We start from the raw sequence: 55557 nt of genomic DNA, 5'->3' as shown, positions 1-55557 counted from the left end.
CGGCGGCGGACCCCGCCCGCTCCACCCCGCTCGCCACGGCGGTCGCCAGACAGGTTTCCACCAGGTCGTGGCCGAGCACCCGGTGCCCGGCCCGCACCAGGTTGGCGGCCATCGGGCCGCCCATGTGGCCCAGGCCGATGAACGCGACGGTCGTGGTGGTGGTCACCAGGGCACCTCCTGCGGTGAGTCGTCCGCGGCGAGGGAGAGCCCCTCGTCGCCGGTCGGAGCGAAGTAGCGGGCCACGTCCGCGTCGGTGACCTCCACGAGCGTGCCGGGCGACCAACGAGGTGTCCGGTCCTTGTCGATCACCTGGGCCCGGATGCCCTCCACCAGGTCGGGGGAGGCCAGGGCCGCGTACGAGACGCGGTACTCCTGCTCCAGCACCCGCTCCAGCGGACCGAGTTCGCGCGCCCGGCGGAGCGCGGCGAGGGTGACCTTGAGCGCGGTGGGCGAGCGCCCGAGGATCGCCTCGGCCGCCTCACCGGCCGCCGGGGCGCCGGAGGCGAGCAGCCGCTCCACGATCTCCTCGACCGTGTCGGCCGCGTAACAGTGGTCGATCCAGGCGCGGTCGGCCTCCAGTACCCCCGCAGGCGGCTCCTGGACGTGGCGGCCCAGCACGGAGGCCGGCGGCTCGGTCCGCAGCCCGGCGAGGAACGCGGGCAGGTCGTCCACCGGTACGAAGTGGTCGGCCAGCCCGCACAGCAGGGCGTCCCGGGCCCCCACCACCGCACCCGTCAGAGCGAGATGGGTGCCCAGCTCGCCGGGGGCCAGCGCCAGCAGATACGTGCCGCCGACATCCGGCACGAAACCGATCCCGGTCTCCGGCATGGCCACCTTGGACCGCTCGGTGACGATCCGGACACTGCCGTGCGCCGAGACGCCGACTCCGCCGCCCATCACGATGCCGTCCATGACCGCCACGTACGGCTTCGGATAGCGGGCGATCGCGGCGTTGAGCCGGTACTCGTCGCGCCAGAACGCGGCCGACGCCCTGCCGCCCGCGCGGGCGTCCTCGTAGATGGACCGGATGTCGCCGCCCGCGCACAGGCCGCGCTCCCCGGCCCCGGTGATGACGACGGCTCCCACCTCGGGGTCGTGCTCCCACCGCTCCAGGGCCGCCGCGATCGTCTCCACCATCGGGTGGGTGAGGGCGTTGAGCGCCCTCGGCCGGTTCAGGGTCAGCACCCCCGTACGCCCCTCGGTGCGGGCGAGCACGAGCTCCTCGCTCATCGCAGGGCTCCCGTCAGGCTCCGGGCCACAATCACGCGCATGATCTCGTTGGTCCCTTCCAGGATCTGGTGGACCCGCAGGTCCCGCACGATCTTCTCGATGCCGTACTCGGCCAGATAGCCGTAGCCGCCGTGGAGTTGGAGCGCCCGGTCCGCCACCGAGTAGCCGGTGTCGGTGGCGAAGCGCTTGGCCATCGCGCACAACTCCGGTGCCCCGCCCACCTTCCGGTCCAGCGCCTCGGCGGCCTGCCGCAACAGGGCGCGGGCGGCGGCCAGTTCGGTCGCCATGTCGGCCAGCCGGAACTGGAGCGCCTGGGAGTCCAGCAGCCGGCCGCCGAACGCCTCCCGGTCCGCGAGATGGGCCAGGGAACGGTCCAGCGCGCTCTGCGCCCCGCCCAACGAGCAGGCGGCGATGCCGAGCCGGCCGCCGTTGAGACCGTTCATCGCGATGCGGAAGCCCTCGCCCTCGGCGCCCAGGAGCCGGTCGGCCGGGACGCGGACCCCGTCCAGCACGACCTGCCGGGTGGGCTGCGCGTTCCACCCCATCTTCTTCTCGTTGGCCCCGAACGAGAGTCCCGCATCGTCCCGTTCGACGAGGAACGCGGAGATCCCGCCGGGCCCGTCCTCGCCGGTGCGGGCCAGCACGATGTAGAGGTGCGTGGCGCCCGCCCCGGAGATGAACTGCTTGGTGCCCGTCAGGACGTAGTGGTCGCCGTCGCGCACCGCACGGGTGCGCAGCGCGGCGGCGTCGGAGCCGGCGCCCGGTTCGGTCAGGCAGTAACTGCCCAGCTGCTCCATGGTGCAGAGCTCCGGCAGGTACCGGACGCGCTGGTCCTCGGAGCCGTACCGGTCGACCATCCAGGCGACCATGTTGTGGATGGAGAGATAGGCCGCCACGGACGGGCAGCCGGTGGCCAGGGCCTCGAAGACGAGGACCCCGTCCGAGCGGGACAGCTCCGAGCCGCCCACATCCTCCCGTACGTACACGCCTCCCAGGCCGAGCCCCGCCGCCTTCCGCAGGACGTCGACGGGGAAGTGCTTGTCCTGGTCCCAGGCCACGGCGTGCGGGGTCAGGTGCTCCTGGGCGAAGTCGAGTGTCGTCTCGACGACCGCGAGCTGGTCGTCGCTGAGCAGGGTGGTCACGGCGGTCACCCCATGGTCGGAATCGTGAAGCTCGCGCCGTCCCGGATCCCGGAGGCGGGCCAGCGCGAAGTGACGGTCTTGGTACGGGTGTAGAAGCGGATGGCGTCCGGTCCGTGCTGGTTGAGGTCGCCGAAGCCGGACCGCTTCCAGCCGCCGAAGGTGTGGTACGCCACCGGGACCGGGATCGGCACGTTGACGCCGACCATGCCGGTGTCGACCCGCCGGGTGAAGTCGCGCGCGATGTCGCCGTCCCGGGTGAAGAGGGCGACGCCGTTGCCGTACGGGTGCTCCGAGGGCAGCCGCAGCGCCTCCTCGTAGTCCGCCGCGCGGACCACACAGACGACCGGGCCGAAGATCTCCTCCTGGTAGACCCGCATGTCCGGGGTGACCCGGTCGAAGAGCGTGGCGCCCGCGAAGAACCCCTCCTCATGGCCCTCCAGCGTGAAGTCCCGCCCGTCGACGACCAGTTCGGCACCCTCCTCGACGCCGAGGTCGACATAGCCGCGCACCCGGTCCACCGCGTCGCGCCCCACCAGCGGCCCGAAGTCGGCGTCGGGGTCGTCCGAGCGGCCGATCCGCAGCTCGGCGATCCGCTCGGTGAGCTTGGCCACCAGCGCGTCGGCGGTGTCCTCACCGACCGGGACGGCGACCGAGATCGCCATGCACCGCTCACCCGCCGAGCCGTAACCGGCGCCGATCAGCGCGTCCACCGCCTGGTCCAGGTCGGCGTCCGGCATCACGATCATGTGGTTCTTCGCCCCGCCGAAACACTGCGCCCGCTTGCCGTGGGCGGCGGCCGTGGCGTAGATGTGCGCGGCGATCGGCGTCGAGCCGACGAAGCCGAGCGCCTTGACGCGCGGGTCCTCCAGCAGGGTGTCCACGGCCTCCTTGCCGCCGTTGACGACATTGAGGACCCCGGGCGGCAGCCCCGCCTCCAGGAAGAGTTCGGCCAGCCGCAGCGGCACCGACGGGTCCCGCTCCGAGGGCTTGAGGATGAAGGCGTTTCCGCAGGCCAGAGCGGGTGCGGCCTTCCACAGGGGGATCATCGCCGGGAAGTTGAACGGGGTGATGCCCGCCACCACTCCCAGCGGCCGGCGCAGCGAGTGGACGTCGATCCCGGAGCCCGCGTTGTCGCTGAACTCGCCCTTCAGCAGGTGCGGGACACCGGCGGCGAACTCCACCACGTCCAGCCCGCGCGCGATGTCGCCGTGCGCGTCGGCCACGGTCTTGCCGTGCTCGGAGGAGAGCAGCCGGGCCAGGGAGTCCTTCTCCTTCTCGACCAGCTGGAGGAAGCGCAGCAGGACGCGGGCCCGGCGCTGCGGGTTCCACTCGCCCCATTCGAGCTGGGCCTCGGCGGCGTCGGCGATGGCCGCCTCGGTCTCGGACCGGCCGGCCAGCGGCACCCGGGCCTGGATGCGGCCGGTGTTGGGGTCGTAGACGTCGCCGTAGGTGCCCGAGGTGCCGGGTGTGTGCTTGCCGCCGATGAAATGGGTGAGTTCGCGGACCATGGAAGCCTGCTCTCGTCGGTGAGATCGTCAGGAGAGAACCGGGGATGGCGCACAGCTCCCACCGGCACACGCACCGGTCGGGTGCGCGTGGTCGCGGAAGGGCCTGCCGTCGGGGACGCGAAGGGCGGGGGCCGTCAGGGGGCGGGGAGAACCGCTCGCCGGGACGGGCCTGCGGGGCCGTGGGTGCGGACCGGTGCCATGCGTGTCTGCTCCATCCTCGTGGAAACACGGAACATCCCGCGGCCGGTATCCTGACTCCCGGATCAGCGCGCGTCCTCATGCCTTCCCGACGGCGCCTGCACCGTCAGTGGCGTGTCCTGCGAGGACGAACTCCCCGGTCACAGTGGCGGGACCGCGCCGGATTCGCACCGGCTTCCCTGACACCACGGGCCTTGAGGGTGCCCGGCTCCACGCCGGCCACCCCGCTGCTCACGAACATATAGTTGGACGTCCTAGTAAGTCCACCCCACCTCGCCCCCGGCGCGATTCCCGGCACCGCTCCTGGCATGATCGGCCGACATGAGCGACGCACCACGCCACATCCTCGTCATCGGCATGGGAGCCGGCGACCCCGACCACCTGACCCTCGCCGCGGTGAAGGCGATGCGCAGGGCGCAGGTCTTCTTCGTGCTCGGCAAGGGCCGGGAGAAGGAGTCCCTGACCCGGCTGCGGCGCGACATCCTGGCCGAGCACCTCACCGGCCCCTACCGGGTCGTGGAGGCCGAGGACCCCTGGCGGGACCGCACCCAGGGCGACCGGGGGCGCTACACGTCGGCGGTGCACGACTGGCGCCACCGCCGCGCCGACATCTGCGAACGCCTGATCACCGAGGAGCTGGCGCCGGGGGAGTGCGGGGCCTTCCTGGTGTGGGGCGACCCGTCCCTGTACGACAGCACGCTGGCGATCCTGGAGGACATCCGGGCCCGGGGCACGGTGGAATTCGGCCATGAGGTGGTCCCCGGGATCAGCAGCGTCTCCGCGCTCGCCGCCCGCCACCGCACCTCCCTCAACCAGGTCGGCCGCCCCGTCCACATCACCCCCGGCAGGCGGCTCGCCGAGGGGTTCCCGGACGACGACGGCGACATCGTGGTGATGCTCGACGGCCACGAGACCTTCACCCATCTGACGGGCAGGGGGCTGTGGATCTACTGGGGTGCCTACATCGGCACCCCGGACGAGCTCCTGGTCTCCGGACCGCTCGACGAGGTCGCCGAGCGGATCGGCCGGGTGCGCGCCGAGGCCCGCGAACGGCACGGCTGGATCATGGACACGTATCTGCTGCGCCGCCCGGCGGCCGATACGGAGGGCCCGGAGGCCACGGGCGGCGCGGGTCAGTCGAGGTAGTGGGCGCGGCCCCGCTCGTCCATGCCCACGGACCCCTCGGGGATGACGCAGAACTCATTGCCCTCGGGGTCGGCCATCACCAGGAACCCGCCGTCGGCGTACTCCTCCAGCCGGCGCCCGCCCAGCGCCTCGACCCGCTGCTGCTCGGCGGCCGGATCGGGTGAGCTGATGTCGACGTGCACGCGGTTCTTGCCCGGCCTGGGCTCACCGGCCCGCTGGAAGCCCAGGCCCTGGCCGTTCTCCCGCCGCAGCCAGACGTAGGGACCGGTGCGGTCCACGACCGGCCTGCCGAGCAGCTCGGACCAGAAGGCGGCCAGCCGCTCGGGATCGGCGGCGTCGACGACCAGGGCGTTGATCCGCGGGGGTGTGTCAGTCATGCCCCGATTGTCCCTCGGGCGGCCGGCAGCCGCCCGCTCCGCGGCTGATGGGCCCCGGCCCGTGAGCGGGGCCCGGACAGGAGGCGGCGGGTCGCGTCGAGGCGCGGGCGGCCGCCGCACCTCGTCGCCGGACCCGGCCGGAGGTCAGCTCCGGGACTCGTGCGCCCGGATCACTCCGAGCCCGTGCCCGAGGGTCGGGCACTCGGCGGTGAGGTCGTTGCCCCGCACCAGATAGTCGTGCACCCGCCCGTCGGCGGGCCGCTCGACGGCCCGGTACAGCGTGCCGTTCACGGTGATCGTCCAGTCGTCGCCGTCCTGGGCCCACCCGACTGTCTTCTTCATATGGCGCTTCCCTCGCTCGTCGCCGCCGCGGGTCGGCGGCCGTGTATTGGCAAGAAGAACGGCCTGTGGCGCTCTGTGGTTCCGGTCCGCCTACGCCATTCGGTTACATCTGAGTCACTGGCTCCGCACAGTCGAGGTCAGCGACCTGACCGGCAGTCAGGGAGCGGGTGGCGAACGGCCGAACGGATGAGGAAGGCCTGTGGTCGCCGGCCGAGGCGGAGCTGCACGGCTGGGGCGGCGCTCCTCGTCCTCGCGGCGCTCGCGCTGCTCCCCGCGGCGTTGCTGCCGGGCCGGCCGCACCGCGCCGGAACGCCCGGGGAACGGCCGGACGTGACCCGGAGGGGAGGCGCCCGTGTCTCAGATCACCGTCCGAAGTCTGAACAACGGTGTGCGCCGGGTGGTCGTCCCCTTAGGCTGACCGGTGCAACTGGTTCGCCCTGCCCGCCAGGCAGGGTGCCGTAAGAGGGAACCCGGTGGGAATCCGGGACTGCCCCGCAGCGGTGAGTGGGAACGACCGCCGTCATACGCACTGGGCCCGGCCGGGTCTGGGAAGCGACGGCCAGTAGGTGTCTGCCCCGGCAGACGTGCCCGCGAGTCCGAAGACCTGCCCGTTGCCCGCACGCGACCGATCGCGTGCGGAGTTCCCGGTGACCTCGTGGGCGGGTCGGCGTAACCGTCGGGTGGACGGACACGGTCAACGTGTCGGTTCTCCACCCGATACGTCACCCCTTCGCGTCCGCGTCCCGTCCCGGGATCAGCTGGAGACATGCTCGCGAAGGAGAGTCACGTGACAGCGAAGCCCGCAGCCGCGGCAGCACGGGCCACCGTGTACGGCTACCCCCGCCAGGGTCAGAACCGTGAACTGAAGAAGGCCATCGAGGGCTACTGGAAGGGCCGCGTCGACGCGGACACCCTCCGGCAGACCGCCGCCGAACTGCGCCGGGGAACCTGGCAGCAGCTCGCCGAGGCCGGAGTCCACGAGGTGCCGACCGGTGATTTCTCGTACTACGACCACGTCTTGGACACCAGTGTCATGGTCGGCGCTGTCCCCGAGCGGCACCGCGAGGCGGTCCGCACCGACGCCCTCGACGGCTACTTCGCCATGGCCCGCGGTACGCAGGACGTGGCCCCGCTCGAGATGACCAAGTGGTTCGACACCAACTACCACTACCTGGTGCCCGAGTTGGGCCCGGACACGGTGTTCACCGCCGACTCCTCCAAGCAGGTCGCCGAGTTCGGGGAAGCCCTCGCGCTGGGCCACACCCCGCGCCCGGTGCTGGTCGGCCCGATCACCTACCTCCTGCTCGCCAAGGCGGCCCCCGGTGTGGCCGCCGACTTCGAGCCGCTGACCCTGCTGGACCGGCTCCTGCCGGTGTACGCCGAGGTCCTCGCCGACCTCCGGGCCGCCGGCGCCGAATGGGTGCAGCTCGACGAGCCCGCCCTCGTCCAGGACCGCACCCCGGCCGAGCTGAACGCCGCCGCCCGCGCCTACCGCGAGCTCGGCTCCCTCACCGACCGGTCCAAGCTGCTGGTCGCCTCGTACTTCGGGCGGCTCGGCGAGGCGCTGCCGGTGCTCGCCAAGTCCCCGGTCGAGGGGCTCGCGCTGGACTTCACCGAGTCGGGCGCCGCCAACCTGGCCGACCTCGCCGCGGCGGGCGGACTGCCCGGCAAGCGCCTGGTCGCGGGCGTCGTCAACGGCCGCAACATCTGGATCAACGACTACGAGAAGTCGCTCGCCACCCTCGGCACGCTCCTCGGCCTCGCCGACCACGTCGACGTCTCCGCCTCCAGCTCCCTCCTGCACGTCCCGCTGGACGCCGGGGCCGAGCGGGACATCGACCCGCAGATCGCCCGCTGGCTCGCCTTCGCCAAGCAGAAGACGGAGGAGATCGTCGTCCTGGCGCGCGGTCTGTCCGGCGGCACCGAGGCCATCACCGCCGAACTCGCCGCCAACCGGGCCGACCTGGCCTCCCGTACCGACGCCGTCATCACCCGCGACCCGGCCGTCCGGGCCCGTACCGCGGCGATCACCGACGCCGACGGCCGCCGCTCCCAGCCGTACGCCGAGCGCACGGTCGCCCAGCGAGCCCACCTCGGGCTGCCGCTGCTGCCGACGACCACGATCGGCTCGTTCCCGCAGACCACCGAACTCCGCACCGCCCGCGCCGACCTGAGGGCGGGCCGGATCGACGAGGCCGGGTACGAGGAGCGCATCAAGGACGAGATCCGCGAGGTCCTCTCCTTCCAGGAGAAGGCCGGACTCGACGTCCTGGTCCACGGCGAGCCCGAACGCAACGACATGGTGCAGTACTTCGCCGAGCAGCTCACCGGCTACCTGGCCACGCAGCACGGCTGGGTCCAGTCCTACGGCACGCGTTACGTCCGGCCGCCGGTCCTGGCCGGCGACATCTCGCGCCCCGAGCCGATGACGGTGCGCTGGACGGCGTACGCGCAGTCGCTGACCGAGCGCCCCGTCAAGGGCATGCTCACCGGTCCGGTCACCATGCTCGCCTGGTCCTTCGTCCGTGACGACCAGCCGCTCGGCGAGACCGCCCGCCAGGTGGCCCTCGCCCTGCGCGACGAGGTGAACGACCTGGAGGCGAACGGTACTTCGGTGATCCAGGTCGACGAGCCCGCGCTGCGCGAGACGCTGCCGCTGCGGGCCGCCGAGCACGCCGCGTACCTGGAGTGGGCGACGGAGTCCTTCCGCCTGGCCACCGCCGGGGTACGGCCGGACACCCAGATCCACACCCACATGTGCTACGCGGAGTTCGGCGACATCGTCCAGGCCATCGACGACCTCGACGCCGACGTCATCAGCCTGGAGGCCGCCCGCTCCCACATGCAGGTCGCCCGCGAACTGGCCGTCCACGGCTACCCCCGTGAGGCCGGACCGGGCGTCTACGACATCCACTCCCCGCGCATCCCGAGCACCGAGGAGGCAGCGGCCCTGCTGCGCAAGGGACTTGAGGCCATCCCGGCCGAGCGGCTGTGGGTGAACCCCGACTGCGGCCTGAAGACCCGGGGCTGGCCCGAGACCCGGACCTCCCTGGAGAACCTGGTCGCCGCCGCGCGGGAGATCCGCGCGGAGCTGCCCACCGAAACGGCATGACCCGACCCGGTGCATGATCCGACCCGGTGCGGGGGCGGCCACCACCGCCCCCGCACCGGGTCGCCCGGCGCCGTACGCCGCCCGGTTCGGCCCCCGACTGCGTTCGGCCGAACGGCAGTTCGGCGCCCATCGATCGGACCGTGTGCGTGAGGGCATTCCTCCGCGCGGGCGGAGTTAGGTTAGCCTAACCGGCGAACCCCGGTGGTGGATCTTCCCCTGGCCGGGGTCGCCCTGCGCGCGGGCATCACCGTCGCCCGCCGTGCACTCCGACCGAAGGGCTTCGCCATGCCGCGCTCCAAGGGGCCGCTGTCCGCCGAACTCCCCCCGGGGCGTGCGGTGTGAGCGCCGGTACGGGAGACCTCCTCGCGGGCGGCGTACCCGGCCCCGGCCACCTGCGCACCCTGACCGCCCTCGTCCTGGACACTCTGGAGAGCGCCGCCCGGACCCGGGGCGGGCCGCTGCCCGCCGGGGGACCGGACGCCGTGGCCCGGCGGACCACCGACCTGTGCGCCCCGGTGCTGCCCGAGGAGGGCGTCGGTGCCGAGGCCGCGCTCGGGGACCTGGTGCGCGCGGTCGCCGAGGGGGCCGCCGACCCGGCCGACCCCGCCTGCGTCGCCCATCTGCACTGCCCGCCGCTGGCCGTGGCGGTCGCCGCCGACCTGGCGGGGGCGGCCCTCAACCCGTCGATGGACTCCTGGGACCAGGCGCCCGCCGCCGGCGTCATCGAGGATCTGACCACGGCCGCACTGGCCCGGCTCGTCCACCCGGACGCCCCCGCGCCCGACGCCCTCATCACCAGCGGCGGCACCGAGTCCAACTTGGTCGCCCTGCTCCTCGCCCGCGAACGAGCGGGAGCGTCGGGGCCGTTGCGGGTGGTGACCGGTGCCAACGCCCATCACAGCGTGCACCGCGCCGCCTGGATGCTCGGCCTCCCCGCCCCGGCCGTCGTCGCCTGCCACGACGGCCGGATCGACCCCGCCGGCCTGGACCGCACCCTGTCCGGGCTCGGCGGCGGACCGGCCCTGGTCGTCGCCACCGCCGGAACCACCGACGAGGGGCGCATCGACCCGCTCCCCGAGATCGCCCGGATCGCGGACCGGCACGGCGCCGAGCTGCACGTCGACGCGGCGTACGGCGGCCCGCTGCTGTTCAGCGAGCGACTGGCGCCCCGGCTCGCCGGTCTCGACCAGGCCGTCTCCGTAACGTTCGACCTGCACAAACTCGGCTGGCAGCCGGTCGCCGCCGGGGCGCTGGCCGTCGCGGACACCGCCCTGCTCGCCCCGCTGTCCCTGCGCACCGACTACCTCAACGCCGACGACGACACCGAGGCCGGACTCCCCGACCTGCTCGGCCGCTCGATCCGTACGACCCGGCGCCCCGACGCACTGAAGATCGCGGTCACCTTCCGGGCCCTGGGCCGCCGTGGACTGGGCGAACTGGTCGAGCACTGCGTACGTACGGCGGAGGAGTTCGGCCGGGCCGTCGACGCGCACCCCGCACTGCGCCGCCGGCCCGGCGAGATCGGGATCAGCACCGTGCTGTTCCGGCCGGCGGTCGCCGACGGGCTGGAACCGGAGGCGGGGGACGCCGTCGTCGCCGAGGTCCGCCGTACGCTGCTCGTGGACGGGCGGGCCGTCCTCGGGCGGGCGGTGGCCGAGGACGGTGACGGGCGGCACCGGCTGTGGCTGAAGGCCACCCTGTTGCACCCGGAGGCCGGGGGCGCCGACCTGCTGCCGCTGCTCGACCTGGTGACGGAGGCGGCGGAGCGGGCGGCGGCCGAAGGGGGCGACGGCGTCGGCGGAGTCGGCGGGAGCGATATTGAGGTCCGGGCGACGGAAAGGCTGTCGCCATGACGTTGCCGATGCGCACGAACCTTGTGGGAGGAACCCGATGACGCCCGGACCGCGAACCCCGCCCCTCGACCTGCTCGGGGTGGGTGCGGGGCCCTTCAACCTCTCGCTCGCCGCGCTCGCCGACGGTGTGCCAGGCCTGCGCAGCGCCTTCCACGAGCAGCGCACCGCCTTCCACTGGCACCCCGGACTGCTCATCGAGGGCGCCACCCTCCAAGTCCCCTTCCTGGCCGACCTGGTGAGCCTGGTCGAGCCCACAAGCCCGTGGGGCTACCTCAATTACCTCAAGACCCGCCGCAGACTCTTCCCGTTCTACTTCGCCGAGCGCTTCCACATCCACCGCTCCGAGTTCGACAACTACCTGCGCTGGGTGAGCACCGAACTGCCCTCCACCCACTTCGGCCACCGCGTCGACGCCATCGCCTGGGACGCGGGGCAGGGCGCGTTCGCCGTCGACGTCACCCGGCTCGGTCCGGACGGCGAGACCCTCGGGGGCGGGCCGACCCATGCGCGTCACCTCGCCCTCGGCGTCGGCACCGCGCCCTACGTCCCCGAATCGCTGAGGGCCCTGGCGGCGGACCCCGTCGCCCTCGTCCTGCACTCGGCCGACTACCTCGCCCAGCGGGACCGGCTGCTCGCCGCCCGGCACGTCACCGTCGTCGGCTCGGGACAGTCGGGCGCCGAAGTCCTGCTGGACCTGCTGCGGTTGCGGCCCGAAGGCGCGGAGGGGCTCACCTGGCTCGCCCGTACCCCGGCCTTCGCGCCCATGGAGTACAGCAAGATCGGCCTGGAGCAGTTCACCCCGGACTACACCCGCTACTTCCACGGGCTCCCGCAGGCCACCCGGGACCGGCTGCTGCCCAGCCAGTGGCAGCTCTACAAGGGTGTCAGCGGGGACACGCTGGGGGACATCCACGACGAGCTGTACCGGCGCAGCCTCGGCGGCGACTGGCCCGACGTCACCCTCACCCCCGGCATCGAGGTCACCGGCGCCACCACCACGGACGGCGGCCGCATCGAACTGGCCGTCGAGCACGGCCAGCAGGAGGCCCGGGGAAGGCTCACCACCGACGCGGTCGTCCTCGCCACCGGGTACCGGGAGCGCCCCGTCGACACGCTGCTCGCCGCCCTGGACCCGTACATCGTCCGCGACGACGCCGGGCGCCCCCAGGTCGACGAGGCCCAACGACTGGTCCTCGCACCGGAGATCGAGGGATCCGTCTTCGTACAGAACGCGGAACGGCACACCCACGGGGTCGGCGCCCCCGACCTGGGCCTGGCCGCCTGGCGCTCCGCCGTCATCATCAACTCACTGACGGGCAAGGAGACTTACCCCCTCCCGGGCCGTACCGCCTTCACCACGTTCGGCCTCGGCGCGGAGCACCGCATCGGGGCGCCGGACCGTATGGCGCAGCAGCGGCGGTAACGGCGCTGGGCCGCGCGGTGTGGTCACCGTGCGGCCCAGGGCGGGGTTGGCGTGGGTGTCAGCCCTTGCGGGTGTTGATCTCTTCAGTGAGCTGGGGCACGACGGTGAAGAGGTCACCGACGACGCCGTAGTCGACGAGGTCGAAGATCGGGGCCTCGGCGTCCTTGTTGATCGCCACGATCGTCTTCGAGGTCTGCATCCCCGCCCGGTGCTGGATCGCTCCCGAGATACCCGAAGCGATGTACAGCTGCGGGGAGACCGACTTGCCGGTCTGCCCGACCTGCGAGGTGTGCGGATACCAGCCCGCGTCCACCGCCGCCCGCGAAGCACCCACCGCGGCCCCCAGCGAGTCCGCGAGCGCCTCGATCAACGCGAAGTTCTCCGCCCCGTTGACCCCACGACCACCCGAGACCACGATCGCCGCCTCGGTCAGCTCCGGACGCCCCGTCGACTCACGCGGCGTACGCGAGGTCACCCGCGTCCCCGTGGCCGCCGCCCCGAACACCACCTCCAGCACCTGGACCGCACCCGCGGCCGCCACCGGCTCGACCGGGGCCGAGTTCGGCTTCACCGTGATCACCGGCACCCCCCTGGAGACCCGGGACCTGGTCGTGTACGAGGCGGCGAACGCCGCCTGCGTCGCGACCGGGCCCTTGCTGTCGGCCTCCAGATCGGTGGCATCGGTGATGACGCCCGACCCGATCCGCAGCGCCAGACGAGCGGCGACCTCCTTGCCCTCCGCCGAGGACACCACCAGCACCGCCACCGGCGAGACCACATCGAACGCGGCCCGCAGGGCATCCACCTTCGGGACCACCAGATAGTCCGCGAACTCGGGCGCATCGGCGGTCAGGACCCTCACCGCACCGTGCTCACCCAGCACCCCGGCCGTGTCCTGCGCACCGGCACCCAGGGCCACGGCCACCGGGTCACCGATCCGACGGGCCAGCGTCAGCAGCTCCAGCGTGGGCTTACGCACCGCACCGTCCACATGATCGACCAGAACAAGAACTTCAGCCATGACAACGCACTCCAGACGAGAAGGAAGAACAGAAGAGAGGGGAAAGCCTGGGCAGGGGTCAGATGAACTTCTGGCCCGCGAGGAACTCGGCCAGCTGCCTGCCGCCCTCACCCTCGTCCTTCACGACCGTGCCCGCCGTCCGCGCCGGCCGCTCCGTCGCCGAGTCCACAGCCGTCCACGCACCCTCCAGACCGACCACCTCCGCCTCCAGACCCAGATCCCCCAGATCCAGCGACTGCACCGGCTTCTTCTTCGCCGCCATGATCCCCTTGAACGAGGGGTAACGCGCCTCACCGGACTGGTCGGTCACCGACACCACCGCCGGCAACGACGCCTCCAGCAACTCGGACGCCGTGTCACCGTCACGACGACCGCGCACCACACCACCATCCACCGCGACCTCCGACAGGAGAGTCACCTGCGCCACTCCCAGGCGCTCCGCCAGCAGAGCCGGCAGCACACCCATCACCCCGTCGGTCGAGGCCATCCCGCAGATCACCAGGTCGAAGCCGGTCTTCTCCACCGCCTTCGCCAGCACCAGCGACGTCCCCATCACATCACTGCCGTGCAGATCGTCGTCCTCGACGTGAACCGCCTTGTCCGCACCCATCGACAACGCCTTGCGCAACGCGTCCTTGGCATCCTCCGGACCCACCGTCACCACGGTGATCTCCGCATCGTCCGCCTCATCCGCGATCTGCAACGCCTGCTCGACCGCGTACTCGTCCAGCTCCGACAACAGACCATCGACATCCTCACGGTCCACCGTCAGATCATCGGTGAAACCCCGGTCACCGGTCGCGTCGGGCACGTACTTCACACAGACAACGATCCTCAAGCTCACGCCGGCTCTCCTGCCTACCTGGGTGTGGTCCCCTGCCGATCGGGCCCGGTCCCACCTGGGTGTGGTTCGTAAGGGTGACCTTATGGTACTCAGTACCCTCTGTAAAGGTACCCAGTGCCAAAAGGGCCCTTCCGGTGCTACGTTTCGCCGCATGAGCGAGGCACGCGGACCCGAGAAGAAGGCACCCATGCGGGAGGTGCTCGCCCAGGCGGCCTTCCAGCTCTTCCTGGAGCGGGGCTTCGAGCGGACGACGGTCGACGACATCGTGGCGCGGGCGGGGGTGGGGCGGCGCTCCTTCTTCCGGTACTTCCCCTCCAAGGAGGACGTGGTCTTCCCGGACCACGAGCGGTGTCTCGCCGAGATGACGGAGTTCCTGGCCGGGGTGGACGACGCCGATCCGGTGGGTGCGGTGTGCGACGCGGCGCGGATCGTGCTGCGGATGTACGCGGCCGACCCCGAGTTCTCCGTACAGCGCTACCGGCTCACCCGGGAGGTGCCCGGACTGCGGACGTACGAACTGTCGGTGGTGCGCCGCTACGAGCAGACGCTCGCCGGCCACCTCCGGGGCCGGCTCGGCGTGGACGGGGACGGGGCGCTGCGGGCCGAGGTGATCGCCGCCTCCGTGGTCGCCGCGCACAACAACGGGCTGCGGCTGTGGCTGCGTTCGGGGGGAGCGGGGGACCCCGAGGAGGCCGTGGACCACGCGCTCGACCTGGTGCGGGAGGTGTGGGAGCGGCCCGCGGGGTCCTCGCCCGCGCCGGAGGGGGCGAGGGCGCCGACGGCCGGGGCGTCCGGGACCGGAGCCGGGGCCGGTGTCGCCTCCGGGGTCGGTGTCACGGTCGGGTCCGGGGGTGGTGAGGTCATCGTCATGGTCGCGTCCAAAGGCACGCCGATGTGGCGGGTCGTGCAGCAGATCGAGGCGGCGGTCGGCGAGAGCTGAGCGGTTTTGGGGGTGACGGCCGAGCGGTGGCGTGGGCGGGAGCCGAGCGGGTGCCCGCAGGGGAAGCCCGGTAATAATCGGCACTCAGTGCCTTTACTATCCGGCACTCAGTGCCATATGGTGCGGACGCGCCGTCAGCCAGGTGCGGCGCGTCCGAGTCGAGCGCAGGGGGTCGATCCGTGTCTCAGGCAGGAATGGGCACCGTCCAGAAGACGCACGAGGAGTGCGGCCTCTCCTACAACCGCTGTCGCTGGTGCGGCACCGCCTCGTTCCGGCGGCTGCTCTGCCCGGTGTGCGCGTCGAGCGAACTGGAGCCGGAACGTACCACCGGCCACGGGGTGGTCGTACGGACCGCCGTGGTCCACCGCTACACCGAGGCGGCGCGCAACGAATCCCTGGTCCGCTTCCCCGAGGGCTTCGTCTTCCGCTGCCAGGTGGTCGGCGCCGCACCGCAGATGGTCACGGTCGGCGCCCGCGTGAAGCCCCTCGCGGGGGAGGAGCCGGACTCGGGCGCGGTGGTTCTGGAGCTCTGCGAGCCGCCCGTACGGAACGACTGGGTCTGACGCACCCGTAACGCCCGCGCGAGCGGCGGTCGTACGCCGGCCGACGCGCGCGGGCGTTACCTGTGGATCAAGCGGACCAAGCGGATCACGTGGTTCAAGCGGTTCACGTGGATCACGTGGCGGGAGCGGGCCAGGCGGACCGGTGCCGGTCAGCCGATCCGCTTGAGCAGCTCCTGAGCCAACGGGGCGGAGGACGCAGGGTTCTGACCGGTCACCAGGTTCCGGTCGACGATTACGAACGGCGCCCAGGGCTCGCCCTCCTGGAAGTCCGTGCCGAGCTCCACCAGCCGGTCCTGGAGCAGCCACGGGGCCTTCTCCGCCAGACCGGCCTGGGTCTCCTCGGCGTTGGTGAAGCCGGTCAGCCGGTACCCGGCGAACACGTTGGTGCCGTCGGGGCCGGTGGCGGCCAGCAGGGCCGCCGGGGCGTGGCAGACCACGCCGAGCGGCTTGCCCGACGCCAGGGCCTCGGTGAGCAGCCGTCCGGAGGCCGGGTCCACCGCGAGGTCCTCCATCGGGCCGTGGCCCCCCGGGTAGAAGACGGCGTCGTACGCGTCCAGGTCCACGTCCTCCAGCGCGATGGGCCGCCGCAGCTCCTCGAACGCCTCCAGCCCGGCCGCCACCTTGTCGGCGCCCTCCTGGCCGCCGTTGGCGTCGGGGGCCAGACTGGTGCGGTCCACGGTGGGGACGACGCCGCCCGGGGTGGCGACGACCACCTCGTGACCGGCGCCGGTGAACGCCTGGTACGGGGCCACGGCCTCCTCGGCCCAGAAGCCCGTCGGGTGGGCCGTGCCGTCCGCCAGGGTCCAGTGGTCCGCGCCGGTCACCACGAAAAGGATCTTTGCCATGTCGTACATCTCCGTTGGTCGGGGTGGCTGACCAGGCCGACGTTAGGCCCGGTCCGGCCGGGATCCGCGTCCCGCCGACGCGTCCCGGAAAGAGGCTTCCGACGGGTCGGCGGCGATCGGCCGTCCGGCGGATCGCCTGCCCCCGGCAGCCCGGCCGAACCATCCGGAGGGGCCCGGTGCGGCCCGGCGGCGGGGACCGCCCGCGCCAAAGATGCCCGGTTCACCCGGGGGACGAGGCTCCCGAGGACCGTGCTTAGCTGGAGCCATGATCGATGACTTCCTGTACTGGACCGCCGGGCACACCGGACCGCCACCCGAGATCGAGGCGGCCGTACGCGCCGCGGCCGCGGCCGAGATCATGCCCCGGCACCGGAAGCTCGCCGCCCACGAGATCATCGAGAAGAGCGGGCCGCACGACCTGGTCACCGCCGCGGACCGGCTGGCCGAGGAACACCTCGCCGACGCCCTCACGAAGCTGCTGCCGGGCTCGGTCGTCGTCGGGGAGGAGGCCGTGCACGCCGACCCCGCGCTCTACGACGCCCTCGGCGGCGACGAGCCCGTCTGGATCGTCGACCCGGTCGACGGCACCCGCCAGTTCGTCCGGGGTGAGGCCGGCTTCTGCACCCTGGTCGCCCTCGCCCACCGCGGAGAGGTCCACGCCTCCTGGACCTACGCACCGGCCCTGGGCGAGATGGCCGTCGCCGTGCGCGGCCGGGGCGCCACACTGAACGGCACGCCGATGCGCTCCGGCGCGCCCGCCCCCGGCGCCGTACTGAACGTGGCGATGTCGCACCCCGACTACACCACCGAGGCCCAGAAGCGGGCCCTGCTCGGCCTGCGCACCGAGGGCATCGCCCCGCGCCCCTGCGGCTCGGCCGGGCTCGAATACCTCGCCGTCGCCCGCGGTGCCCAGGACGCCGTCGCCTTCAACTGGGAGCTCGCCTGGGACCACGCGGCCGGGCTGCTCCTGGTCACCGAGGCGGGCGGCGCCCAGGCGACCCTGTCCGGCACCCCGTACCGGATCGCGGGCGGGAACGACCTGCCGTTCACGGCCGCCCGCGACGAGACCACCGCCCAGCGCATCCTGGCCGCCCTGCGCACAGGCGGCTGACCCACCGGGCCGGGCCGGTGGGTCGTACGGTCGGCCGGCCGGGGGCTCGTGCAGTCGGGGCCGGGCCCCGGGGCACCCGCTTCCGCACCGCCCGGGGTACCCGCGTCCCCACTGTCGGTGCACCGGAATATCCTGGGCTTCCGCCTGCCGGCCGACGAAGGAGTCCCAAGGTGACGTCGATGCTCGATGCGGTCGTCGTGGGGGCCGGGCCCAACGGGCTGACCGCCGCGGCCGAACTGGCCCGCAGGGGCTTCGCGGTGGAGGTCCACGAGGCGCACGACACCGTCGGCGGCGGTGCCCGCACCGAGGAGCTGACGCTGCCGGGGTTCCGGCACGACCCCTGCTCCGCCGTGCACCCGCTGGGCATCGGCTCGCCCGCGTTCCGGGCGATGCCCCTGGCCCGGCACGGTCTGGAGTGGCTGCGCCCCGAGGTGGAGCTGGCCCACCCCTTCCCGGACGGCACCGCCGCCGTGCTCACCCGGTCCGCCGGCGAGAGCGCCATGTCGCTGGGGCCGAAGGACGCGGGCGCCTACCGCCGCCTCGTCGCCCCCTTCCTCGGCCGCTGGGACACCCTGGCCGCCGACTTCCTGCGCACCCCCTGGGACGGGCTGCCCCGCGACCCGTACCGGCTGGCCCGCTTCGGCCTGCTCGGCCTCCAGCCCGCCACCTGGGTCTCCCGGCGCTTCGAGGGCGAGAAGGCCCGCGGCCTCTTCGCCGGGCTCGCCGCCCACGCCATCGCCCCCACCAGCGGATTCGCCACCTCGGCCATCGCCCTGGTCTTCGCGCTCGCCGCCCACGAGAACGGCTGGCCGGTGCCGCGCGGCGGCTCCCAGGCCATCTCCGACGCCCTGGCCTCCTACCTCCGCGAGCAGGGCGGCACCATCCGCACGGGCAGCGAGGTCAAGCGGCTCGACGAACTCCCGCCCGCCCGCGCCTACATCTTCGACACCTCGCCCTCCGCGCTCGCCCGCATCGCCGGCCTCGGAGGCGCCTACAGCCGCTACCGCTACGGCGCCTCCGTCTTCAAGATCGACTACGCGCTGTCCGGCCCCGTCCCCTGGACCGCCGAGGACGCCCGCCGCGCCGGCACCGTCCACATCGGCCCCGACGAGGGGACCATCGACACCGCGCTCAGGGCCGCCGTCGAGGGCCGCGACCCCAGCGTGCCCTTCCTCATCACCGCCCAGCCGAGCCTCACCGACCCCTCGCGGGCCCCCGAGGGGCGCCACGTCTTCTGGGTGTACGGACACGTCCCGGCCGGCTGGGAGGGCGACGCCACCGACGTCATCGAGCGCCAACTGGAGCGCTTCGCCCCCGGCTTCCGCGACCTCGTGCTGGCCCGCGCGGTCTCGGGCCCGCCCCAGCTCGCCGAGCGCAACGCCAACTACGTCGGCGGCGACATCGCGTCCGGCGCCTTCGCGGGGCTCCAGACGCTGATCCGCCCCAAGCTCGCCCGCGTCCCGTACGCGACAGCGCACCCGGCGGTCTTCCTCTGCTCCTCGGCCACCCCGCCCGGACCCGGCGTGCACGGCATGTCCGGCCACCACGCCGCCAAGGCCGTATGGCGGCAGCTGCGCGCCTCCTGAATCAGCGGCTGCGGGCGGCGCGGGCGCGCGGGGCGGGGCATGATGTCCGCATGAGCACCTCCGTCACCCCCGCGGTCCGCCTGGTCCGCGGGGACATCACCGACCAGTCCGTCGACGTCATCGTGAACGCCGCCAACTCCTCGCTCCTCGGCGGCGGCGGGGTCGACGGTGCCATCCACCGGCGCGGCGGCCCCGAGATCCTCGCCGCCTGCCGGGAGCTGCGCGCCTCGCGGTACGGCAAGGGCCTGGCCACCGGCCGGGCCGTCGCCACCACCGCCGGACGCCTGGCCGCCCGCTGGGTGATCCACACGGTCGGCCCGGTCTTCTCCGGAGCCCAGGACCGCTCCGCGCAGCTCGCCTCCTGTTACCGCGAATCGCTGCACCTGGCAGCCGAGTTGGGCGCCCGGACCATCGCGTTCCCGGCGATCTCGACGGGCATCTACGGCTGGCCGATGGACGACGGCGCGCGGATCGCCGTGCGCACGGTGCTCGCGGAGACCGTGGCACCCGTCGAGGAGGTGCGGTTCGTGCTCTTCGACGCGCACGCGTACGTGGAGTTCGAGGAAGTCCTCGCGATGCGCGGCTGACACCCGCAGGGCCGTCCGGGCCCGGCGCGCGGCGGCTGACACCGAGGAGGCCCCGGGGCTCCGGGACCCCGAGGTGCGTGTCGGATTTCCGCCAGCCAGGCCCCTGACCGGTGACCCATCCTGGAACCATGCACACCGACACCGAGCGCTGCGTGCGGGCCGTCCAGTCCAAGGACGCCCGCTTCGACGGCTGGTTCTTTCACGCGGGCCATCAGCCGCTGCCGATGGCTCCTGGACCTGGACGCGGACCCGGTCGCCGTCGACGCCCAGCTGCGCTCCGACCCGCTGCTCGCCCCGCTGGTCGACGCGGGGCCCGGCCGCCGGGTGCCGCGTACGGTGGACGGCGCCGAGTTCGCCGTACGCGCGGTCCTGGGCCAGCAGGTCTCCACCGCCGCCGCCCGCACCCACGCGGCCCGTCTGGTCACCGCCCACGGGGTACCGGTCGAGGACCCCGAGGGCGGGCTCACCCACCTCTTCCCCACCCCGCAGGCGCTGGCGGAGCTGGACCCGGAGGCCCTGGCCCTGCCCCGGACCCGCCGCACCACGCTCACCACCCTGGTCGCCGCCCTCGCCGACGGCACGCTCCGCCTGGGCACCGGCACCGACTGGGAGCGGGCCCGCGCCGAACTCTCCGCACTGCCCGGCTTCGGCCCCTGGACCGTCGAGGCCATCGCCATGCGGGTGCTCGGCGACCCCGACGCCTTCCTCCCCACCGACCTCGGCATCCGCCGGGCGGCCGAGCGGCTCGGCCTGCCCGCCACCCCCGCCGCCCTCACGGCCAGGGCCGCCGACTGGCGCCCCTGGCGCGCGTACGCCGTCCAGTACCTCTGGACCGTGGACGACCACCCCATCAACCACCTGCCCACCTGATCGACCACCGGCCCACCTGACGGAGGGACCCCCGCCATGACCACCATCACGCCCCCGGTGACCAAGCAGCACACGGTCGTCGACAGCCCCTACGGCCCGCTGACGCTCGTCGCCACCGACGGCGTCCTCTCGGCCCTGTACATGACCGACCAGCGCCACCGCCCGCCCGAGGAGACCTTCGGTGTACCGGACCCGGCCCCCTTCGACGAGGTGATCCGCCAGCTCACGGCGTACTTCGCCGGCGAACTCACCACCTTCGACCTCCCGCTCGACCTGCACGGCACCCCGTTCCAGCGGAGCGTCTGGGCGGAGCTGCGGAAGATCCCGTACGGCGAGACGCGTACGTACGGGGAACTGGCCGAGGAGCTGGGCAAGCCGGGCGCCTCCCGGGCGGTCGGCCTGGCCAACGGCAAGAACCCGGTCGGCATCATCGTGCCGTGCCACCGCGTCATCGGGGCCTCGGGCGGCCTCACCGGATACGGAGGCGGGCTGGACCGCAAGCAGCGGCTGCTCGCCTTCGAGAGCGGCGGCGGCCGGGACGGGGTACAGGCCCTGTTCTGAGAGAGAAGCCCTCTTCTGCGAGAGATGAAGAGACGAAGGGACGAAGGGACGACGAGGCGAAGAGGGAAGAGAAAGCAGGGGCGGGGGAGTACCGACACCGGCACATGCCCCCCGCCCCCGCTCCGCCGCCTCAGCCGGTGAAGATCTCCACGGCCGTCCAGATCGCCAGGCCCAGCATGCAGATCCCGCCGATGCGCTGCACGGTCTTCAGCGGTACGCGCTTGGCGATGAACTTCCCCGCGAGCAGAGCGAGGGCCGAGACGGACATCAGGGCGGCGGCCGAACCGATCGCGGTGGACCAGGTGCCGTTGCTCGCCGCCAGGTTGGCCGTGGTGATCTGGGTCAGGTCGCCCCACTCGCTGATGAACACCGCCATGAACGCGGTCGAGTAGACCGGCCAGAAGCCGGTCACGGTCTTCACCTCCGTGTCGTCGTCGTCCCCGCCGCTGCCGCGCAGCAGGATGAACGCGCCGAACGCGAAGAGCGAGGCCGAGACGAGCTTGACGGTCCAGTCGGGCAGCAGCCCGATCAGGCTGCCCGCGCCGACGGCGATGGCGACATGCACGATGAACGCGGACGACGTGCCGAACCACACGTAGAGCGGGCGCATCCGCGTGCCCATGGCCAGCGACGCGAACATCGTCTTGTCGGGGAGCTCCGCGAGGAAGATCAGCCCGAAGGCGGTGATGATCGCCAGGGGGTCGAGGTGCATTCCGGGTGGCTTTCTGTGCGAGCCGGGCCCCGGATCTTCGCGAAGCGCCGCTCGGGCTTTTCGGAGGACCACTCGGCCCGGCATGACGGCAGCGCCCACAGGGCGTGGACGTGTCATACAGGACCGAAGGTCTCGCCCGCCCGTGGGACGACCCGGTCACGGGTCCACGAGCCCGGCCACCGGGAACCCGAGGGCTCCAGTGTGTCGACGACCGGTTTGCGGGGCTACTCCCCTTCGCAGCCATCAACGATACCCCACCCGGATCGGCAGGGGTGCGGGTGTTCGAAGCGGGGCAGCCTCGGTAGAGTCGCGCTGATCACCCGGACCGGCGGTGGTCGTCGCCCCGCTCTCTCCTGCTTTCCCTCCCTCCACCGACCGGAAGTGCCCGTATGAGCCGCCGCCCCCGCAAGGACGTGCCCGCCCAGGGCGCTTCACGGCCCACCGTGAGCGTCTGCCGGGGCTGCTGCTGCGGCACCGAGAAGATCCCGGGCGTCGACCACGCGGCCCAGCTCACCCGGCTCCGCTCCGGGCTGGAAGGCGCCGCCACCGTACGGGCCGTCGAGTGCCTGGACGCCTGCGAGCAGGGCAACGTCATCGTCGTCCAGCCCTCGGCCGAGGGCCGCCGTGCCGGGGGCCGCCCGGTCTGGCTGGGCCTGGTCAACGACGAGCACGCGGAGCAGGACGTCATCACCTGGGCATCGGCCGGCGGCCCCGGCCTCGCGGACGCCCCGGACATCCTCGACCTCTACGTCTTCCAGCCCTCGCGCCGGGTCCGGGCGGGGCTGGAGAACCCGTAGAGGGTCCGCGGCCCGCTGTCCGGCGGGGTCACCGGCCCTGACCCCGCGGCTGGGCGCAGGCGCACCTGTGCTGACGGAACGCATCGGTGGCGATCACCGCGAGTGCGAGGACCACGGTGGCCCAGGTGCTCTCGCCGTGTGTCCGGCCGGTGGCGACCCACATGGCGAGAGCGGAACCGACGTAGACGCCGGGCCTGGAGACCAGGCCGCTCCTTCTGGTCAACCTGCCCAGCGGGGGCACCGGGAACGCCACCCGCCGCCAACTGCCGTCATCGGCACCGGTACTGCTGTCCCGATCCTCGAAAGACATCTCAACTCCCTCCGGACGGCCGTGTGTCCGGCCATCCGGTACAACCCCACCACCAGACGCCACGGGGATCGCTATTGTCGTCCTAAGCGAGACTAAAGAGGACTTCCCGGGGAGTGGCCATGGCGCGTCGTGCACGTCCGTTGGACCCGTCCGAACCGCTCGAAGCATTCGCGTCCGACCTGCGCGAACTGCGTGATGCGGCTCCGCCCCGGAGGAAGGGGACCGCGCGGGCGGAGCCTTTCGGCGTGGACCACGTCGTCGCGAAGTACGGCGTGGGACGGTCCAGTGTCTACGCCGCTCTGAGCGCACGGCGCCTGCCCTCACGGACCGTGCTGCGAGCCATGGTGCTGGCCTGGGACCCGGAGGGCGAGGCGGCGATGGCGAAGTGGATGGGCAGGAGGCGTGAGGTGGAGGCCGCGCTCGGCTCGCTCACCGGTGCGGCCCGGCGTCCGGCCCCCGCCCACACGGCCCCCGGCGTCCCTGTGCCCGGCGGGCCCGATGCCCGGGAGCGCGTACCGACGGACGATTCCCCGTCTCCGGAGTCCTCGGAGCCGGCCGCTGCCACGGCTCCTCCCTCTTCCCCTCCCGCCCCCACTGCCCCCGTATCGGCCGTGGCGAGTGAGATCAGGCGACTGTACGAGGCTGCCGGCAAGCCGCCGTTGCGGAGCATCAGTTCCGCGGTCCTGACCGACCCCCGAAGCACCGACATCAGCCCCGAGACGGTCCGGCGTGTCGTTTCCGGGGCCCACGCCAGGCAGAGCAGCGTGGTCGCCGTGGCTCGCGCGCTCGCCGCACTCGGCGACGGCGAGGTCACCGACGCGGAGGAGAGGGCATCGCACCTGCATGAGCTGGAGACGGCCGAAGGCGATGGCGGCTCACGGCCGCAGCAGGGTGGTGAGGAGGCGCCGCGTTACGACTTCCGAGGGGCCGTCATCCACGGCCTCCACCTGACGGCAGGCGATGGCCAGACCCTCGACCTGCGCGACGCGGTTCTGCACGAACCGGTGGTGCGGGCGGGAGACGGGCAGACGGTCAACGTCGGGGACAGCACGCTGAACGGCATGGCGGTGTGGGGTGGGGACCGACAGACCTTCCACTTCGGGGACGCGACGCTGAACGACGCTGCGGTGCGGGGCGGGGACCGGCAGGCATTCCACTTCGGGGACGCGACATTGAACGACACGGCGGTGCGGGGCGGCGACGGGCAGACCTTCCACTTCGAGGACACCACGTTCCACGGTGCGGCCCTACTCGGCGGGGACGAGCACGTCTTCTACACGGTGGACCGCGTACCTCCGACCGAGCCGGACGACGCGGTCGGCGCCGAGGCTTTGACGACGGGACCACCGCTGCTCGCCCTGCCGCCTGCCCGTACGGAGACGACGGACGAGGACGGCAAGCGACAGGACCCCGGTCCACGTGCCGCCCAGTAGGCTGCCGGTCGACCGAGCCGTGCCGCCCGGAGCACGCGGCGGCTTCGGCACCGCGTCGGTCGGCGCCCGTGGGCCCGGCCGTCAACGGGGCACCGCCACCGCCGACTTCAGGATTCCGCCGGTGTAAGGTCCTGCCATGGCCAAGGTGAGCGTCAGTCTGGACGCCGAACTCGTCGTCGAAGTCATGGTCCTCGCGGGCGTCGGCAACCCGCAGGACGCCGTGGAACTCGTGGTGCGTGACTACATCGCCCGTGGCCACCACACCGAGGCGCTGGTCGCCGAGCGCGAGGAGTCGGTCCGGGACGTGGAGATCAAGCCCGAGGCCCAGCAGGGCTGAAACGCCCGCACCGGGGCCCCGGGCCCCACCTGTGCCCCGGGCCCCACCCGGGGCAGATGCCCTACGCGACCGGCTGCCCGTCCTCCAGCTCCGCCGTGCCGGTACCGGACTCCAGCACGTCCAGGGCCGCCCGCACCCGCGATTCCAGTTGTCCCAGCAGATAGTCGCCCAGGTCGGCCGGGGCGACCAGCTTCCAGGAGACCAGTTCCTCCTCCTGGAGCCGGATCGCCGCGAGCTGCTCCGGGGTGAGCACCCCGCCGTCGTACAGGTACGCCACGATCGGCGGCCGGCTCCGGCCCCGCGTCCAGTCCACGGCGAGCAGCCGGCCCGGCGCCAGGTCGAGCCCGATCTCCTCCACCGTCTCGCGCCGGGCGCCCTGCCGGGGGCCTTCGCCCGTCTCCGACTCGACCGTTCCGCCGGGCAGCGCCCAGCCCTTGCGGTAGTTCGGCTCCACGAGCAGGACGTGTCCGTCGGCGTCGCGGAAGAGGCACGCGGCTGCGGCGAGGACCCGGGGGAGCCCGGCGATGTACGTGGCGTAGTCGGCATCGGTGGTGGTCACGGCCGACAGCGTAGTGGTGCGGGGCCGCCCGCACAGCCGTGGACGGCCATGGGCAGATCAGGGGTCGTGCGGATAGGGTCGGGGCGGCGCGACTGCCTGTTCGAAAGCAAGGGATGCAAGGTGACGGACGGAGCAGATGTGGAGACCGCCCGCGTGCTCGTCGCGGCGGACAAGTTCAAGGGATCACTCACGGCCGTGCAGGTCGCGGAGCGGGTGACGGCCGGGCTGCGGCGCGTCGTCCCCGGCGTACGGGTGGAGACCCTGCCCGTCGCGGACGGCGGCGACGGCACGGTCGCGGCGGCGGTGGCCGCCGGGTTCGAGCGCCGCGAGGCGCGGGTGACCGGCCCCCTCGGGGACCCGGTGACGGCGGCGTACGCGCTGCGCGATTCCACCGCCGTGGTGGAGATGGCCGAGGCCTCGGGCCTCCAGCACCTCCCCGCAGGGGTGTTCGCCCCGCTCACGGCCACCACGTACGGCTCGGGCGAACTCCTGGGGGCCGCCCTGGACGCCGGGGCGACGACGATCGTGTTCGGGGTCGGCGGCAGCGCCACCACGGACGGCGGCGCGGGCATGCTCGCCGCGCTCGGGGCCCGCTTCCTGGACGCGGACGGCAAGCCCGTCGGCCCCGGTGGCGGAGGTCTCGCCGCACTGGCCGAGGCCGACCTGACCGGGCTCGACCCGCGTCTGGCGGACGTCGACCTGATCCTGGCCAGCGACGTGGACAACCCGCTGACCGGGCCCAAGGGCGCCCCTGAGGTGTACGGGCGGCAGAAGGGCGCGAGCGAGGAGGACATCGCGGTCCTCGACGCGGCCCTGAACCACTACGCCTCCGTCCTGGGGCCGGAGACGGCGGCCCTGCCCGGCGCCGGAGCGGCCGGAGGCATCGGGTACGGGGCGCTCGTCGCCCTCGGTGCCCGCTTCCGCCCGGGGATCGAGGTCATGCTCGACGTGCTCGGCTTCGCCCACGCGCTCGCCCGCGCCACGCTGGTCATCACCGGCGAGGGCTCGCTCGACGAGCAGACCCTGCACGGCAAGGCCCCGGCGGGGGTGGCCGCGGCCGCCCGGGAGGCCGGGATCGAGGTCGTCGCGGTCTGCGGCCGACTCGCCCTGTCCCCGGAGGCGCTGAGCGGGGCGGGCATCGCGCGCGCCTACGCCCTGGCCGAGCTGGAACCGGACCCGGCGGTCTCGATGGCCCAGGCCGGACCGCTGCTGGAGCGGGCGGCCGAGTCGATCGCGCGGGACTTCCTGAGCTGACGGAGAGGGGCCGGTGTACGGGACGTACGTCCCGGCCCCTCCTGCCGCGCCGGGGCGTACGACCGGCCCGTCCTCCCGCGCCGGGACGTACGACCGGCCCGTCCTCTCGCGCCACAGGTTGACGCGGTACGGGGAGGCTTCCCGTTCAGGTGGGCCCCTTCCCTCACCCCCGCGACGCCGGCAACCGCAGCGCCTCCAGCGCCAGCACCGTCTCGACCAGCTCGCGTGGGTGTGACAGCGACCGCGAGGTCAGCCGTTCCAGCCGCCGCAGCCGGTTGAACACGGTGTTCCGGTGACACCGCAGCCGTACCGCGGCCCGCCCCACCGAACCCCCGCACTCCAGCCACGCCTCCAACGTCCCCATCAGCAGGGCCCGTTCCGCCGGAGCCAGCACGAGCAGCGGGCCGAACACCTCCGTGAGCAGCCGCGCGGACAGCTCCGGCGCGCTCGCCACGAGGGCCGTCGGCAACCGCTCGTCCAGCGCCACGATCTCGCGCGTCCCCGGCCCACAGGCCAGCAGCGCCGCCCCCGCCAGCCGTCGGGCGAGCCCCAGCTCCGCGAGGCCGCCCACCACCGGGCTGACGCCGACCGGCCCCGCCCCGGCCTCCGCCAGCCGCGCGACCGGCCCGGCCAGGCCCTCCGGGCCCAGCAGGACGACCCCCACCTCCCCGCACCAGCACCACCGCGCCCCCTCCGGATCCGGGACCGAGGCTGCCGGGACGGTCGCCACCGGGGCACGGCCTACCGCAGCGGTCCCGCCCGGGGCGGAGGCCACCGGAGCGGTCCCGTCCGGGACGGAGGCTGCCGGGCCGCGGCCCACCGGAGCGTTCGCGCCCGGCACCACCACCGCGTAACGCCCCCGTTCGGGCAGCCCGAGCCCCCGCGCCGCACGCCGCACCTGGTGCGGCTGGGCGGAGCCCGCCAGCAGCGGGCCGAGCAGCGCCCCGGCCCGCGTCCGCTCCCCGGGCCCCGTCTCCCGCAGCATCCCCGCCTCCGTCCGCCGGACCGGCCACCGGCTCGTCGGGCGCCTGTCGTCCGCCACCGCGACCGCCGCCGGGACCGGTCTCCCCGATGACCGACGAGGATGCCACCGGCCGTCCCCGCGGGAGCCCGCCCGTCGCCGCCTCTGTGCGCGTGCACAACGAGGCCCTTCGATCGCTGGTCACCCGCATCGACTCCGGCCCGCACCGTGGACGCGCGCCCCGGCCGGTGCTGGTCTGTGGCACCACACGACGCCACACCCCACAGCTGAGCACCACCCACGAGCCTCACCCATCAGCACGACACGAGCAGAGCTCCACCCACGAGCACCCCATGAGCCCCACCCATCAGCACGGCTCATGAACACCACCCATCAGCACGACACGAGAAGGCGGAAGGAGGAGGACGCATGGCAACGCTAGAGATCCGCGCACTGTCCGTCGGCTACGGCCCGGTCCGGGCCCTGCGCGACATCTCCGTCGATGTGCCGGACGGCGCGATCACCGCCGTACTCGGCGGCAACGGCGCGGGCAAGACCACGCTGCTGCGGGCCGTATCGCGGACCCTCGGCTTCCACCGCGGTACGGGCACCGGCACCATCCGGTTCGACGGCCGCCCCCTGGAGGGGCTGCGGCCCGCCCAGGTGGTGGCCGCCGGAGTGGTCCAGGTACCGGAGGGCCGGCAGGTCTTCGCCCGGATGACGGTGGCCGACAACCTGCGCGCGGGCGCACTCGGGGCGCGCGGCGGGCGCAAGCAGACGAGCGCCGCCCTGGCCCGCGTCCACGAGCTGTTCCCGGTCCTCTCCGACCGTGCCCACCAGCGGGCCGGACTCCTCTCCGGCGGTGAGCAGCAGATGCTGGCGATGGGCCGGGCCCTGATGGCGGGGCCCCGGCTGCTCCTGCTGGACGAGCCCTCGCTCGGCCTCGCCCCGCTGATGGCGGCGAGGATCGCGGAGACCGTGCAGGAGATCAACGCGAGCGGCACCTCCGTGATGCTCGTCGAGCAGAACGCGGCCATCGCGCTGCGCCTGGCCTCGACGGCGTACGTACTCGACGTCGGCGAGGTCGCCCTGCACGGGCCCGCCGCCGAACTGGCCGCCTCCGACGAGGTGCGCCGGCGCTACCTCGGCGTGGTCGACGAGGAGGCCGCCGCCGACGCGGACGCGGCCTCCCGCCACCGGCGCACCCTGAGCAGGTGGTCCGCGTGAAGACCGCACCGGCCACCGCGGCCGACGCCACCACCGAGCCGGCCGCCCTCACCGTCACCGACGTGACCGTACGCTTCGCCGGGCTCACCGCCCTGGACGGCGTCTCCTTCACCGTCGAACCCGGCAGCGTGCACGCCGTCATCGGCCCCAACGGCGCGGGCAAGTCCACCTGCTTCAACGTCCTCTCCGGCGTCTACCGCGCCGCCGCGGGCACCGTCCACCTCGGCACCACCGAGCTCACCGGCCTCGCGCCGCACGCCATCGCCGCCCTCGGCGTCGCCCGCACCTTCCAGAACCTGGCGCTCCCGCCGCACGCGACCGTCGCCGACAGCCTGCTGCTCGGCCGTCACCGGCTCACCCGCTCCGGGTTCCTCGCCACCGGCCTGCGGCTGCCGTCCGCCGCCCGCGAGGAGCGGCGCCACCTGGACCGGGTCCGCGAGATCGCCGAATTCATCGGCCTGGAGCAGGCGTTGGAACGTCCGGCGGGCTCCCTCCCGTACGGGCAGCAGAAGCTCGTCGAGCTGGGCCGCGCCCTGTGCATGGAGCCACGGGTGCTGCTCCTGGACGAGCCGATCGCCGGGATGACCGCCGACGAACGCCGCCGTACCGCGGCCGTCGTGGCCGACGTACGCGACAGCCTCGGCATCTCCATCGTGCTGGTCGAGCACGACATGGGGGTGGTGATGCGGCTCGCGGACGCGGTGACCGTACTCGACTTCGGACGCAGGATCGCGGGCGGCACACCCGCCGAGGTCCAGAACGACCCGGCCGTCGTCCAGGCCTACTTGGGAGCACCGGAATGACCACGTTCATCGAACTTCTCCTCGGCGGCCTGTCGATCGGTTCGGTCTACGCACTGATCGCCCTCGGGTTCGTCGTCATCTTCAAGGCCACCGAGGTCGTCAACTTCGCCCATGCGTCACTGCTGTTGGCGGGCGGCTACGTCACCGCCGTCCTCCACGACGACATCGGGTTCTGGCCCGCGCTGCTCGTCGGGATCGCCGGGGCCGCGACCGTCGGGGCGGCCATCGAGTTCTTCGTGATGCGCCGCTACCGGGGCAGCGACCACAGCGTCCTGGCCATCGTCACCATCGGCGTCGACATCCTCCTCATCACCGAACTCACCCGCCGCATGGGCACGGACGTCCTCGCGCTCGGCGACCCGTGGGGCAACGAGGTCGTCCAGATCGGCGGGATCACCCTCGCCCAGACCAGGATCGCCGCGTTCCTCGCCGCCGGACTCCTCATCTCCGTGTTCCTGCTGGCCTTCCGCTACACATCGTGGGGCGTCTCCATGCGGGCCGCCGCCGAGAACCCGCAGACCGCCGCCCTCATGGGCATCAAGCTGGGCAGGGTCTCGCTCGCCGCCTGGGCCGTCGCCGGGGCCCTGGCCGCCGTCGCGGCGCTCTTCCTCACGGTCTTCCCGACGCCCGGCCTGGAGCGCGCCACCTCGCTCGCCGCGCTCAAGGCGTTCCCCGCCGCGATCCTCGGCGGGCTCGACTCCACGACCGGGGCGCTCGCCGGCGGACTCATCGTCGGCGTCACCGAGTCGCTCGCCACCGGCTACCAGAGCGACCTCTCCTTCCTCGGCCGGGGCATCGGCGATCTGGCGCCCTACCTGGTGATGGTCGCGGTCCTGCTCATCCGGCCCGCGGGACTCTTCGGCACGAAGGAGCTGGCCCGTGTCTGACACCGCCGCCGAAGCCACCTCCGGAGCGACAACCGCCCCCGCCCCCGCGCCCGGTGGCGCGGGGAGCCTCACCGGCCGGCTGCTCCGGCCCCGTACGTGCGCCGTCCTCATCGGCTCCCTCCTGCTCCTCGCCCTCCCCTTCTACCTGGACCGCTTCTGGCTCCAGGCCGGACTGTTCGCGATGGCGGCGGCCATCGGTGCCATCGGGCTGAACATGCTCACCGGCGCCACCGGCCAACTCTCCATGGGCCACGCGTTCTTCCTCGCCGTCGGCGCGTACAGCTACTGCGTCCTGGCGGGGGAGTCCAGCACCGAGAACGGCCACGCCCTGACCGGGCTGGGGCTGCCCACCTGGCTGGCGGCGATCCTCGCCGTACTGATCGCGGGGGCCGCGGGAGGGCTGTTCAGCCCGATCGCCGGGCGGCTGCGCGGCGCCTACCTCGGTATCGCGACCCTCGCACTGATCTTCATCGGGCAGCACGTCCTGTTCAACGCGGGCTCCCTGACCGGGGGTTACAACGGGCGGGCCGTACCGCCGCTCTCCCTCTTCGGGTTCACCTTCGACGACAGTGAACTCGTCGTCGCCGCCGTCCCGTTCGGCTCCTCGGAGAAGCTCTGGTACGTGGGCCTGGCCGCTCTGCTGCTCAGCGCCCTGTTCGCCCGCGGTGTGCTGCGGGGCAGGCCGGGCCGGGCGATGAACGCCATCCGCGACCACCGGATCGCGGCGGGCGTCATGGGCGTACCGGTGGCGCGCTACCGGGCCGGGGTCTTCGTCCTGTCCTCGATGTACGCCGGTCTCGCGGGCGTCCTGCTCGCCCTGGTCTTCCAGCGGACCGTGCCCGAGTACTTCGGCATGATCCTGTCCCTCGAATACCTCGCCATGATCGTCATCGGCGGTCTCGGCAGCGTCGCGGGGGCCGTCGTCGGCGCCTTCTTCGTCTCCCTGCTCCCGCAGGTGCTCACGCACTACAGCGACTCCCTCCCCCTGGTCTCCGCCCCCGGTACGGGCGGTCTGGCACCGGGTGAGGCGTCCCGCTATCTGTACGGCGCCGCGGTGGTCGCGGTGGTCCTGTTCCTGCCCGGCGGCCTCGCCCGCCTCGGCATCGCACGCCCGCGAGTCCGCCTCGCCAAGGCACGCCCGCGATTCACGCGTCCGAAGAAATCAGGGGAGAAGAAATGAAACTCAGAGCGCTCACGGCCGTGGTCGCGGCCCTCACCGTCACCCTCGTCGGGTGCAGCGGCAAGGCGACCGAAGGGAAGGGCGACGAGCAGGACAAGGCCGGTATAAAGACGGGCCCCGGGGTCTCCTCCTCGACGATCTCGCTCGGTGTCCTCACCGACATGACCGGGGTGTACGCCTCGCTCGGCAAGAGCGTCACCCAGGCCCAGCAGCTGTGGGTGAAGCAGATCAACGCCAAGGGCGGCATCTGCGACCGGAAGATCGAGCTGACCATCCGGGACCACGGGTACGACCCGCAGAAGGCCATCGCCGGCTACACCGAGCTGGAACCGAAGGTGCTGGGCTTCGCCCAGTTCATCGGCTCCCCGTTCGTCGCCGCCGTCGAGCAGCGCATCGACGGCAAGGACAAGGGCCTCGTACTGCCGCAGGCCTGGTCGGCGAACCTGCTCGGCTCCCCGTACATCCGCGTCATCGGCGCCACGTACGACGTCGAGACCATCAACCTGATCGACCACCTGCTCAAGGAGAAGCGCATCGCCAAGGGCGACAGGATCGGTCATGTGTACTTCGAGGGCGACTACGGCGAGAACGCGCTCACCGGCTCGAAGTACGCCGCGAAGGAAGAGGGGCTCACCGTCGTCGAGCAGAAGATCAAGCCGACCGACAACGACATGACGGCCCAGGTCGCCGCCCTCAAGCAGGCCGGGGTGAAGGCCGTCATCGTCAGCGCGGGCCCCCGCCAGGCGGCCTCGCTCGTCGGCGTCGCGGCGGCGACCGGCTTCAACGTCCCCGTCGTCGGCAACAACTCGGCGTACGCACCGCAGTTGTTGAAGACCCAGGCGGGCCCGGCCCTGCTCAAGGACTACTACATCGCCTCCTCCACCCTGCCCATCGGCGACCCCGGCGACGGCCCGTCCCTGCTGGCCAAGGAGTACGCGTCGCAGTACCCGAACGACGTCCTCGACAACGGGGTCGTCGCGGGCTGGACGGCGGCCTCCGTCTTCGGCGAGGCGCTGGACAAGGCGTGCGACAACAAGGAGCTGACCCGGGAGGGCGTGGACAAGGCGCTGCTCACGATCAAGGGGTACGGGACCGAGTTCGGGGTCACCCACGACTTCTCCGACCCCACGGCGCCGTCCACCCGGGAGAGCGTCATCATGAAGCCGGACGCCACGGTCCCCGGCGGCCTGAAGGTCATCAGCCCGGCGTCGGTCTCCCCGGCGGCGAAGTCGTTTCCCCTGAAGTAGCACCCGGAGCGCGTCCACGGTGAAGCGACGCCGTGAGCGCGTACGCGGTGAAGCGACGCTCTGAGCGCGGTTCCCGGTGAAGTGACGCCATGAACGCGGGTGTGGGCCCGGCCGTCGTCCTGCGGCCGGGCCCACACCCACGCTCGGGTCGCTCAGCTCGTGTACGCCTCCACTTCGGAGAGCTGGGCGGCCGGCCAGCCGGTGTTGCCGGCGAACGTCAGCCGCAGGTAGCGGGCCGAGGTCCCGGGCAGGGTGACCGTCGCGGTGTTGCCACTCGACGGGTCGAAGGTGTAACCCGCCGATTCCTTCAGGGTGTTGTACGTGCTGTTGTCGGTGGACCCCAGCACGCTCAGGGTCTGGGTGCGCGTGGCCCAGGCGGCCGCCGGGGGCAGCTTCAGCACCACCCGCCGCACGGCCTTCGCCGCGCCCAGGTCGACGGTGAGGGACTGCGGGAAGGCGTTGTCACGGCTCTCCCAGTACGTGTCCGCGTTCCCGTCCACCGCGTTCCCGGCGCCGTACACGTCGACGTGGCTGCTCGCGGTCACCGCACGACCCTGGGCGAGGTTGCCGGTCTCCTCCGGGGGATCGGTCGGGCCGGGCGGGTCGGTGGGCTCGGGCGGGTCAGTGGGGTCCGGCGGGTCGGTGGGGGTGCCCGGGTCGCCCCCCGGCACCCCGCCGTTGGTCCACACCGGGTCCGGCCAGACACCCGTGCAGGCGGGCGGGTCGGCGTACCAGCCGGAGTTGCCGGTGCCCCGGGTGATCTGGAAGCCCGCGCCGACGCAGTTGTGGATCGGGTTGGACTGGGCGATGTTCGCGGCGACGACGTCGGTGAACGTCGCCCTGCCCGGGGACTGGACCTGGAGTGCGTAGGTCCCCGCCCCGTCGATCTTCACCCGGTTGAAGTTCAGCCCGTTGCTCGCGCCCTCGATGAGGTGGATCGCCGCGTAGGAGCTGTCCAGGATCTCGGTGTCGGTGACGTTGATCGTCGCACCCTCGATCGGCTCGTTGAGGCCGCTGAACCAGACGGCGCCGACGCCGAACTTCCAGTTGTAGTCGTTGTTCCCGGTCCGGATGAGGGTGTTGCGGGCGGCGGTGTGCGTACCCGAGACGGCGGTTCCCCGGCCGGAGTTGACCCCGGGGTAGCGGTTGGCGATGTGCAGCCCGCCGCCGTTGGTGATGGTGTCCGACATGACGTTGTCGGAGATCGTGATGTCCTTGCCGCCGTACGTCACGATGTTGTTCGCCAGGATCGGCAGGATGACGGTGTTGAACGTGAACTTGTTGTTCACGTTCGGGATGTTCTCCGCCCACATGGCGAGGCCGTCGTCACCGCTGTTGCGGACGAAGGTGTTGGTGACGGTGGAGTTGGTGACGCCGTAGTGGAAGTTCACCCCGTCGGCCGTCTGGTCCAGGATCCGGGTGTTCTTCATGGTGAAGTTGTTCATCGGGCCGGTCAGCCAGGCGCCGCACTTGGTGTGCTGGAGCCAGAGGTTGTCGACGACCGAGTCCGACAGGGAGCCGCCGATGGCGTTCACCTGGTCGTCGTCGATCCGCTCGCGGATGTCGCCGATGATCGCGAAGTCTTTCAGCGTCACGTTCGAACTGCCGCCCTGGGAGGCGTACTTGCCGTAGACGCCCACGGCCTTGGCGCGGTCCGTGGGGTGCCGGCCGGTCAGCACGCTGTACCAGGGGCCCGCCCCGCGCAGCGTCACCTCGTCGACGATGATGTGGTCCTGGACCTTGAAGGTTCCCTGCGGGATGTACACCTCCCGGCCCTGGGTGCGGCCCGCGTCCACGGCCGCCTGGATCTTCGCCGTGGCGTCCGCCTCGCCGGTGGGGTCGGCGCCGAAGTCGCTCACCACGTCCAGGGCCCCGGAGGGCTTGCCGATGGGGGCGGCGACCTGTTCGAAGTCGGCGAGGTCGATGGTGAACGTGGAGGACTGGGCGGTGGAGGAGACCTGGAGGCGGACCTTGGTGCCGGTCGGCAGCGTGGCGCCGAACATCGTCCGGGCCTCGTCGTAGAAGTGGTGCGGGTCGGTGTCGCCGGGGTTGTTGTTGAACGGGTAACCCCCGTAGAACCAGCCGTACTTCGAGGTCACGGGCACGCTCTTGAGGTGCGTCCCGTCGACCCGCACGTCGATCGAGGCGTCCCGGCCCGTCCCGGCGGCGTTGTCCGGCAGCGAGTAGCGGAAGGTCATCGCGTTCGCCGGTTCGGTGAGCGTGAACTCCACGTACTCGCCGACCGCGTCGAGCGTGACGGCCTGGCGGCCCGACGCCTCCGAGGGCAGCGAGCCGTAGAGCCGGTCGGGGCCGATGAGCGTGCCGTTGGTGGCGGCGTACTCGGCCTCGTGCTCCGTGAACGGGACGGTCGCCCCGCGTCCGGGCACGTCCAGCGGGGAGGGTGCGGGGACCGCGGCGGCAGCGGCGGGCGGTGCGCCGGCCACGACCAGTGTGGTGGCGGCGGCCAGCGCGGTGAGGGCCAGCGCCAGGGAGGCGGAGAGGGATCGCCGCGCGATGCGGCCGGGGCGTGGGGGTGGTGGGGGAGGGGTCACGGGAGGTCCGTCCTTGCGGCTCGGGGGCTCTGCGGACGCCCTGAGGCTAAGAGCAGCTCCGCAAGGAAGTCTATGCCGCTGCGCAAAATATTGCCCTGGAAGCTCAAATTAGCGACTCAGGCCGGATGTGATGTGCCCTCACCCAGGGCGGAACGCCGACCGGCTCCGGAGGCGGCCGACGTGGTCAGACCTCGCGGCCGTCCATCCCGATGTACCGGAAACGCCCCCGCTCCACGCGGTAGATGAAGACCCCGGTTCCGGTGTACATCCCGTTCGCGGGCTCGAACGCGTAGCTCTTGGAGACGCCCTTGTACCGCGTCGACCGCAGCACGGGCAGCATGTCCTGCCGCGTCACCGTGGACCGGCCCGTCCCCTCCGCGCAGGCCGCGATCAGCCCGACCGCGTCGTACGCCTCGGCGGCCAGCAGCGGCGGCGCACCGTCGAAGCGCCTGCGGTACGCGGCGGCGAAGGCGTGCACCGAGGGTACGGAGGCGGGATCGGCGGCCGTCGACACGACCAGCCACCCCGCCGCGTCCTCGCCCGCCTCCGCCAGGAACCGGGGATCGTGCACGGCCTGGGTGCCGATCTTCGGTCCTAGGAACCCCGCCCGCGTCAGCGCCCGCGCGAACCGGCCGGCATCCCGCCACCCGCCCCCGTACACCACCGCCCCCGGCTTCCTCGCGACGATCCGCTCCGCCTCGGCGTCCAGCTCCGTGCTGCCCTCCCGCACGGTCTCCGCCAGGACCGTGCGGCCGTTGCCCCGCAGCCCCGCGTCCAGGAACCGCGTGGTCTGCCGGCCGTACTCGGTGCCGTCGTCCACCAGCGCCACGGCGTCGATCTCGTACGCCCCCAGGTACTGCGCCACCGGCAGCATCTGCATGTCGTTGCGCGGCCGGGCGCACAGGAAGATCCGGTTGAGGTTGCGGGTGTCCCCGTCGACCACGCTGAGCAGCGGCAGTGCCGCCTCGTCGTACGCCACCAGCGCCTCGCGCGCCGCGTCCGCGCCGGTCGCCCCGATGGCCGCGATCAGCAGCGGGTCCTCGGCGAACCGCCGCACCGCCGCCTTCGCCTTCTCCTCGTCACCGCCGTCGTCGGCCGTGACCAGGCGCAGCGTGAACGGCGCGTCCTTGCGGGCGTTGTGCTCCTCGACCGCGAGGAGCGCCGCCCGCTCCTGGCCCTTGCCCACGGCCGCCGAGGGGCCGCTGAGGTCGGCCTGCACCCCGATGCGCAGCTCCGGCCGGGCGGCCGCACTCTCCCCGCCGCCCCCCTCGCCCTGCCCGCCCCGGGCCTCCTCGCCCCCGAACCCGGCCAGCCAGGCGGTGGTGCCGCCCGCCGCCGCGAGGACCGCGCCGCCGGTCACGTACGCGAGGAACCGCCGGCGCCCGGGGGCGGCGGGGACGGCGGTGGTGTCCCTGCTCCCGGTGCCGGGAGCGCCGGTCCCCGCCGTGGAACCGGCGTCCAGGCTGGTCGCCTCGATGTCGGGCAGGGCCAGCATCCTCGCGGAGCGTTCGGCGATCAGATGGGTCACCGGGCCGGGCAGCCAGCTGCCGCCCGCCGCGTCCTCGGCGAACGCCCGCCGGATGTCCCCGGCGGTCGGCCGCCCCTCCGGCTCCTTGGCCAGGCAGGCCTCCACCAGGGGGCGCAGCCCCGGCGGCAGCGCGCCCAGATCCGCCGGGTCGTGCACCGTACGGAAGAGCATCGCCTCGGCCGGGCCGCTGCCGAACGGCCGTGCGCCGGTCGCCGCGTACACCAGGACGCAGCCCAGCGAGAAGATGTCGCTCGGCGGGCCGATCCGCCGTCCCTGCGCCTGCTCGGGTGAGAGGAAGCCGGGCGAGCCGACGATCACGTCCGTCGCCGTGAGGACGGTGTCGTCCAGGGCCCGCGCGATCCCGAAGTCGATCAGCCGAGGACCGTCCAGACCCAGCAGAACGTTGCCGGGTTTCACGTCCCGGTGGACGAGCCCCGCCCCGTGGACGGCCTCCAGCGCCTCCGCCAGCATCGAGCCGAGCGCCCGCACGCTGCGCTCCGGCAGCGGCGCCCCGCCCCCCACCGCCTCGCTCAGCGGCGGCCCCGGCACGAACTCGGTGGCCAGCCACGGCGCGGCCGCCTCGGTGTCGGCGTCGACCACCGGCACCGCCCACCGGTTGCGCACCTGCCGGGCGATCATTACCTCGCGCCGGAACCGGGTGCGGAACCCGGGGTCGTCCGCGTACTCGGCCCGGATCAGCTTGATGGCCACCAGCGCGCCGCCGGGCGACCGGCCCAGCAGCACCACGCCCATACCTCCGGCACCGAGCCGGCCGAGGGTGCGGTACCCGGCGATCCGCGCCGGGTCCGTGGAATGGAGCGGTTCCATCAGCGGTTACGTCCCTGAATCGTGTCGTCCGCCCGCAGGCGCTCTCTCCAACAAGACCTGGCCCACGGTCACTTCAGTTCCAGCTCGACGCGGTAGAGCACCTTGGCACCGCCCTCGGCGGCGATCCGCAGCAGGTCGGCGTTCTCATAGCCCTGGGCGCCCTTGACCGAGACGGCCGTGGTCACCGGCCCGATCCGGGACTTGGTCCACACGTAGTCCTGGGTCCCGCCCGAGCCGGGTCCGGTGTACTTCCCCGCCTCGAAGAGCGAGGCGTCCGCGTTGCGCACGTCCTTCGGGTCGAACTGCAACGACATCAGCCCGCTCAGCCGCTGCCCGCTGCCCAGCTCCTGCGCCGGGCACCGGAAGCTCTCCTGGACGGTGTCCTTGATCTCCCGGTCCGCCCCCTCGACGGTCTCGTGCACCGTCACGGTCACCGCCCCCTGGACCCGCCCCTTGCCGTCCTGGGCCGGGATGTCGATCCGCCGGGTGAAGGTGTCCAGCACCCCGGCGGGCAGCGCGGTCCGGCTCCAGACACAGGAATCGGCCAGCACCGGCCACGTACCGCCGCTCTCGTACGGGGTGTGCCGCACCATCCCCGCCGTCCAGTCGTCCTCCCCCAGAGCGGCGTTACGCGTCAGCCTGCGGGCCTCGGCGGCCGTCTTCGGCACCCGGGCCGGGTCGGGAGTGAACTCGTACGCGCTGGGCAGCGCCCCGGGCTCCCCGGACTCCTGCGGCTCCTTCGGGTCCTGCGTCCCGGACGGGTCCTGCGTCCCGGACGGGTCCGCCGTCCCCCCGGCCTGCCTCACCGAGGCGGACGGCTTCGGCTCCGGGTCCTCCCCGGCCTGCGTCGCCGCGTTTCCGCAGCCCGCGAGCAGTATCCCCGCCGCCGCGACCGCCACCGCACGTACCCCGTCGCGCCTGTTCCTCGTCATCATCGGACCCCCGTCGTCCCCCTGCTCCGCGCCCCGCCCGAATCGTCGGGGCGTCGGATGCGACGTGATTCTAGAAGCCCGGCGCGCCGGATTGACAGGACCCCCGTACTCACCCCGCTGCCGAAACTTCTCAGCCACTGCGAGGGGTTCGCCTCTGGTGTGGGGGAGCGGTTCGTGGTAAGCGCCCGTCGCCGGGAGGTGGTCGTGGCTGAAATCAGGTCACGGCGGACGAACGGAACTCCCGTACGGCGGGGGCGATACCGGGGGTCAGGGGGCCTCACGGCCCCCGTCCACGGGTCCCATGATCGGCGGAAAATTGGTCTGGACCACCTGGGGGGCCGGTGGTTAGCTCGACCCCGGACCCGGGCCGCCGGGCTGCGGGCCGTTCCGCTTCGGCCCGTCCTATCCGCTGCCTGCCCGCGTCCTGCTGAGGGGATCCATCCCGTGATCGACATCGTGGCCGTACTCAGGGCCGAGGACGCCGTACTGGACTTCCTCTCCGTGCTCATCGCCCCCGGGCCCGCCCTTCGGCGGGAGGAGGGCCGTGAGGTCCACGTCCTGTTCGGCGACACCGCCGAACACCTGGTGCTCCCGGCCGGCCTCCCCGCAGCCGAGCGCCTCGCCGCCGTCGCCCGGCACATCCGGCCCGTCGACGAGAGCGCCGCGTCGCCGGGACCGGAGGCGCTGGCCGCCCTGATCGAGGCCGTGGCCCAAGGAGCCCCTGCCCGGCTCTGGACCCACTCGCCCGCCGACACCCGGCGCAGCAGGGGCCGCCTCGGCCGGGACGCCGCTGCCGCCGTCGCCCCGGACGGGCCGCCCGTCCTGCACGCGGTGGGCCACTCCCCGTACCTCCAGTTCGTCAGCGACCTCGACCGGCCGCTGGACCGCGCCGGGGCCGAGGCCAAGCTCGCCTTCGTCAACCGGCACTGCGGCCACCTGCTGCGGACCGCCTCCGCCGAGTACGTCGTCCAGACCGGCCGGGTCCACGCCACCGAGCGCTTCTTCTCCGCCGGGCCGCAGGAGCGCGAACGCCTCTTCGCACTTCTGGCCAGCCTCGACGAGGAGGCGGCCTCGGTGCGTGACCCGTGGGAGTTCGCCACCTCCGCCTACGAGGCGGAGCGGCTGGACGCCACCGTCGCGTGGATCGCCGGGCACTGTGCGCCCGGCAGCGGCCCCCTCATCGAGGTCGGCGCCTGCGAAGGGGCGCTCACCACCCGGCTCGCGGAGAAGGGCTTCACCGTCCACGCGACCGAACCCAACCCCGCCTTCCGCGGGCGGCTGGCCGAGGCCGTCGGCGACACCGCCAGGATCCGCCCCGACTCCCTGGAGGAGCTGGCCGCCGGCCGAGGGCTGCGCGGTGCGGCCTACCTCCTGATCGAGATGCTCTACTACGGCCAGGACCTCGCCCTGCTGGACCGGCTCCCGACGGACCTGGTCTTCGTCGCCCTCGAACCCGAGACGCTCGCCACCGGGCTGACCCCCTGGCTGGAGAGCGCCCCGCACTGGGAGAAGGCCGACGAGACCCCGCTCGTCGCCCCGGCGCTGGAGACCGTCTGCGGCGGCCGCGCCTACCTCGGCAAACGCGGCAGCGTCGGCGTCCTGCTGCGCCGCACCGGCGCCTGACGGGGGCCACCGTGTACGACGTCTGCGTCGGGCTCGGCTACCACTGCGAGTCCACCTACCAGCTCCGCCGCATCACCGGGATGGAACGGGCCCACTTCTTCGACTGGCTCGACCTCGACCTCGAAGCCGTGAAGAAGACCATCGAGGCCGACTTCGCCAACGTGCTCCGTCCCGGCCTGAGCGAACCCTTCAGCGACGGAGCCTGCGTACGGGATCGGGGCTCGGACATCCGCTTCTTCCACGACTTCCACGCCCCGGACGGCACCCCGCTGACCCCGGGCCTCATCGCCGAGCAGTATCCGGTGGCCCGGGAGAAGTTCGCCTACCTGGCCGACCGCTGGCGGGCCCTGACGGCCTCCCGCTCCCGCGTCCTGTACGTGCACCACGACGCGTTCGACGAGAGCGGCGCCGACGACCTGGCGGCCCTGCACGAGCTATTGCGCTCCCGCTACCCGGACCACGCGTTCGACCTGCTCTGGCTGCGCCGTACGCCCCCGCGGGACGCCGCCGCGCTCCCGCCCGGCATCGGCTGGTCCACCGTCGCCGCCCAGCCCGGCCGCTGGAAGGGCAGCGACGCGGCCTGGGACGCGGCCCTCGCCCCGCTGGACATCCCCCGGGCACCCGCGCCCTGACCCCGTATCCCGTCCGAGCCGAGTGTCCCGTCAGCCCGTCCGAGCCGAGTGTCCCGTCAGCCCGTCCGAGCCGAGTGTCCCGTCCGAGCCGAGCGAAAGCCCCTCCGGAGGAACCGTGCCCACCCCCGTACCGCCCCCCTGGCGCACCCTCGTCGTCTCCCCGCACTTCGACGACGCCGCGCTCTCCCTCGCCGGGCTGCTGCCCACCCTGCCCGGCCCCCTCGCCGTCGTCACCGTCCACGGCGGGCCCCCGCCGCCCGGCTCCCCCGTCTCCTGGTGGGACAGCGTCTGCGGCTTCACCACCGCCGCCGAGGCCCATCGGGCCCGCCGTGCCGAGGACGCCCGCGCCTGCGCGCTGCTGGGCGCCGAGCAGCTGCTGATCGACCACCCCGACGGCCCGTACGTCACCGAGGGCGACGAACCGGACGCGCTCGACGCCCTCCTGGGCGGCCTCGCCCCCACCACGCGGGTGCTCGTCCCGCTCGGCACCAACCAGCCCGACCACGAGGCGGTACGGCTGCGCGCCGAACGCGCCCTCGCCGCGGCCGGTGCGCCCGCCCCCTGGGTCTACGCCGACCTGCCCTACACCGGGCACCTGCCGGAGTGGGGCACGCCCGAGGCGTCCGGGGCGCTGGCCGCGAGCCAGAAGTGGGGGACCGCCTACCAGGAGCTCAGCCGCCGCCACTGGGCCACTGTCCGCCATGAGCTGGTGCTCTCCGACGAGCAGTGGGCGGCCAAGCGGGCGGCGGTCCTCAGCCACGCCTCCCAGCTCGCCGCGCTCGCCCCCGACCACGGGAACTTCCTCGCCAGGACCGGCCCCCTGCGCGCCGAGCTGATCTGGAGCCTGGAGCCCCGCAGCGCCGAGTGACCCGGGCGCCCGCGAACGGGTGGGGGGCCGGGGCGCGCACGAGGCCCGAGGGGCGCACGAGGCCCGAGGAACGAACGCACGAGGCCCCGAGGAGCGCACGAGGCCCCGGGAACGCACGAGGGCCCGGATGCCGGGGAGCATCCGGGCCCTCGCCCTGTTCTGCGTACGTACCGCTACGGCAGCTGCGCCGCCCGTGCCTCGCGCCGGTTGTCACGGAACGTGTTGACCCGCCGCGCCGTGGCGAAGAGCGGGATCACCGCACCGAGGACGACCTGGAGCGCACAGCCGGTCTGGAGCAGCAGCTGACCGCCCGGCGCGTCGAACGCCCACGCGGCCAGCAGCCCCATCGCGCCCACGATCCAGCTGAGCATCGCCACCGCGAGGATGCCCCGCGGCTTGGGGTACTCGACCCGGCTCACCATCAGCCACGCCACCCCGATGATCGCGAGCAGCGTCGGGACGAAGGGCAGCTCCAGGAGCACGATCGAGACGACCGTCAGAGCTCCGAAGGGGCTCGGCATGCCCTGGAACATGCCGTCCTTCAAGGTCACACAGGAGAATCTGGCCAGCCTGAGCACCACCGCCAGCAGCACGACGATCGCCGCCAGGGCGGACACCCGCTGGTGGGCGTCGTCCGCGACCATCCCGTACACGAGGACGAAGTAGGCCGGGGCGAGCCCGAAGCTGATCAGGTCGGAGAGGTTGTCCAGCTCGGCCCCCATCGGCGAGGAGCGCAGCTTGCGTGCCACGAGCCCGTCGAAGAGGTCGAAGATCGCCGCCATCAGCATGAGGATGACCGCGGTGGCCGCCGAGTGGCGGGCCATCCCCGTCTCCTCGCTGCCCGTGAGGTGCGGGATGAGGATCCCCGTGGTGGTGAAGTACACCGCCATGAACCCGCACGTGGCGTTACCGAGAGTGAGCGTGTCCGCTATCGACAGCCGCATCGAGAGCGGCATGTCCTCCGCGCCGTCGGCGTCGCTCTCCTCATCGGCCTCCGGCACCCAGCCGACCTTGGTATCCGGATCAACTACGGTCAATTCGAGTCACCCCCGCGGTGGTGGCCTGGCCGACCTCGACCGCGACATCGATACCTTCCGGAAGGTAGATGTCGACGCGCGAGCCGAAGCGGATCAGGCCGATGCGCTCGCCCTGCTCCACCTTCGTGCCCTGCGGGAGGTACGGCACGATCCGACGGGCGACCGCTCCCGCGATCTGCACCATCTCGATGTCACCGAGCTCGGTGTCGAAGTGCCAGACAACGCGCTCGTTGTTCTCGCTCTCCTTGTTGAACGCCGGAACGAACCCGCCCGGAACGTGCTCGACCGACGTCACGGTGCCGGCCAGCGGCGCGCGGTTGACGTGGACGTTGAGCGGGCTCATGAAGATGGCGACCCGGGTGCGCCCGTCCTTCCACGGCATGATGCTCTGCACCACACCGTCGGCCGGGGAGATGACCCGGCCTTCGGCGATCTCGCGCTCGGGGTCACGGAAGAACCACAGCATGCCCGCCGCGAGCGCGGTGGTGGGCACGGCCACTGCTGCCCAGCGCCCGGACTTGCGGGCGCGGGCCAGGCTGAGGGCCGCGGTGGCGACGGTCGGGAGGAGCCACGGCGATGCTCCGCGTGCGATGCGGACCCCGCCGCGGTTTGCGGAGGTAGAGCTGTCGGGCATGGATGACCTTCGTAGCGGATGATGCCGCGCTGGCAACGGGGGACGGCGGCTTTCCGGCGATGCTATCGGTTGCCGGGCGCAACTGGGCAAGCCAGCAGCCGAGTCGAACTGCGGAATGGCACCCGCCGAGGGTGACTGGGTGTGATCTTCTTCGCCACCAAACCACCTCGAAAGGGACAATCAACCCTGGAATCGGTACTCCTCCAGGAGGCGCCGGCCAATGATCATTTTCTGGATCTCGGCGGTACCTTCACCGATCAGCAGCATCGGGGCCTCGCGGTAGAGGCGCTCGATCTCGTACTCCTTGGAGAAGCCGTAACCGCCGTGGATACGGAAGGCGTCCTCGACGACTTCCTTGCAGAACTCGGAGGCGAGGTACTTCGCCATCCCTGCCTCCAGGTCGTTTCGCTCCCCGGAGTCCTTTTTGCGTGCCGCATTCACCATCATCGCATGGGCGGCCTCGACCTTGGTGGCCATTTCGGCCAATTTGAACTGGATCGCCTGGTGCTGCGCGATCGGCTTGCCGAAGGTGTGGCGCTGCTGGGCGTACGAAACACCCAGCTCGAATGCACGCTGTGCGACACCGCAACCACGCGCGGCGACATTCACCCGGCCGACCTCGACACCGTCCATCATTTGGTAAAACCCTCGGCCGGTCGTGCCCCCCAGGACTCGATTGGCCGGAATGCGCAGGTCGTCCATGATGAGCTCGGTCGTGTCGACGCCCTTGTAGCCCATCTTGTCGATCTTCCCGGGGATGGTCAGGCCGGGCCGGACCTCTCCGAAGCCGGGCTCCTTCTCGATCAGGAAGGTCGTCATCGACTTGTGCGGCGCGGTGGCTGCCTCCTGGCTGGAGTGGCCTTCGTCACTTCGGCAGAGAACGGCCACCAGCGTGGAGGTTCCGCCGTTCGTCAGCCACATCTTCTGGCCGTTGAGGACGTACTCCTCGCCGTCCCGCACGCCCTTCGACGTGATCGCGGAGACGTCCGAGCCGAGCGCCGGCTCCGACATCGAGAACGCGCCCCGCACCTCGCCGAGCGCCATCCGCGGCAGGAACGTGTCCTTCTGCTCCTGGGTGCCGTGCTGCTTGAGCATGTAGGCCACGATGAAATGCGTGTTGATGATCCCCGACACGCTCATCCAGCCGCGCGCGATCTCCTCCACGCACAGCGCGTAGGTGAGCAGCGACTCTCCCAGACCCCCGTACTCCTCGGGGATCATCAGCCCGAACAGGCCGAGTTCCTTGAGCCCCTCCACGATTTCCGTGGGGTACTCGTCGCGGTGCTCCAGCTGGGTCGCGACCGGAATGATCTCCTTGTCGACGAAATCCCGGACCGTGGAAAGGATTTCCCGCTGGATGTCGTTCAGACCGGCGGTCTGGGCGAGTCGCGTCATGACTGCTTCTCCTGTGGCTTCACGCGGTTTGAGGGGGACGACACGCCTAGTTGGCAGGCGTCGGGCGGCCGGGCTGCTCGCCGCCGCGCTCCTTGATGTACGTCTCGGTGGGAACCATCACCTTGCGCCGGAACACGCACACCACGGTGCCGTCCTGCTTGTAGCCCCTGGTCTCCACGTACACGATCCCGCGGTCGTTCCTGGACTTCGACGGGGTCTTGTCCAGCACGGTCGTCTCGCCGTAGATCGTGTCGCCGTGGAAGGTCGGCGCGATGTGCTTGAGCGATTCGACCTCCAGGTTGGCGATGGCCTTTCCGGAGACGTCCGGCACCGACATGCCGAGCAGCAGCGAGTAGATGTAGTTGCCGACGACGACGTTCTTCCCGAAGTCGGTCGTGCTCTCCGCGTAGTTGCTGTCCATGTGCAGCGGGTGATGATTCATGGTCAGCAGGCAGAAGAGGTGGTCGTCGTATTCGGTGACCGTCTTTCCGGGCCAGTGCTTGTAGACGGCACCGACCTCGAATTCCTCAAAGGTGCGTCCGAACTGCATGATCAGGCCTCCGGGGCTTCGAACTTGGAGGTGCGCCGCATTCCGGCGGCCCGCCCCTTGCCCGCGACGACCAGCGCCATCTTGCGGCTGGCCTCGTCGATCATCTCGTCGCCGAGCATCGCGGAGCCCTTCTTGCCGCCCTCCTCGGAGGTGCACCAGTCGTAGGCGTCGAGGATCAGCTCGGCGTGGTCGTAGTCCTCCTGCGAGGGCGAGAACACCTCGTTGGCGGCGTCGACCTGGCCCGGGTGCAGCACCCACTTGCCGTCGAAGCCGAGGGCGGCGGCACGGCCGGCCACCTCGCGGTAGGCGTCCACGTCACGGATCTGGAGGAACGGGCCGTCGATCGCCTGGAGATCGTGCGTGCGGGCCGCCATCAGGATGCGCATCAGGATGTAGTGGTACGCGTCCGCCGGGTAGCCGGGCGGCTGCTGGCCGACGACCAGGGTCTTCATGTTGATGGAGGCCATGAAGTCGGCCGGGCCGAAGATCAGCGTCTCCAGGCGGGGTGAGGCGGCGGCGATGTCGTCGATGTTCACCAGGCCCTTGGCGTTCTCGATCTGCGCCTCGATGCCGATCCTGCCGACCTCGAAGCCCATCGTCTTCTCGATCTGGGTCAGCAGCAGGTCCAGCGCCACGACCTGCTGGGCGTCCTGGACCTTCGGCAGCATGATGCAGTCGAGGTGGGGGCCCGCGCCCTCGACGACCGTGATGACGTCCCGGTACGTCCAGTGCGTCGTCCAGTCGTTGACCCGTACGACCCGGGTCTTGCCGCTCCAGTCACCGTTGTTGAGCGCGTCCACGATGGTGTGGCGGGCGCCCTCCTTGGCCAGCGGCGCGCAGGCGTCCTCCAGGTCCAGGAAGACCTGGTCGGCCGGGAGGCCCTGGGCCTTCTCCAGGAAGCGCGGGTTCGAGCCGGGTACGGCCAGACACGAGCGACGCGGGCGCAGCCGGTTCACGGGCGTGGTGGGCGTGGTCATGCGGAGACCTCCAGAGGGTCGAGCTTGTTCGCTTTCCGGATCTCGTCGACGATACGGCCGATGATCTCCGTGATACCGAAGTCCTTCGGGGTGAAGACGGCGGCCACACCGGCTTCGATGAGCGCCACGGCGTCGGCGGGCGGGATGATGCCGCCGGCGATCACCGGGATGTCCGGCGCCCCGGCCTCGCGCAGCCGGTGCAGCACGTCGGGCACCAGCTCGGCGTGCGAGCCGGAGAGGATGGACAGGCCCACGCAGTGCACGTCCTCGGCGAGCGCCGCGTCGGTGATCTGCTCGGGGGTCAGCCGGATCCCCTGGTAGACCACCTCGAAGCCGGCGTCCCGCGCGCGTACGGCGATCTGCTCGGCCCCGTTGGAGTGCCCGTCCAGACCCGGCTTGCCGACCAGCAGGCGCAGCCGCCCCACGCCCAGGTCGGCGGCGGTACGGGTGACCTTCTCGCGGACCAGCGCCAGCGGGGTGCCCGCCTCGGCGGTGACCGCGACGGGGGCCGAGGAGACCCCGGTGGGCGCCCGGAACTCGCCGAAGACGTCCCGCAGCGCCCAGGACCATTCGCCCGTGGTGACGCCCGCGCGGGCGCACTCGACGGTGGCCTCCATCATGTTCTCGGTGCCCGCGGCGGCCTTCTTCAGCGCGGCCAGCGCCTCCGTCGCCCTCGCCTCGTCGCGGTTGTCCCGCCACTCGTGCAGGGCGGCGACGACCCGCGCCTCGTTCTCGGGGTCGACGGTCATGATCGCGCCGTCGAGGTCGGAGGTGAGCGGGTTGGGCTCGGTCGTCTCGTAGATGTTGACGCCGACGATCTTCTCCTCGCCGCCCTCGATCCTCGCCCGCCGGGCCGCGTGCGAGGAGACCAGCTCCGACTTGAGGTAGCCGGACTCGACGGCCGCCATCGCGCCGCCCATCCGCCGGATGCGGTCCATCTCCGCGAGCGACTCCTCGACCAGGGCCTCCACCTTGGCCTCGATGACGTGCGAACCGGCGAAGATGTCCTCGTACTCCAGCAGGTCGCTCTCGTGCGCCAGCACCTGCTGGATCCGCAGCGACCACTGCTGGTCCCACGGGCGGGGCAGCCCCAGCGCCTCGTTCCAGGCCGGGAGCTGCACCGCGCGGGCGCGGGCGTCCTTGGAGAGGGTGACGGCCAGCATCTCCAGGACGATGCGCTGGACGTTGTTCTCCGGCTGCGCCTCGGTCAGGCCGAGGGAGTTGACCTGGACGCCGTAGCGGAAGCGGCGCTGCTTCGTGTCCGTGATGCCGTACCGCTCGCGGGTGACGCGGTCCCAGATGCGGCCGAAGGCGCGCATCTTGCACATCTCCTCGATGAAGCGGACGCCCGCGTTCACGAAGAACGAGATCCGGGCGACCACGTCACCGAACTTCTCCTCCGGGACCTGCCCCGAGTCGCGGACCGCGTCGAGCACCGCGACGGCGGTCGACATGGCGTACGCGATCTCCTGGACCGGGGTCGCCCCTGCCTCCTGGAGGTGGTAGCTACAGATGTTGATCGGGTTCCACTTGGGGATGCGGTTGACCGTGTACGTGATCATGTCCGTGGTCAGCCGCAGCGAGGGCACCGGCGGGAAGACGTGAGTCCCGCGCGAGAGGTACTCCTTCACGATGTCGTTCTGCGTGGTCCCCTGGAGCTTGGTGGGGTCGGCCCCCTGCTCCTCGGCGACCACCTGATAGAGCGCCAGCAGCCACATGGCGGTCGCGTTGATCGTCATCGAGGTGTTCATCTGCTCCAGCGGGATGTCCTGGAACAGCCGGCGCATGTCACCGAGGTGCGAGACGGGAACACCGACGCGGCCCACCTCGCCGCGGGCGAGAATGTGGTCCGGGTCGTATCCGGTCTGCGTTGGCAGATCGAAGGCGACCGACAGACCCGTCTGGCCCTTGGCGAGGTTGCGGCGGTACAGCTCGTTGGACGCCTCGGCGGTCGAGTGGCCGGCGTAGGTCCGCATGAGCCAGGGCCGGTCCTTCTGACGTTCGTTCATCACAGAACCTCAGACGTTGCGGAAGCGGTTGATGGCGTCGATGTGCTGGTCGCGCATCTCCTGGTCGCGCACGCCCAGGCCCTCGCGCGGCGCCAGCGCCAGGACGCCGACCTTGCCCTGGTGGGCGTTGCGGTGGACGTCATGGGCGGCCTGGCCGGTGTCCTCCAGGGAGTAGACCTTGGAGAGCGTCGGGTGGATCTTGCCCTTGGCGATGAGGCGGTTGGCCTCCCACGCCTCGCGGTAGTTGGCGAAGTGGGAGCCGACGATCTTCTTGAGCGACATCCACAGGTAGCGGTTGTCGTACTCGTGGTTGTAGCCCGAGGTGGAGGCGCAGGTGACGATGGTGCCGCCCTTGCGGGTGACGTAGACCGAGGCGCCGAAGGTCTCGCGGCCGGGGTGTTCGAAGACGATGTCGACGTCCTCGCCGCCGGTCAGCTCGCGGATGCGCTTGCCGAGCCGCTTCCACTCCCGGGGGTCCTGGGTCTGCTCGTCCTTCCAGAACGTGTAGCCCTCGGCGTTGCGGTCGATGACCGCGTCCGCGCCCATCGCCCGGCAGATGGCGGCCTTCTCCGGGGAGGAGACGACGCAGATCGGGTTGGCGCCGCCGGCCAGTGCGAACTGGGTGGCGTAGGAGCCGAGGCCGCCGCTGGCGCCCCAGATCAGCACGTTGTCGCCCTGCTTCATGCCCGCGCCGTTGCGTGAGACGAGCTGGCGGTACGCGGTCGAGTTGACCAGGCCCGGAGCCGCGGCCTCCTCCCAGCTGAGGTGCTGGGGCTTGGGCATCAGCTGGTTGGACTTGACGAGCGCGATCTCGGCGAGCCCGCCGAAGTTGGTCTCGAAGCCCCAGATGCGCTGCTCGGGGTCGAGCATCGTGTCGTTGTGCCCGTCGGAGGACTCCAGCTCGACGGAGAGGCAGTGCGCGACGACCTCGTCGCCCGGGTTCCAGGCGTTCACGCCGGGGCCGGTGCGCAGGACGACGCCCGCCAGGTCCGAGCCGATGACGTGGTAGGGCAGGTCGTGGCGCCGGGTCAGCTCGCTGAGCTTCCCGTACCGCTCCAGGAAGCCGAAGGTGGACAGCGGCTCGAAGATGGAGGTCCACACGGAGTTGTAATTCACCGAGCTGGCCATCACGGCGACGAGGGCCTCGCCGGGGCCGAGTTCGGGGACCGGGACCTCGTCCAGGTGGAGCGACTTGCGGGGGTCCTTGTCGCGGGTCTCCAGCCCGTCGAACATCTCCGTCTCGTCCTTGTGCACGGTGATCGCGCGGTAGGACTCGGGGAGGGACAGGGCCGCGAAGTCGGCGGCCGTACTGTCCTGCGATTGGATCGCGTCCAGGATTTCCTTCACGGTGTTGCCTCCGGTGATGCGGCGTCGAGGGAACGCTTGAGGGGCCCTGCTGGCAGGGGAGCGGTGCGGTGTGGAGGTGTTTGCCGTCGGTTCGGCGAGTGGAGCTATGGCTTGCTCGGGTGGAGCGGAAGGGTGCCTGTGACGCAGGCGTCCGGGCGCGCAGCACGGTGGTTGCGGGGACAGCCGGCGTACGTGAGATCCCAGCACGCCGGCCGCCCGGACACCTTCAACGTATGGCACTCCGTGACACCTGACAAGGCACCCAGTGCCAACAATTTCTCTCACTTGTCATCTCGTAGGCACGCATGAGCAACACGATGGGCGTTACGAGACGTTCTGTCCTGCTGGCGCGCGGCAAGGGGGCGCCCGGCGGAGCGCGATCGGGGTCACGACGCCGGGCGCCCCTACCGCCCGGGTCGGTACACGTACGGCGTCGTCGTGCCCAGCTCCGTGAAGCCGAGCCGGCCCAGGATCGGGGCGGACATGTCGCTCGCGTCGACCTGGAGGTACCGGTAGCCCCGCTCAGCGGCGATCCGCGCCCGGTGGGCGACCAGCGCCCGGTAGAGGCCCTTCCCCCGCCAGGCGGCCACCGTCCCGCCGCCCCAGAGCCCCGCGAACCCCGTGCCCGGGTACAGCTCCATCCGCCCGGAGCAGACCGGCTCCCCGTCGGCGTCCACCGCCATCACCGCCACGAAGTCCTCGGGGGCCTCCTCCAGCCGCCGCACCACCTGGTGGAGCAGGCGGGTCCCGTCGGTGCCGAACGCCCGCTCATGGGCCCTGGCCATCAGCTCGGCCCCCGCCGCGTCGGTCACCGGGCGCAGGGTCACCCCCTCGGGCAGCTCGACCGGCCCGGCCAGTGGCTCCGCCGGAGCCACGAGCAGGGCCTCCGGCGGCTCCGGTACGAACCCGGCCGCCCGCAGCCGTTCCCCCAGGTCGGCCGGGCGGTCGTGGGCGTACAGCTTCCATTCGAACTCCGGCAGGCCCAGGGCCGTGCAGTGCTCGATCTGGGCCGCGACGGCCGCGTCCGCCCCCGCGGCGTCCAGCGCCGGGTTCGACCACACCACCCCGTTCCAGTCGTCCGGGCCGCCCACCTGGCGTACGACGGGGCCGGCGCGCTCGACGCGTACGCCGGGCCCGTCCGGACGGGCGTGCTCCCGCATCTCGCGGTCGAACAGGTCACGTGTCCCGGTGGTCTTCGCACCGGATTCCTCAGGAGGTCGCATCCGCGCACCTCAGCACAGCGGTGATCGGTAAACCAGCGGGTTTCGGCCGCCGCCCATGCGTGACGGCTCGGCTCCCACGCGTCGAAAGCGCGGCTCGGGGCAGGTGGGAGAGACCAGGTGATCTTGAAGTGGTCAGGAAGCAGGGGTGGGGCACCGATGGCGACATCTCTCCGCGGACGAGGCGGCGGCCGGGAGCGCCGCACCCGCTTCGACCTGCGGCGCACCACCTTCGGGTTCGTCCTGGTCGCCCTGGTCGTCGCGGGCGGCGGGGCGGCACTGCGGGCCGCCTGGCGGAGCGCCGGGAGCCACCCGGTCGCCGCCGTGGCCCTGGTCGTGCCGGCCCTCGCCGCCGCCGTGGTGATCCTGCGCCGCCGCCGTCGCGCCCGGCGGGTCGCCAGGACCGTCACGGACGCCGCGTACGGGATCGTCGACGCCGGCCTCGCGGAGCTGGACGCGGCAGGGGCCGCCCGCCCGCAGGGGCGCCCCCGGCCCGCCGGTCCGGTCGACTACGCCGCGCTGGACCCGTACGCCTTCGAGGAGGCCGTGGCCGAACTCTGCCGACGCGACGGCTGCGCGGACACCGAGGTGGTGGGCGGCGCCGGGGACCTCGGCGCCGACGTCCTGGCCACCACCCCGGACGGCCGCCGCCTGGTCGTCCAGTGCAAGCGCTACGGGCCGGAGAACCGGGCCGGCTCCCAGGAGCTCCAGCGCTTCGGCGGCACCTGCTACGCGGTGCACGAGGCGGACATCGCGCTCGTCGTCTCCACCGGCGGCTTCACCGAACCCGCCCTCGACTACGCGCAGCAGTGCGCCATCCTCTGCTACGGCCCCGAGGAGCTGACCGCCTGGAGCGAGGGCGGCGCACCGCCGCCGTGGGTCTCCGCCGAAGAGCGGGCCTCCGGGTTCAGCGCTCCTTGAGCGCCTGCTGGATCGTCCGCATGACCTCGTCCAGCGGGGCGTCCGTACGCGCCAGCGCGACCAGCACCTCGCCCTCCGTGGCCACCGTCGCCGCCGGGGCCCTGGCGGGCTCGGCCTGAACGGTCCGGCCGGCCCCGATGCCGGTGCCGAAGGTGTCGCGCACGATGGCGAAGGCCCGGTCGAGCTGGGCCTCCACATCGCCCTGGCCGTCCGCCCGCAGCCAGCGGCGCAGTACGTGGTTGTGCGCGGTGACCACGGCGGACGCGGCCACCTCCGCCAGCAGCGGGTCGTCGTTGCCCACGTGGTGGTCGCGCTCGTCGAAGTGGCCCAGCAGATAACGGGTGAACAGCCGCTCGTAGCGGGCCACCGACGCGATCTCGGCCTCCCGGAGGGTGGGCACTTCGCGGGTGAGCTTGTAACGGGCCACGGAGACGGCGGGCTTGGCCGCGTACATCTTCATGACCTCCTTGATGCCGCGGCAGACCGTGTCGAGCGGATGCTCGTGCGCGGGCGCGGCGTTGAGGACGGCCTCGGCCCTGACGAGGGTGTCGTCGTGGTCCGGGAAGATGGCCTCCTCCTTGGAGCGGAAGTGCCGGAAGAAGGTCCGCCGGGCGACCCCCGCGGCGCCCGCGATCTCGTCGACGGTCGTCGCCTCGTACCCCTTCGTGGCGAAGAGCTCCATCGCGGCTGCGGCCAGTTCGCGGCGCATCTTGAGCCGTTGGGCGGCGGCACGCGTTCCCGCGGCGGTCTCCGGGGCGTCGGGCGCGGCGGTGGCACGGGGTGACTTGGCGGGCTGGGACATGGCATGAACGTAACGCATCGGCGCAGGGGAGCGCGCCTTCGGGGGCGGGGAGCCGGAGGGCCCCAGCAGCCCGCCCCACCCGGCTCCCGGGTCAGCGACGGGCATATTCGCGGAAGCCACGGCCCGTCTTGCGGCCGAGGCAGCCCGCGGCCACCAGGTGCTCCAGCAGCGGCGCCGGAGCGAGCCCCGGGTCGCGGAACTCGCGGTGCAGCACCTTCTCGATGGCGAGGGAGACGTCCAGCCCCACCACGTCCAGCAGTTCGAACGGGCCCATCGGGTAGCCGCCGCCCAGCTTCATCGCCGCGTCGATGTCGTCCAGCGAGGCGTAGTGCTCCTCGACCATCTTGATCGCGTTGTTGAGGTAGGGGAACAGCAGCGCGTTCACGATGAACCCGGCCCGGTCCCCGCAGTCCACCGGGTGCTTGCGGATCTTCGCGCAGACCGCCCGGACCGTGGCGTGCACGTCGTCGGCGGTCAGGACCGTACGGACCACCTCGACCAGCTTCATCGCGGGCGCCGGGTTGAAGAAGTGCATCCCGACGACGTCCTCGGGCCGCGCGGTCGCCCGTGCGATGGCGATGACCGGCAGCGAGGAGGTGGTGGTGGCGAGCACCGCGCCCGGCCGGCAGACCTTGTCCAGGGTGGCGAAGAGCTGCTGCTTGACCGCAAGGTCCTCGGCGACCGCCTCCACGGCGAGGTCGACCTCCGCGAACGCGTCCAGCGACCCGGCCGCCGTGATCCGGCCCAGCGTCTCGTCCCGCGCCTCGGCGCTGAGCCGCCCCTTGGCCACCGAGCGCTCCAGCGACGTGGCGATCCGGGCCTTGGCGAGGTCCGCCTTCTCCTGGCCGCGCGCCGCCAGGACCACGGCGTACCCGGCCTTGGCGAAGACCTCGGCGATCCCCGAGGCCATCGTGCCGGAGCCGGCGACCCCGACGGACGCCACATCGCGTCCGGCCCCGGAGGCGGTGTCCGGCGCCGGGGTCAGCGCGTCGGCCACGACGCTCCGGCCGCCCGGGGCGTCGTACGTGTAGAAGCCGCGCCCCGCCTTGCGCCCGGTCAGCCCCGCCTCGCTGAGCTGGCCGAGGACGGGGGCGGGGGCGTGGAGGCGGTCGTGGGAGGCGGAGTACATGGCCTCCAGGACCGTACGGGCGGTGTCGATCCCGATCAGGTCCAGCAGGGCGAGCGGGCCCATCGGCAGCCCGCAGCCCAGCTTCATCGCCGCGTCGATGTCCTCACGGGAGGCGTAGTTGGCCTCGTACATCGCGGCGGCCTGGTTCAGGTAGCCGAAGAGCAGTCCGTCCGCGACGAACCCGGGCCGGTCGCCGACGGAGACCGGCTCCTTGCCCAGCTCCCGGGCCAGCCGGGTGACGGTCTCGACGGCGGGCGGCGCGGTCAGCACCGAGGAGACCACCTCGACCAGCTTCATCGCGGGCACCGGGTTGAAGAAGTGCAGGCCCAGCACGCGTTCGGGGCGCAGCGACTCGGCGGCGAGCCGGGTCACCGACAGGGCGTTCGTCCCGGTGGCGAGGATCGCGGTGGGGGAGACGATCGCGTCCAGCTCCCGGAACACCCGCTGCTTGATCTCGTACGTCTCCGGCACGACCTCGATGACCAGCTCGGCCCCGGCGGCGGCCTGGAGGGTGTCGTGGGTACGGAACCGGGCGAGCGCGTCGGCCCGCTCCTGCTCGGTGATCCGCCCGCGCCCGACGGCCCGTGCGGTGGACGCTTCGAGGGAGGTGACGGCCTGCCGGGCGGCCGCCTCGCTGATGTCGATGCCGATGACCTCGCGGCCCGCGAGGGCCAGGACCTCGGCGATGCCGGTGCCCATGGTGCCGAGGCCGACGACGGCAATGGTGGAGAGCGGGGTGTCCATCACGGGACTCCAGGGTGAGTGACGACTGTGGGAGCAGGCGCGCGCGGCGATGAGGGAGCGGCGCGTGGCCTGCGGGATGCGTGTCGTGAAGCGCGGGGCCGGGGCGCTGGGAGCACGCCCGGCCGTGAGGGGTGACGGACTCTGTCCCGGAGTCGCGTCGCACTGAGAACTGCCGAACCGACAAGCACTCCGGGTGGCTGCGTCACCAGGCCACCGGAGCTCGCGGGGAAGTGTGTTCCCGCTCAGATGAGATTAACCGGCGAGTAACGAGCGCGCCACCCCTGACCCTTTGTGCGCTGGACCACACCGGCTCGTTCCGGCCGTTCCGTACGGAGCGTGTTCGTGGATACGCTGAGCGTCATGGATGAGGAGTTCCGTTCACTCGTGGACCGGTTACGTGACGAGGCGGCCGGGTCGGCCGCGTACGGCCTGCTCGTGGCGGTCGACGACGACGAGGTGCTGGCCCGGGTCCTGGTGGAGCCGGGGCGCCCCCTGTGGGCCCGCGAGATCGCCGCCTTCCGGCTCGGCTGCGCGGGCGACCGGCGGGCCTTCGAGGCACTGGTGCTCCTGCTCAACCACCGCGACCCCGAGCGCTGCGTCTCCGCCGCCCACGCCCTGGCCCGCCTGGACGACCCCCGCACGCCCCGGGCCGCCGCCGCGCTGGCCACCAACGCCCTGCGCACCGCCTACGCCCTGCACCCGGTCCGCCTGCTCACCACCCTGCGGGCCCCCGAGGCCGTCCCCGCCCTGGTCACCACCCTCCAGCGCCCACCCAGCGCACGGTGGGGTTGGGCCATACCTCGCGGTCGATGCCGAAGGCGATGCCGTCGAGGGTCACCGAACCGCATTCGCTCTTGAGCACC

51 protein-coding genes, 1 pseudogene and 2 riboswitches (1 of these 54 only partly in view) are annotated in these 55557 nt (G+C 72.3%); of the genes and pseudogenes, 26 read left to right on the top strand and 26 right to left on the bottom strand.

The window, feature by feature from the left end:
- The 4 genes in view from mmsB to AB0917_RS09305 are tightly spaced (each overlapping or abutting the next) and all read right to left on the bottom strand, a layout consistent with a single transcriptional unit that may run on beyond the window.
- Positions 1-166 carry the 5' portion of a 3-hydroxyisobutyrate dehydrogenase gene (gene mmsB / locus AB0917_RS09320; protein WP_366818890.1) on the bottom strand. The gene continues 767 nt to the left of window position 1, outside the view, so only the first 166 of its 933 coding nucleotides appear in the window; it begins with the start codon at positions 164-166; the stop codon falls past the left edge of the window.
- On the bottom strand, positions 163-1230 hold the full coding sequence (locus AB0917_RS09315) for an enoyl-CoA hydratase/isomerase family protein (RefSeq protein WP_366818889.1): 1068 nt from the start codon (positions 1228-1230) through the stop codon (positions 163-165). The genes mmsB and AB0917_RS09315 overlap by 4 nt, the downstream gene beginning before the upstream one ends.
- Positions 1227-2381 carry an acyl-CoA dehydrogenase family protein gene (locus tag AB0917_RS09310; protein ID WP_366818888.1) on the bottom strand — a complete coding sequence of 385 codons (1155 nt, stop codon included), beginning with the start codon at positions 2379-2381 and terminating at the stop codon, positions 1227-1229. Before AB0917_RS09310 ends, AB0917_RS09315 begins: the two co-directional genes overlap by 4 nt.
- Positions 2378-3880, bottom strand: a complete 1503-nt coding sequence (locus AB0917_RS09305; protein ID WP_366818887.1) for a CoA-acylating methylmalonate-semialdehyde dehydrogenase — start codon at positions 3878-3880, stop codon at positions 2378-2380. The genes AB0917_RS09310 and AB0917_RS09305 overlap by 4 nt, the downstream gene beginning before the upstream one ends.
- Before the next feature lie 223 nt (positions 3881-4103).
- A riboswitch (cobalamin riboswitch) is annotated at positions 4104-4283 on the bottom strand.
- Positions 4284-4399: 116 nt separating this feature from the next.
- Between AB0917_RS09305 and cobF the strand changes: the two genes are divergently transcribed.
- The gene (cobF, locus tag AB0917_RS09300) at positions 4400-5224 is read left to right on the top strand and encodes a precorrin-6A synthase (deacetylating) (protein WP_366818886.1); all 825 of its coding nucleotides are present in this window, start codon (positions 4400-4402) and stop codon (positions 5222-5224) included.
- Here cobF and AB0917_RS09295 read toward each other — a convergent pair.
- Together AB0917_RS09295 and AB0917_RS09290 are read right to left on the bottom strand one after the other, a co-directional pair.
- A complete protein-coding gene (locus tag AB0917_RS09295; RefSeq protein ID WP_366818885.1) occupies positions 5212-5601 on the bottom strand; it encodes a VOC family protein in 390 nt (129 codons plus the stop codon). The two genes, cobF and AB0917_RS09295, sit on opposite strands and share 13 nt — an antisense overlap.
- A gap of 144 nt (positions 5602-5745) precedes the next feature.
- Entirely contained in the window at positions 5746-5943 is a 198-nt protein-coding gene (locus tag AB0917_RS09290; protein ID WP_366818884.1) for a hypothetical protein, read from the bottom strand.
- Positions 5944-6354: 411 nt separating this feature from the next.
- Positions 6355-6570, top strand: a riboswitch (cobalamin riboswitch).
- 160 nt (positions 6571-6730) lie between these two features.
- Here AB0917_RS09290 and metE point away from each other — a divergent pair.
- From metE to AB0917_RS09270, 4 genes are all read left to right on the top strand, one after another.
- A complete protein-coding gene (metE, locus tag AB0917_RS09285; RefSeq protein ID WP_366818883.1) occupies positions 6731-9055 on the top strand; it encodes a 5-methyltetrahydropteroyltriglutamate--homocysteine S-methyltransferase in 2325 nt (774 codons plus the stop codon).
- 201 nt (positions 9056-9256) lie between these two features.
- Positions 9257-9397, top strand: coding sequence for a hypothetical protein (locus AB0917_RS09280; RefSeq protein WP_366818882.1), 141 nt, complete (start codon positions 9257-9259; stop codon positions 9395-9397).
- A complete protein-coding gene (locus AB0917_RS09275; RefSeq protein ID WP_366818881.1) occupies positions 9394-10908 on the top strand; it encodes an aminotransferase class V-fold PLP-dependent enzyme in 1515 nt (504 codons plus the stop codon). Before AB0917_RS09280 ends, AB0917_RS09275 begins: the two co-directional genes overlap by 4 nt.
- A gap of 37 nt (positions 10909-10945) precedes the next feature.
- Complete coding sequence (locus tag AB0917_RS09270; protein WP_366818880.1) at positions 10946-12331, top strand: SidA/IucD/PvdA family monooxygenase; 1386 nt, start codon at positions 10946-10948, stop codon at positions 12329-12331.
- 58 nt (positions 12332-12389) lie between these two features.
- Here AB0917_RS09270 and AB0917_RS09265 read toward each other — a convergent pair whose 3' ends face one another.
- Complete coding sequence (locus AB0917_RS09265) at positions 12390-13352, bottom strand: electron transfer flavoprotein subunit alpha/FixB family protein (protein ID WP_366818879.1); 963 nt, start codon at positions 13350-13352, stop codon at positions 12390-12392.
- A gap of 58 nt (positions 13353-13410) precedes the next feature.
- A complete protein-coding gene (locus AB0917_RS09260) occupies positions 13411-14196 on the bottom strand; it encodes an electron transfer flavoprotein subunit beta/FixA family protein (protein WP_366818878.1) in 786 nt (261 codons plus the stop codon).
- Positions 14197-14383: 187 nt separating this feature from the next.
- Here AB0917_RS09260 and AB0917_RS09255 point away from each other — a divergent pair, with 187 nt between their 5' ends.
- Both AB0917_RS09255 and AB0917_RS09250 read left to right on the top strand, forming a co-directional pair.
- Positions 14384-15136, top strand: a complete 753-nt coding sequence (locus AB0917_RS09255; RefSeq protein ID WP_366818898.1) for a TetR family transcriptional regulator — start codon at positions 14384-14386, stop codon at positions 15134-15136.
- Positions 15137-15330: 194 nt separating this feature from the next.
- Complete coding sequence (locus tag AB0917_RS09250; RefSeq protein WP_366818897.1) at positions 15331-15699, top strand: zinc ribbon domain-containing protein; 369 nt, start codon at positions 15331-15333, stop codon at positions 15697-15699.
- A 149-nt stretch (positions 15700-15848) separates the two neighbouring features.
- On the opposite strand, the gene AB0917_RS09245 is transcribed toward AB0917_RS09250, so the two are convergent.
- The gene (locus AB0917_RS09245; protein WP_366818877.1) at positions 15849-16544 is read right to left on the bottom strand and encodes a type 1 glutamine amidotransferase domain-containing protein; all 696 of its coding nucleotides are present in this window, start codon (positions 16542-16544) and stop codon (positions 15849-15851) included.
- Positions 16545-16809: 265 nt separating this feature from the next.
- Between AB0917_RS09245 and AB0917_RS09240 the strand changes: the two genes are divergently transcribed.
- The 5 genes and pseudogenes from AB0917_RS09240 to AB0917_RS09220 all read left to right on the top strand — a co-directional run bounded on the left by AB0917_RS09240 (position 16810) and on the right by AB0917_RS09220 (position 21259).
- Positions 16810-17655 carry an inositol monophosphatase family protein gene (locus AB0917_RS09240; RefSeq protein ID WP_366818876.1) on the top strand — a complete coding sequence of 282 codons (846 nt, stop codon included), beginning with the start codon at positions 16810-16812 and terminating at the stop codon, positions 17653-17655.
- Positions 17656-17825: 170 nt separating this feature from the next.
- Entirely contained in the window at positions 17826-19241 is a 1416-nt protein-coding gene (locus tag AB0917_RS09235) for an NAD(P)/FAD-dependent oxidoreductase (RefSeq protein WP_366818875.1), read from the top strand.
- Between the two features lie 50 nt (positions 19242-19291).
- Positions 19292-19828, top strand: a complete 537-nt coding sequence (locus AB0917_RS09230) for an O-acetyl-ADP-ribose deacetylase (RefSeq protein WP_366818874.1) — start codon at positions 19292-19294, stop codon at positions 19826-19828.
- A 201-nt stretch (positions 19829-20029) separates the two neighbouring features.
- Positions 20030-20698, top strand: a pseudogene (locus AB0917_RS09225) (AlkA N-terminal domain-containing protein); the annotation flags it as partial.
- Between the two features lie 36 nt (positions 20699-20734).
- Positions 20735-21259: a methylated-DNA--[protein]-cysteine S-methyltransferase gene (locus AB0917_RS09220; protein ID WP_366818873.1), complete on the top strand. Its 525-nt coding sequence runs from the start codon at positions 20735-20737 to the stop codon at positions 21257-21259.
- Positions 21260-21389: 130 nt separating this feature from the next.
- Here AB0917_RS09220 and AB0917_RS09215 read toward each other — a convergent pair whose 3' ends face one another.
- A complete protein-coding gene (locus tag AB0917_RS09215) occupies positions 21390-21971 on the bottom strand; it encodes a TMEM165/GDT1 family protein (protein WP_366818872.1) in 582 nt (193 codons plus the stop codon).
- Positions 21972-22360: 389 nt separating this feature from the next.
- Here AB0917_RS09215 and AB0917_RS09210 point away from each other — a divergent pair, with 389 nt between their 5' ends.
- Positions 22361-22768, top strand: coding sequence for a (2Fe-2S) ferredoxin domain-containing protein (locus AB0917_RS09210; RefSeq protein ID WP_366818870.1), 408 nt, complete (start codon positions 22361-22363; stop codon positions 22766-22768).
- Between the two features lie 28 nt (positions 22769-22796).
- Here AB0917_RS09210 and AB0917_RS09205 read toward each other — a convergent pair whose 3' ends face one another.
- Entirely contained in the window at positions 22797-23078 is a 282-nt protein-coding gene (locus AB0917_RS09205; protein WP_366818869.1) for a hypothetical protein, read from the bottom strand.
- Between the two features lie 245 nt (positions 23079-23323).
- Here AB0917_RS09205 and AB0917_RS09200 point away from each other — a divergent pair, with 245 nt between their 5' ends.
- Both AB0917_RS09200 and AB0917_RS09195 read left to right on the top strand, forming a co-directional pair.
- The gene (locus AB0917_RS09200) at positions 23324-24511 is read left to right on the top strand and encodes a hypothetical protein (protein WP_366818868.1); all 1188 of its coding nucleotides are present in this window, start codon (positions 23324-23326) and stop codon (positions 24509-24511) included.
- Between the two features lie 136 nt (positions 24512-24647).
- A complete protein-coding gene (locus AB0917_RS09195; RefSeq protein WP_366818867.1) occupies positions 24648-24848 on the top strand; it encodes a DUF2191 domain-containing protein in 201 nt (66 codons plus the stop codon).
- Positions 24849-24909: 61 nt separating this feature from the next.
- Here the strand turns inward: AB0917_RS09195 and AB0917_RS09190 are convergent, their stop codons facing one another.
- Positions 24910-25407, bottom strand: a complete 498-nt coding sequence (locus tag AB0917_RS09190) for an NUDIX hydrolase (RefSeq protein ID WP_366818866.1) — start codon at positions 25405-25407, stop codon at positions 24910-24912.
- Positions 25408-25545: 138 nt separating this feature from the next.
- Between AB0917_RS09190 and AB0917_RS09185 the strand changes: the two genes are divergently transcribed.
- Positions 25546-26661 (top strand): glycerate kinase, encoded by a 1116-nt coding sequence (locus AB0917_RS09185; RefSeq protein WP_366818896.1) that lies wholly within the window; start codon positions 25546-25548, stop codon positions 26659-26661.
- Between the two features lie 163 nt (positions 26662-26824).
- On the opposite strand, the gene AB0917_RS09180 is transcribed toward AB0917_RS09185, so the two are convergent.
- A complete protein-coding gene (locus AB0917_RS09180) occupies positions 26825-27646 on the bottom strand; it encodes a helix-turn-helix domain-containing protein (RefSeq protein WP_366818865.1) in 822 nt (273 codons plus the stop codon).
- A gap of 405 nt (positions 27647-28051) precedes the next feature.
- Between AB0917_RS09180 and AB0917_RS09175 the strand changes: the two genes are divergently transcribed.
- From AB0917_RS09175 to AB0917_RS09155, 5 genes are read left to right on the top strand one after another with little or no spacing between them, the layout of a single operon-like run.
- Positions 28052-28849: an ABC transporter ATP-binding protein gene (locus tag AB0917_RS09175; RefSeq protein ID WP_366818864.1), complete on the top strand. Its 798-nt coding sequence runs from the start codon at positions 28052-28054 to the stop codon at positions 28847-28849.
- Positions 28837-29652 (top strand): ABC transporter ATP-binding protein, encoded by an 816-nt coding sequence (locus AB0917_RS09170; RefSeq protein WP_366818862.1) that lies wholly within the window; start codon positions 28837-28839, stop codon positions 29650-29652. Before AB0917_RS09175 ends, AB0917_RS09170 begins: the two co-directional genes overlap by 13 nt.
- Positions 29649-30539: a branched-chain amino acid ABC transporter permease gene (locus tag AB0917_RS09165; RefSeq protein WP_366818861.1), complete on the top strand. Its 891-nt coding sequence runs from the start codon at positions 29649-29651 to the stop codon at positions 30537-30539. The genes AB0917_RS09170 and AB0917_RS09165 overlap by 4 nt, the downstream gene beginning before the upstream one ends.
- The gene (locus tag AB0917_RS09160; protein WP_366818860.1) at positions 30532-31719 is read left to right on the top strand and encodes a branched-chain amino acid ABC transporter permease; all 1188 of its coding nucleotides are present in this window, start codon (positions 30532-30534) and stop codon (positions 31717-31719) included. Before AB0917_RS09165 ends, AB0917_RS09160 begins: the two co-directional genes overlap by 8 nt.
- Positions 31716-32966 (top strand): ABC transporter substrate-binding protein, encoded by a 1251-nt coding sequence (locus tag AB0917_RS09155; RefSeq protein WP_366818859.1) that lies wholly within the window; start codon positions 31716-31718, stop codon positions 32964-32966. Before AB0917_RS09160 ends, AB0917_RS09155 begins: the two co-directional genes overlap by 4 nt.
- Before the next feature lie 152 nt (positions 32967-33118).
- Here the strand turns inward: AB0917_RS09155 and AB0917_RS09150 are convergent, their stop codons facing one another.
- The 3 genes from AB0917_RS09150 to AB0917_RS09140 all read right to left on the bottom strand — a co-directional run bounded on the left by AB0917_RS09150 (position 33119) and on the right by AB0917_RS09140 (position 38809).
- Positions 33119-35518: a discoidin domain-containing protein gene (locus tag AB0917_RS09150; RefSeq protein ID WP_366818858.1), complete on the bottom strand. Its 2400-nt coding sequence runs from the start codon at positions 35516-35518 to the stop codon at positions 33119-33121.
- 184 nt (positions 35519-35702) lie between these two features.
- Positions 35703-37874 (bottom strand): bifunctional serine/threonine-protein kinase/ABC transporter substrate-binding protein, encoded by a 2172-nt coding sequence (locus tag AB0917_RS09145; RefSeq protein ID WP_366818857.1) that lies wholly within the window; start codon positions 37872-37874, stop codon positions 35703-35705.
- A 68-nt stretch (positions 37875-37942) separates the two neighbouring features.
- On the bottom strand, positions 37943-38809 hold the full coding sequence (locus AB0917_RS09140) for a hypothetical protein (protein ID WP_366818856.1): 867 nt from the start codon (positions 38807-38809) through the stop codon (positions 37943-37945).
- Positions 38810-39250: 441 nt separating this feature from the next.
- Between AB0917_RS09140 and AB0917_RS09135 the strand changes: the two genes are divergently transcribed.
- From AB0917_RS09135 to AB0917_RS09125, 3 genes are all read left to right on the top strand, one after another.
- Positions 39251-40429 carry a hypothetical protein gene (locus AB0917_RS09135; RefSeq protein WP_366818855.1) on the top strand — a complete coding sequence of 393 codons (1179 nt, stop codon included), beginning with the start codon at positions 39251-39253 and terminating at the stop codon, positions 40427-40429.
- 11 nt (positions 40430-40440) lie between these two features.
- On the top strand, positions 40441-41061 hold the full coding sequence (locus AB0917_RS09130; protein ID WP_366818853.1) for a papain-like cysteine peptidase: 621 nt from the start codon (positions 40441-40443) through the stop codon (positions 41059-41061).
- A gap of 115 nt (positions 41062-41176) precedes the next feature.
- Positions 41177-41929, top strand: coding sequence for a PIG-L family deacetylase (locus tag AB0917_RS09125; protein ID WP_366818852.1), 753 nt, complete (start codon positions 41177-41179; stop codon positions 41927-41929).
- A 173-nt stretch (positions 41930-42102) separates the two neighbouring features.
- Here AB0917_RS09125 and pssA read toward each other — a convergent pair whose 3' ends face one another.
- From pssA to AB0917_RS09085, 8 genes are all read right to left on the bottom strand, one after another.
- A complete protein-coding gene (pssA, locus tag AB0917_RS09120; RefSeq protein WP_032757026.1) occupies positions 42103-42930 on the bottom strand; it encodes a CDP-diacylglycerol--serine O-phosphatidyltransferase in 828 nt (275 codons plus the stop codon).
- Positions 42931-42952: 22 nt separating this feature from the next.
- Entirely contained in the window at positions 42953-43600 is a 648-nt protein-coding gene (locus AB0917_RS09115; RefSeq protein ID WP_366818851.1) for a phosphatidylserine decarboxylase, read from the bottom strand.
- Positions 43601-43780: 180 nt separating this feature from the next.
- Positions 43781-44995 (bottom strand): acyl-CoA dehydrogenase family protein, encoded by a 1215-nt coding sequence (locus tag AB0917_RS09110; RefSeq protein WP_366818850.1) that lies wholly within the window; start codon positions 44993-44995, stop codon positions 43781-43783.
- Positions 44996-45041: 46 nt separating this feature from the next.
- Complete coding sequence (locus AB0917_RS09105) at positions 45042-45545, bottom strand: MaoC family dehydratase (protein WP_366818849.1); 504 nt, start codon at positions 45543-45545, stop codon at positions 45042-45044.
- 2 nt (positions 45546-45547) lie between these two features.
- Positions 45548-46522 (bottom strand): CoA ester lyase, encoded by a 975-nt coding sequence (locus tag AB0917_RS09100; RefSeq protein ID WP_366818848.1) that lies wholly within the window; start codon positions 46520-46522, stop codon positions 45548-45550.
- Positions 46519-48531 (bottom strand): protein meaA, encoded by a 2013-nt coding sequence (locus tag AB0917_RS09095; RefSeq protein ID WP_366818847.1) that lies wholly within the window; start codon positions 48529-48531, stop codon positions 46519-46521. Before AB0917_RS09095 ends, AB0917_RS09100 begins: the two co-directional genes overlap by 4 nt.
- A 9-nt stretch (positions 48532-48540) precedes the next feature.
- Positions 48541-49878 (bottom strand): crotonyl-CoA carboxylase/reductase, encoded by a 1338-nt coding sequence (gene ccrA, locus AB0917_RS09090; protein ID WP_366818846.1) that lies wholly within the window; start codon positions 49876-49878, stop codon positions 48541-48543.
- Positions 49879-50282: 404 nt separating this feature from the next.
- Entirely contained in the window at positions 50283-51101 is an 819-nt protein-coding gene (locus AB0917_RS09085) for a GNAT family N-acetyltransferase (RefSeq protein ID WP_366818845.1), read from the bottom strand.
- A gap of 156 nt (positions 51102-51257) precedes the next feature.
- On the opposite strand from AB0917_RS09085, the gene AB0917_RS09080 reads away from it, so the two are divergent.
- Positions 51258-52019, top strand: a complete 762-nt coding sequence (locus tag AB0917_RS09080; protein ID WP_366818844.1) for a restriction endonuclease — start codon at positions 51258-51260, stop codon at positions 52017-52019.
- On the opposite strand, the gene AB0917_RS09075 is transcribed toward AB0917_RS09080, so the two are convergent.
- Both AB0917_RS09075 and AB0917_RS09070 read right to left on the bottom strand, forming a co-directional pair.
- On the bottom strand, positions 52006-52821 hold the full coding sequence (locus tag AB0917_RS09075) for a TetR family transcriptional regulator (protein WP_366818842.1): 816 nt from the start codon (positions 52819-52821) through the stop codon (positions 52006-52008). The two genes, AB0917_RS09080 and AB0917_RS09075, sit on opposite strands and share 14 nt — an antisense overlap.
- A gap of 91 nt (positions 52822-52912) precedes the next feature.
- The gene (locus AB0917_RS09070; RefSeq protein ID WP_366818841.1) at positions 52913-54694 is read right to left on the bottom strand and encodes a 3-hydroxybutyryl-CoA dehydrogenase; all 1782 of its coding nucleotides are present in this window, start codon (positions 54692-54694) and stop codon (positions 52913-52915) included.
- Between the two features lie 360 nt (positions 54695-55054).
- Here AB0917_RS09070 and AB0917_RS09065 point away from each other — a divergent pair, with 360 nt between their 5' ends.
- Entirely contained in the window at positions 55055-55552 is a 498-nt protein-coding gene (locus AB0917_RS09065; protein WP_366818840.1) for an adenylosuccinate lyase, read from the top strand.
- Positions 55553-55557: the final 5 nt, after the last annotated feature.

The sequence above is a fragment of the Streptomyces sp. NPDC007346 genome, from assembly GCF_040703535.1.
Taxonomy (GTDB): domain Bacteria; phylum Actinomycetota; class Actinomycetes; order Streptomycetales; family Streptomycetaceae; genus Streptomyces.
This window is presented reverse-complemented; position numbering and strand designations above follow the sequence as displayed.

What these genes read in the sequence shown, in the direction of transcription:
- AB0917_RS09315 (WP_366818889.1), bottom strand. Translation starts at nt 1,230, where the DNA reads ATGAGCGAGGAGCTCGTGCTCGCCCGCACCGAGGGGCGTACGGGGGTG.
- AB0917_RS09305 (WP_366818887.1), bottom strand. Translation starts at nt 3,880, where the DNA reads ATGGTCCGCGAACTCACCCATTTCATCGGCGGCAAGCACACACCCGGC.
- cobF (WP_366818886.1), top strand. Translation starts at nt 4,400, where the DNA reads ATGAGCGACGCACCACGCCACATCCTCGTCATCGGCATGGGAGCCGGC.
- AB0917_RS09295 (WP_366818885.1), bottom strand. Translation starts at nt 5,601, where the DNA reads ATGACTGACACACCCCCGCGGATCAACGCCCTGGTCGTCGACGCCGCC.
- AB0917_RS09290 (WP_366818884.1), bottom strand. Translation starts at nt 5,943, where the DNA reads ATGAAGAAGACAGTCGGGTGGGCCCAGGACGGCGACGACTGGACGATC.
- AB0917_RS09270 (WP_366818880.1), top strand. Translation starts at nt 10,946, where the DNA reads ATGACGCCCGGACCGCGAACCCCGCCCCTCGACCTGCTCGGGGTGGGT.
- AB0917_RS09265 (WP_366818879.1), bottom strand. Translation starts at nt 13,352, where the DNA reads ATGGCTGAAGTTCTTGTTCTGGTCGATCATGTGGACGGTGCGGTGCGT.
- AB0917_RS09255 (WP_366818898.1), top strand. Translation starts at nt 14,384, where the DNA reads ATGCGGGAGGTGCTCGCCCAGGCGGCCTTCCAGCTCTTCCTGGAGCGG.
- AB0917_RS09250 (WP_366818897.1), top strand. Translation starts at nt 15,331, where the DNA reads ATGGGCACCGTCCAGAAGACGCACGAGGAGTGCGGCCTCTCCTACAAC.
- AB0917_RS09245 (WP_366818877.1), bottom strand. Translation starts at nt 16,544, where the DNA reads ATGGCAAAGATCCTTTTCGTGGTGACCGGCGCGGACCACTGGACCCTG.
- AB0917_RS09240 (WP_366818876.1), top strand. Translation starts at nt 16,810, where the DNA reads ATGATCGATGACTTCCTGTACTGGACCGCCGGGCACACCGGACCGCCA.
- AB0917_RS09230 (WP_366818874.1), top strand. Translation starts at nt 19,292, where the DNA reads ATGAGCACCTCCGTCACCCCCGCGGTCCGCCTGGTCCGCGGGGACATC.
- AB0917_RS09220 (WP_366818873.1), top strand. Translation starts at nt 20,735, where the DNA reads ATGACCACCATCACGCCCCCGGTGACCAAGCAGCACACGGTCGTCGAC.
- AB0917_RS09215 (WP_366818872.1), bottom strand. Translation starts at nt 21,971, where the DNA reads ATGCACCTCGACCCCCTGGCGATCATCACCGCCTTCGGGCTGATCTTC.
- AB0917_RS09210 (WP_366818870.1), top strand. Translation starts at nt 22,361, where the DNA reads ATGAGCCGCCGCCCCCGCAAGGACGTGCCCGCCCAGGGCGCTTCACGG.
- AB0917_RS09205 (WP_366818869.1), bottom strand. Translation starts at nt 23,078, where the DNA reads ATGTCTTTCGAGGATCGGGACAGCAGTACCGGTGCCGATGACGGCAGT.
- AB0917_RS09195 (WP_366818867.1), top strand. Translation starts at nt 24,648, where the DNA reads ATGGCCAAGGTGAGCGTCAGTCTGGACGCCGAACTCGTCGTCGAAGTC.
- AB0917_RS09180 (WP_366818865.1), bottom strand. Translation starts at nt 27,646, where the DNA reads ATGCTGCGGGAGACGGGGCCCGGGGAGCGGACGCGGGCCGGGGCGCTG.
- AB0917_RS09175 (WP_366818864.1), top strand. Translation starts at nt 28,052, where the DNA reads ATGGCAACGCTAGAGATCCGCGCACTGTCCGTCGGCTACGGCCCGGTC.
- AB0917_RS09165 (WP_366818861.1), top strand. Translation starts at nt 29,649, where the DNA reads ATGACCACGTTCATCGAACTTCTCCTCGGCGGCCTGTCGATCGGTTCG.
- AB0917_RS09155 (WP_366818859.1), top strand. Translation starts at nt 31,716, where the DNA reads ATGAAACTCAGAGCGCTCACGGCCGTGGTCGCGGCCCTCACCGTCACC.
- AB0917_RS09145 (WP_366818857.1), bottom strand. Translation starts at nt 37,874, where the DNA reads ATGGAACCGCTCCATTCCACGGACCCGGCGCGGATCGCCGGGTACCGC.
- AB0917_RS09140 (WP_366818856.1), bottom strand. Translation starts at nt 38,809, where the DNA reads ATGATGACGAGGAACAGGCGCGACGGGGTACGTGCGGTGGCGGTCGCG.
- AB0917_RS09115 (WP_366818851.1), bottom strand. Translation starts at nt 43,600, where the DNA reads ATGCCCGACAGCTCTACCTCCGCAAACCGCGGCGGGGTCCGCATCGCA.
- AB0917_RS09110 (WP_366818850.1), bottom strand. Translation starts at nt 44,995, where the DNA reads ATGACGCGACTCGCCCAGACCGCCGGTCTGAACGACATCCAGCGGGAA.
- AB0917_RS09105 (WP_366818849.1), bottom strand. Translation starts at nt 45,545, where the DNA reads ATGCAGTTCGGACGCACCTTTGAGGAATTCGAGGTCGGTGCCGTCTAC.
- AB0917_RS09100 (WP_366818848.1), bottom strand. Translation starts at nt 46,522, where the DNA reads ATGACCACGCCCACCACGCCCGTGAACCGGCTGCGCCCGCGTCGCTCG.
- AB0917_RS09095 (WP_366818847.1), bottom strand. Translation starts at nt 48,531, where the DNA reads ATGAACGAACGTCAGAAGGACCGGCCCTGGCTCATGCGGACCTACGCC.
- AB0917_RS09085 (WP_366818845.1), bottom strand. Translation starts at nt 51,101, where the DNA reads ATGCGACCTCCTGAGGAATCCGGTGCGAAGACCACCGGGACACGTGAC.
- AB0917_RS09080 (WP_366818844.1), top strand. Translation starts at nt 51,258, where the DNA reads ATGGCGACATCTCTCCGCGGACGAGGCGGCGGCCGGGAGCGCCGCACC.
- AB0917_RS09075 (WP_366818842.1), bottom strand. Translation starts at nt 52,821, where the DNA reads ATGTCCCAGCCCGCCAAGTCACCCCGTGCCACCGCCGCGCCCGACGCC.
- AB0917_RS09070 (WP_366818841.1), bottom strand. Translation starts at nt 54,694, where the DNA reads ATGGACACCCCGCTCTCCACCATTGCCGTCGTCGGCCTCGGCACCATG.
- AB0917_RS09065 (WP_366818840.1), top strand. Translation starts at nt 55,055, where the DNA reads ATGGATGAGGAGTTCCGTTCACTCGTGGACCGGTTACGTGACGAGGCG.